The following is a 57,671-nucleotide window of genomic DNA, read 5'->3' as shown; positions in this document are numbered from 1 at the left end:
GGCGACTGCGCCCGCAGGAGTTTGGGGATCCTGCACTCCCAGAAAGGCGGCAGGACAAGCCGACGGCGGTCACCCCTCTACGGGATGACCGTCCACCTCGGCGCCGGCGGCCTGCCGGTCGTGCTTGAGACGGGTGAGGAAGAAGTCCCGGACGTCCTCGGCGAGCAGCTCCGGCACCTCCATCGCGGCGAAGTGGCCGCCGCGCTCGAACTCCGACCAGTGCCTGATGTCGTAAAGCCGCTCGGCCAGCGGTCGCACCGACTGCGTGATGTCGTGTGCGAACACCGCCACGCCCATCGGCACCGGGCACGGCTCGGTCCGCCGCGGCGCGTCGCGGTGTATCCGCGCCGACGAGGCGGCGGTGGCGGTCAGCCAGTACAGCGAGATGTCGGTGAGCATCCGCTCGTCGCTGATCGTCGAGCGAGGGTCGGTCCACTGTGCGAACCGCTCGGCGATCCAGGCCAGTTGGCCGACCGGGGAGTCGGTCAGCGCGTAGCCGATGGTCTGCGGGGTGGTGGCCTGCAGGGCCTGGTACGGCGGACGATGCGCCATCAACTGGCGGACCTTGTCCAGTCGGGCCTCGTCCGATTCGGACAGTTCGACGCCGGCATCCGGGTCCGGCCGGGTCGGCAGGTAATTGACGTGGACCCCGACGACCTGTTCGGGGGCCACCGCGCCGAGCGCCATGGAGATGCCCGCGCCGAAGTCGCCGCCCTGTGCGCCGTAGCGTTCGTAGCCGAGACGGCGCATCAGTTCCGCCCAGGCCCGCGCGACGTGGACGACGTCCCAGCCGCGCTGGTGGGTCGGCCCCGAGAAGCCGTAACCCGGGATGGACGGAATCACCAGGTGGAAGTCGCGCGACAGCGGCTCGATCACGTCGAGGAACTCCAGGAACGAACCGGGCCAGCCGTGGGAGAGGATCAGCGCGAGCGCGTCCGGTTTCGCGGACCGGACGTGGACGAAGTGGATGTTCTGGCCGTCGATCTCGGTGGTGAAGTGCGGAAGCTCGTTGAGCTCGGCCTCGTGCGTACGCCAGTCGTATGTGGTGCGCCAGTACTCGGCAAGCTCCTTCAGCCGCGCGAGCGGGAAGCCGTAGTCCCACCCGGCGTCGGCGACCTCGTTGGGCCAACGGGTGCGGGAGAGGCGGTCGGTCAGGTCGTCGAGGTCGGCCTGGGGGACGTCGATGCGGAACGGCTTGATCACGGTCTTCACTCCAGGGAAGATTCGTTCGGAACCCAAACGTTCGTGGCACTAACGAAGGTAGACTGTTAGTGAAACTAACGCAAGAGGTGGAGGAACCCCCTATGAGCCCGAGCCCCGAGCCCACCCCGGCACGGCTGCGCGCCATCCCCAGCCGCCTGCTCGCCGGGGCCGCGGTCGTCGCCGACCGGCTCGTCAGTGAGCGCCTGGCCGCCGAGGACGCACACAAGTGGCACTTCGCCGTACTGGTCGCGCTCGCCGAGGGCGGCGCCGCCAGCCAGGCCGAACTCAGCCGCCGCACCGGCATCTACCGCAGTGACATGGTCGCCGTGCTCAATGAGCTTGCCGACGCCGAATACATCCGCCGCGAGCCCGACCCCGCCGACCGCCGCCGCAACGTCATCACCCTCACCCGCGCCGGTGGCCGCCGCCTCGAGCGCCTCGACATGCTCATCGCCGACGCCCAGCGTGAACTCCTCGTCCCCCTCACCCCCGGCCAGCAGGACGAACTCACCCACCTCCTCACCCTCCTGACCGAGCACCACCGCCCCCCGCACCCGCACCCGCGCACGCGCGATCCGCAGTAGCCAAGCCATCCGTGCCCTTCCGCAGCCGAGCCGGCAGGCGCCGTGAAGGCGGGCTCTGTGTATTGGACGGCATGGTTCGAGGGGCCGATCTGGCTTTCCTGGCTTGCTGGGCGAGTCGGTGTTCGTCCGCCTCGCGGATGAGTTCGTGGGAGCGGACCTGGTGCGACTCGAAGTGCATGCCACTCGCTCCTACTGCTGGAGCTCCATGACGTCGGCGACCACGCAGCTGACGTTGTCGGGGCCGCCAGAGCCGTTGGCGAGGGCGATGAGTTCGCGGACCGCCTGCTCGGGCTCACTGATGTCGGAGAGCACTCGGAGGATTCCTTCGGCCGGCACGACGGTGGACAGGCCGTCCGAGCAGAGCAGGTAGCGGTCTCCGCGCTGGGCGTCGTGCAGGCGCATGTCGGGTGTGGAGTCGGCTCCTTGGCCCAGGGCACGTATCAGCAGGGACCGCTGAGGGTGGGAAGCGGCTTCTTCGGGGCTGAGGCGCCCTTCGTCGACCATTGACTGCACCATGGTGTGGTCGTGAGTGATCTGGAACAGCTCTCCGTCTCGCAGGAGGTAGACGCGGGAGTCGCCGATGTGGACCAGGGCCAGCTGCGAGCCGGTCCAGAGCATCGCGGTGAGTGTGGTGCCGGCGTTCTCGGAGGAAGGGCCGAGTCCGGAGATGCCGTGCACGGCCTGCTTGGCCCGGTCGATTGCGTCTTCGAGGACGTTGAGGAGGTTGCCCGCCGGGATGCTGTCGGTTTCGAGGCTCTTGAGCGCGTCGACGGCGGCGGCGCTTGCGGGGGCACCTCCGCTGCCGAAGCCGTCGGCGACGGCGAGCAGGCGGGACCCTGCGTAGGCGGTGTCCTGGTTGCTCTCGCGGACAAGGCCGGTGTCGGAAAGGGCGGCGTAACGGATGCCCAGCGGCTTGGCGGTCGGGGACATGGCAGGGTCCTTCCAGGAGAGGTGCTCGATGAGGAAGGTGGCCAAGTCCCGCCGTGCGGCGGTGTCGGCTTCGACCTGGGCCCAGAACGCGCGGATCTCTTCGGCTGCCGGACCTGCCTCCAGCGTGCAGACCTGTTGGATGCGGGCGAGAGGCATCCCCAGCCGTCGGAGCCAGGCAACCAGCCGGGCCTGATCCAGTTGCTCCGGTGCGTAGAGGCGGTAGCCGGTCACCGGGTCGACGCGAGCGGGAGTCAGCAGGCCGAGCTCGTCGTAAAGACGCAGCGCCTTCGGCGACAGCCGGGACGCCTTCGCGAACGTCCCGATGGTCAGCAACTCCATGCTCGTTCCTCCTCATGCCAGGCACGTCGCCCGGCCCCACCGATGCTGTGGGCTCCCCCAAGGTGAAGGTCAACAAAGAGCTCCAGTTGGCCCCGTCTGATGTTCTCCCACTCGGTCGGAGGCTGCGTGACCAGCTGAGGACGCTGGTCCGTCGTTGGGGTTATGGGGCGGGTCCAAGAGGGCTTCGATCTGCGTTGCTGTGGCGGTGATGGTCGTGCTGAGCCATGTGCGACTGGCGCCTCGCAGGGGCGTCTGCAACGGGAAGCGGCGGTGGAATTCAGCGAGAACGTCGGCGAACGCCTCCAGCAAACGCGCGGAGACCTACGGGCGGTGCACCCGCGGGTGCCGGTGGACAGCCAGCCACCGCACGTTCGCCGTCAGCACCTCATCCGGCGTTCCCACCCGCACGAAGTCCCGGCCCACCGACCGGCAGGCCGCCGCCGTCACGGTGAACGTCGCCGCGTCATCCGGCTCGATCCGCTCGTCCGGACGCACGTCCACCACCAAGCCCGTGCCATCGGGGCGGCGTACGAAGAAGTCCGGCGTGTGCCGCACCCGCTTCCCATCCGGGCCGGTCCACGACAGCCGAAACGGCTGGGTCACATGGTGGCTCGACGATCACAGGGCCCGACGATCACATGGTTCCCCCGGAACCGGCCTACGGGCCTACCGGTCTACAGGCCTACCGGTCTACGGGCCCACCGGCCACGGGACTTTGGACGAGGTGGCCCTCCCGCCGACAGCGGAAAAGCCTTTGACCAGCGAGCCCGGGGCGATCCATGATCGCGTTCGTGACGACGCCGAATCAACTGATAGTCCGGGCCGCTGCCCGCAGCGACGCCGAGTGGTGCGCAGCGATGTGCCGGTCGCACGGTCTGATGAGCGAGTTCGGGCTGCAGGCCTGGGCCGCCCCGGCCCGCACACCTCTGTACTACCCCGATGCGGTGACGCTCGCGCCGGGTGTCGACCCCGCCGTGCTGGGCGCCCGGATCGACACCGCCGCGCCTGGTGCCTCCGTGAAGGACAGCTTCGCCGACCTCGACCTGACGGACGCCGGCTTCCACGTCCTGTTCGAAGCTAAGTGGATCCACCGCCCGGCGAGTCCCCCCGCAACCGCGTCGGATCTCGTCTGGGACGTGGCGGACAACCCGGACACGCTGCGCACTTGGGCACTGGCCTGGGACGACGGGGAGGGCGACGCGGACCTCTTCCGGCCCGAACTGCTCGATGACCCGACCACGTTCGTGCTCGCCGGACGGTCCGACGACGGCCGCGTGGTCGCAGGAGCAGTGGCGAGCCGTAGCGACGAGGTGGTCGGAATCTCCAACGTCTTCGCGCTGGACGGCGGACCCGATGCGGCCTGGCCGGTCGTATTGGATGCGGTGCACTCGCTGTGCCCCACCCTGCCGGTAGTCGGCTATGAACACGGCGATGCCCTTGAGGCCGCCCTGCGCCACGGCTTCGAGCCTGTCGGCCCACTGCGGATCTGGCTCCACGGCTAGATCGGCTTGAGGCGCTCCGAGCCGCCGTCCCTGCGCCACCGTGGGGAGCGACTTGCGCGGGACCTTGCCTGATTTCGGCCCTGCCGATGTGGGACGTCGACTGGTAAGCCGGTGGACGTCGCTCATCGAACCCGGAGAAGGAGGGTCATGGAACGGGTTTTCGACAGCAAGGACTTCACTGGGCAAGAGGCTCTGGCCGCCTGGACCGAGGCGGCCCGGCGGGCGGTGATGCCGAAAACCTTTCGTGCTGTGGACAGCGACGTGTTCAGCGGCTGGTTCGACGAAATGTCACTGGGACCGGTGCGGGTTTCCTCGATGGCTTACTCCTCGATAACCACATCCCGGACACCGAAGTTGATCCGCGTCTCCGATCCGGAGTGCCTGCATATCGTCGTGCCCCGCTCCGGCCCTCACTTCATCGAACAGAATCGGCGCAGCACTCTCGTCCGGCCCGGAGAACTCGTTATCTTCGGCAGTTCCCGGCCGTTCGAGTCGTACGCCATCGGCAAGGCGATGCTCATGCAGTTCCCGTTCTCCCTGCTACCGCTGAGTGCTCGCCGTGTCGACCAGCTGGTCGCCTGCCGACTGCCTGGCGACAGGGGGATCGGCCAGTTGCTGGTCGACTACTTGGCCCGGGTGACGGACAACCACGCGTACTACACGCCCCCGGACATGACTCGGCTCGGCACGATCGGTCTCGACCTGGCCGCTGCCGTCGTCGCCCATCATCTGGAGCGTGAAGACGAGGTTCCGGCCGACAGCCGGCAACGAGCCCTCTACGCCCGCGTCACCTCGTTCATCCAAGAGCATCTCGGCGACCCCGCGCTCAGCGTCGACGGCATAGCGGCGGCCCACCACATCTCCGTCCGCTCACTGCACCGGCTCTTCCAAGCACACGGCGCGAGCGTCCGCGCATCGATACGCGAGCAGCGCCTGGAACGCTGCCGCCGCGACCTGGGTGACCCGGTGCAGCGTCACCTGCCCATCAGGGCCATTGCCGCCCGATGGGGCTATCTCCGGCCCGCTGACTTCACTCGCGCCTTCCGCTCTGCCTACGGTGCTGCGCCTGTCGACTACCGGCACCAGGCCCTGCAGCGCCCAAGCACGCGCAAGTCCTCGCGGACGTGACCCTCGCTGTCTCTCGTTTCTGGCGCTCGGCGCCAACGATCTGGCACATCTCGCTAAGGCGATGCGTGCTGCGGGCCTCGAGACTGGGTGAGCGCGGTGACACATAAGGAGCGCACCGGAAGAACCTCTGGAAGGGGAGAAGCCGATGAGGCACACAACCAGCCGTACCCGGACCCGTCGCACCGCTCTCGTGGCGGGCGCCCTCCTCGCCATGACCATGGCCGCCGGCACGGCGCAGGCCGCCACCTCGGCCGCCGGGCAGCAGGGCTCGGGGGCCCGCATCATGGTGGCGCCGGACACCTGTCCGAAGTACTACTTCTGCGGCTACGCGGGAGCGAACTACTCGGACCGCGTCTTCGCGTTCAAGGACTGCTACATGCAGCCGATCGCGGCCAGGACCGGCGGTTCCTGGTACAACAACCAGTCCACCGGCACCAAGGCCAGGATGTACAACGCCAGCAAGCAGCTCGTCTACACGACCCCGGGCGCCCCCTACGGCGACCCCCACGGCGACTGGACGGGCATCCGCTACATCGACGCCTGCTGATCCGTGCTGAGCATGAGGGGCGGCGCCACGGGGGGCCGCCCCTCATCTCGTTCATCGGCACCGCGTTGGTCCGGGTCACTCCGCGTCGTCGGTGAGACCGAAGTCCTCGGCGAACGCGTCCAGGAACAACCGCCGCTCGGCCGACGGCCCGGCTGCGGCCACCCCCCGACAACCTGGGCGAGCGAGCCCCGCTGATAGGGGGTCAGCTGGCCGAAGGTGCCGGCCACGAAGTCGAGTTGTTCGGCGGCCGCGCGGGGTTCGCCGTCGTCTTCAGGGCCTGCTCAACAGGGCTCCGAGGAAGAACCCCAGCCCGATCACGACGAACAGCGCGCCGAGTGCGACGAAGAGCCACCAGAAGCCGTTGCCCTCAGCCGGGAGCGTCCAGCGCGACGGATCCGCCGGGTCGTAGCGGACCTCGACGCGGGTACCGACGGGAAGCGTCCTGTCCTTGGGGCGAGCTATGCCCGCCCTGGTTTCCATGGCCTGGCCGTCGGCCGTGCTCCAGGCGATGACCGGGTAGTACACGGTGGTCCCGACGCTGTGACTGGTGCTCGTGGAGTCCGAGCCCGGTGCGATACGGGTCTGCTCAAGGCGGGTCACCACACCCCGCGCCCCCGTGCCTTGTCGAAGGAGGCGCCGGGCCTGTCGAACCTTGAGGAACGCGACGGCACCGACGGCAGCCCCCGCAGGCGTGAAGATCAACGCGAAGAGCCAGGGGACCTGGGAAGGAGACATGAGATCTACTCGATTCATAGTGCAGAGAGCCAACAGATGCGAGGGTGGCCCAGGTGTAGGTCTCATGGTCGCGCATGGCCCGCCTCACCATGCAAAGACCGTTGTCGACGCTCGTCGGGCCTGCGCATGGCGAGGCACGCCAGGAGCGGGGTTGGGACGGTGCTCTGGCTTGGTCGCCGCTGGACATGGGCCCCACCCGGGAGGTGCCGCCCCTCGCCCTCGACGAAGACGAGCGCGCGGAGCGACCACCGACCCGTTTCGCGGGAGCAGGCAGAAGCGCTGGCCGACCGGTTGTGGCTGGAGCGCGTCGTGGAGCAGGCCGAATGGCAAGGCGAGACCGACCCTGAGCGGCTCACCCGCGCGTTCACCGCTCCGTGGGTGGCCGCTATCACCGGGCGCGAGACCTTCGGCTGTTGCCGTGACTGCGGTCAGTCCTAGATCGGCGGTGCAGGCGAACCCGACGCCCGCGGTTCCGTCTACTTCCCCACCCGGTGCACGGACTCAGCCGCAGCCGGCCGCGGACTGATGCTCCTCCATGGCGGCTTCGACGGCTCGTCCGGGTCGGAACCCAGCGACGTGGCGGCTCGATGCGAGGATCGGGGTGCCGTCACGGACGACGTCCACTCCGCCCGCGCGCAGAACCTCGGTGTCAGTCACGGACTGTGCCGTGGGCACGATCGACCACCGCCATGAGAACTTGCACGAACGCGGTCAGGGTGGAGGTGTCCCAGCCCGCGCCCCGTACGTCCTGGCCTGCGGTGTGGCAGCGGTCGTCCGGCCGCGCCGGTCGCTTCCGCCGAACTGCCAAGCTCCCAGCGCGCTTCGGCTCCTGTCGCTCACGTCGGTTCCACACGGTCGCCGACGCCCTCGAAGGTTTCGCCGCAGGCACCGTCTCGTCCGCTGCGGGGCCTCGTCCGTCGACGGGTCCCTGGCGCGGAGGCACCCCGAACAGGGGATTGCATGCGCATCGTTTTTCGATAATATCGATTCTCGATAACATCGATCAACGTTGGTGAGGCGGCGCGGCATGCCTGAAGACCGGAAGATGCTCGAACCCATGGCGACGGTCGTCTCCATAGCCCTACGAGTCGTGCTGGCCCTCGTGGCAACGGGCGTCGTCCTCAGCGCCGTCCACGGCGGCTGGGCGGGCACCACCATCTGCATCACCGACGACTCGAGCAGCAGCTCGCATGAAACCGTCGGTGCACTCGCCCCCGAGCAGGGAGCCCAGATCGGCTGGATCCCCTACTACTGCGCCGACAGACCCGACGCACACCTGCGTCTCCTGCACGAGCTCGGTCAGCTGCCCTCGATGCTGTTGCTGATCAGCAGCCTCTTTCTGCTGGACCGGCTCCTGCAAGGGGCGGCACGAGAGGGCGTGTACACGGAACGCACCGCTTCCCGCCTCCGCGCACTCGGCTGGTGGTTGCTCGCGGGGAGTGTGATCGTGGAGATCATCCAGGCCAACGCCAAAGCGGCATTGCTCGCGGAACTGGCGAAGGACGCCCACTTCACGGTCGGCGCCTGGCTGAACATGTGGTCGGCACCGTATCTGGCCATACTGACCGCACTGGGGCTGCTGACCTTCGCGCGCATCACCCGTGCCGGCGCGTCCATGCGCGAGGACCTCGCGGGGGTCGTCTGATGACCGCCGACGATCACGAGGGACATGACATCGAGGTGCACCTCGACACGCTCCTCATCGAACGCGGCATGACGCTCACGGAACTCGCCGCCCGAGTCGGCGTGACCAATGTCAACCTGTCCATCCTCAAGAACGGGCGCGCGAAGGCCATCCGCTTCTCGACCCTCACTCGTCTTTGCGAGGTTCTGCAGTGTCAACCGGGAGACCTGCTCAGTTACCGCCACGGCCCGACGCCGGAGAATCCCCGAGATCACTGACCGTGGCATGGACTGCTGTGCCGAACGAGATGAGGGGGGCCGGCCGCTGAGCGCATCCGACGGTCCGGCCGCGCAGAAGTGCAAGCGTCTCTGCTGCGGCGCCTGGGCTCGTGGGCTGCAGATCCACGACTCGTCACGCATCGAGCTGCCAGGCCGGTGACGATGTAGTAGGAGGCCTCCGGCGGCCGGCCTGGCACCGTCACACGACCCAGGCCATGGCCGTCCGCCGCTGCCTGACCGTCCTGCGGGCCTGCGGGCCTGCGAGCTGGATACCGGGAAAGCAGGAGAGCCGAAGATGCGCGACGGCGTCCACGAAGCCCCCCACCCTCGAAGGAGCGCTGATCCGCCGACGACGGCTGAACTCGCGATGAGCGTTTGCGAGACAGGCAGGTCCTACGCTGACGGTCCGGTCGGTGACCTCAGACGGGCTTGCGCCACACGGAGATGTGTTTTGCGGAGTCCTGAGTGAACGGCGCCCCGTGCCAGTCCGCGACGCGACGTTCCAGCTCGAGGCCGGCGATCCGTGCCATCAGGTCGAGCTCTGCCGGCCAGGCGTACCGATGCCGGGAGGTGCCGCGGCGGTAGTGGCCGGCGTCGCCGTCGCGGGTGAAGTGGTGCGAGACGAGGATCTGTTCGACCAGGTCGAAGGTGTCGAAGCCGAGATGCTCCGCAGAGACGTCGAACGGCACGGCGATCTGGCCGGGCGGCAGGAACCGCAGCGGCGGCACGCCCAGCTCTGCCCGGCCGTCCCCGGCGATCTCGGCCAGGAAGGCGAGAGTCGGCCCGAGGGCGGCGGTCGAGGACAACTCGGCCTCTTCCGCGTCGTAGCGTTCGGCGGTCGCACGGCTCCACAGCTCACTGCTCGTCACGGGCAGCCACTTTGCCGGGTGCCGAGGGGCGCTGTCGACGCATTTACCTCCCACCGGCTCCGTGTTCCCGGAGCTGGGGGCGTGTCGGTACATACCCCTTCAGGAGCCGTCCTGACCAAAGGCACCAGGTCAGTCCAGTCGCGACAGGACCGCCCGGCCCGGGCCCCGGAACACCCGCACCGCGTGGATTTCTGGGCGTACGGCCTCACCCCTGACCTGACATCGCATAGGGTCGCCCTCGCTGTGTCAGGGGAGCGTGAACCGGGGGCAGACAGTGGCTTCGGCATGGGTGTGGCGCAGAGCGGTACTGTGCCTGCGCCAGGGGTGGGCAGCGGTGCTGCTGCTTCTGCTGGGACTGCTTGCCTCGGTGGCCGTGACGTTCTACATGTCCGCCGTACCAGACCTGCCCCGCACCTCGGATTGCAACGAGGTTGTGAGCAATCCGCCGCGCTGGCTGGTGGGGGACCAGGAGTTCGACGGATCCGAGTGCTGGTGGCGGAACAGGGTCAAAGCCCTGGCGCACAACGGAGACGTCTGGTCGGTCGAGCTCGACCGGCACCTGAACGTCGTTCAGACCGACGGTGGCAGGCCCCGGATCGTGCTGACCGCGAGTGCGCCCACCGACAGCGCGTTGGTCCACGCTGTCAGTGAAGGCCACCACACGCAGAACATCACCGGCTTCGTCGAGGGGGTCTGGGGAGTTCCGCTGGTCAACGGGCAACTGCCGGACTGGCAGTACCCGAAGCTGACGCTGCGTTCCTCGGCCGCACGAGCCACCATCGAGGTCGACGGAACCTTCCCGACACGGACCGGGACCATCAGCCAGATACCGCAAGGTCCGACCACGCTGAACATGACCGTGAGCCGGCAACACATCGCAGCGGTGGACACCTCCTGGCAGATCACCGCTCAGGATTCGCACCACCTGAGTGCACGGGCGAGGACGGCGACGCAAGCCGAAGCGCTGTCGATAACCCTGGCGGCCGGGACCGCGCCCGCGCATGACACCTACGCCCAGCGGGCCGATCCACGTCGGGTGCTGCCATGGGTGTGGCACGAGGCGATCCGGATGAGCGACGCGTTGGCGACCGAAGGCAACGCGGCTCTGTCCGCAGCCGGATGGTGCGCCCTGGTGCTGTCCTTCCGCGCTGGTGCACTGAGCGGCCTGGGCGGGCAGGAGCTGACCCGGCTGACCCGGCTGGCCGGGGTGGTCCTGACGGTGCACGGAGTCCTCTGGACGGCCAACGGAGTGGATCACGCAGCCGACGTGGGCGTGACGTCCGGCACCCCGGCCGCGCGCCTGGCGACGAGCCTGCTCGGCTGGGAAGTCGCCGGATACTGGGCGTTCACTGGCGTCGTCGTACTCCTGACGTGCACCACCTTGGTGGTCCTGCCGACGACTGTGTGGCAGTTACGTCAGGACCTGTGCCCGCCGACGCCGCCGCCGAGCCGACTGGGGCGCCACGTCAGGCCGGCGGCTGCCCTGCTGGCAGTCACAGCGCTGTGCGCTGCTGCCTCAGCGCTGTACGCCCTTGCGTGGCTGCAGTACAGAACCTTGCCCGATGAGAGGCAGACGGCCCTGGCCCAGGCGGTCACGCTGCCCGTTCTCCTCTTCGGGTTCCTCGTGGTGCTCTGCCTGCTGGCCATGGCCGTAGCCCGGTGGGCCGGATGGCGGCTGCGTCTTTGGCCACTGGTCACCTGCTGCGCCGTCGTGCCGTTCTTCGCCGTCGCCGCCGAGATGACCGGCAGTGCCGGCACGGTACCGAACCTCCTCAACTGGGCCGTTCCCGGACTGGTCGGAGGCGTCGCGGTGCTTGCCACCGCGTGCGCGGCGACCGTTGCGTTCGGCTCACCCCGCCGACTCGGCGGACGCGTCCTGCTGCTCCTGTATCCCGTGGCCTTCGCCTTGGCGGTTACCTGGCACTGGGCCTCCTCCGCACGTCCGAACTGGTGGGACCTGGCCAGTCTGGGACAGGACCTGGACACTCTGAGCGGGCTGATCCTGGCCGCCGTCACCGTCCGAGGGTTGCGCTCGCTGGGCGACGACGCCACCACAACGCCCCACCTTCTGCGCCGCCATCGCGCGCTGGGCATCGTGCTGGTCTTCGCGCTGGCCGCGGGCAGCCTCACGCTGAGCACCCAGACGAGCTCGATCGCCGTCGCCGCTGCAGCCATCACCACCTGGCTGGCCTTCCCCTACGGGCAGATCCGCCTGGCCGCGGCCGTCTTCGCCCAGGCTCCTGCCGAGCGGGCGGCCAGGCTGCGGCGGGCTGTCCGCTCAGGCACCGACCGGCGCTCCCTCGCGACCGCGCGCAAAGCCACCCGGGAGGCGATCAGTGAGGGACCACGGCCCTACGCTGCCGCGCACAACACCCTCCGCGCGCTGGAACGCCGTTCCTTCGACCGCGAACTGCCCCTCCAGGGCGGCATCCTCGTCAGTGAACGGCAACTAGCCTTCGGTGACTACCTGGACGCTCGTCCATGGGCGCGGGGCGTGCGCGCAGCCCGCCTGGGTGCCGTCATCGGCGCCCCCTTCACCGCACTGTCTCTCGCGGGCGCGGCCGTGGCCGCCGCCACGTCCACTGAGCACCCGGTCTCCGCGGTGCTGGCCACAGCCGCACCCATCCTGCTCACCTGGGCCGGGTTCGGCCTGCTGTACGGCTACTTCTTCCCTCTCCTGCGCGGATCGACCGGCTTCTCCAAGGCGCTGTCCCTCTACGGCGTCATCGTCGTTCCCGCTGTCTGCCATGTCCTGGCCTCGCCCCGCTCCTCGCACTGGACGGCGTGGACCCAGACCCTGCTCTACGCTCTCGAAGCCCTCGCCTTCGCCATGACCCTCGGCCTGCGCGCCGACAGCGAGATGCTGGCAGCCCACTCCATGCGCCCCGCCCGACTGGCCGACCTGCACAATCTCGGCACGATCACCGCTTGGTGGTCGACCGTCGCAGCCGCCCTCGCCACCGGGGCGGCCACTCTGATCATCGCCGGCCTCCAGCCGTTCCTCCTCGACGTCTTCCCCCAGCACGTCACGCAGCCGACACCCGCCCCCAGCCCTGCGGTGACGACACACTCGGCGCCCTGAACGGCCTTGTGGAAGAGGTCCGGGCCGGGCAGGCGATCGGCTCGTCGGTGGGCCGCGTGCCCGGTTCCGTTCGTGTGCTGGTACGTGCCCCCTCGTGCCCCCTCCGGGAGCTCGCCGGCTCCGCCGTCGTGCGTGCCCTGGTGGGGGAGCCGCGGACCGCCAAGGCCGCCATCGGACCGGGCAGCGGGCCACTCGTGATCGTGCACACCTACCCCGGGGGCTCACCGGACCACCGGTCCGCGATGACGGCAGTTCGGGCCTGGCCGTCCCCTCGGCCACCGGTGGCAGGACGGCTTGGCAGCACGGATAGGCCGCCCGTGGTCACCCGCGCGCCCATGTCGTCTGCGGCCGGGGTGCGGGGGTAGGGGACAACGGTGACCACATCCTCCGCGCCGGCGCCCGGCGGCTCGCCCCAGAGCGGGACGCCCACGCTCAAGAAGGCCTTGACGACCCCCCTGCTCTACTTCTTCATCCTCGGCGACGTGCTGGGCGCCGGCGTCTACGTCCTCGTGGGCCAGGTCGCTGCGAAGTCGGGCGGCGCCGTGTGGGTGCCCCTCCTCCTCGCCCTGCTGCTGTCGCTCCTGACGGCCGCCTCCTACGCCGAACTCGCCACGAAGTACCCGCGAGCCGGGGGCGCCTCCCACTACGCGACCCTCGCCTACGGGCCCTTCACCGGCTTCCTCGCCGGATTCTGCATGCTCGCCGCGGGCATCGTGTCCGTCGCCGCGCTGGCGCGGGGTTTCGCCGGTGACTATCTGAGCAGCTTCGTCAGCCTGCCCGTCGTACTCGTGGCGGCCGTGTTCCTGTGCGCCCTGGCCCTGCTCAACGCGCGCGGCATCAGCGAGTCCACCCGCGCCAACGTGGCGGCCACGATCGTCGAGGTGGGCGGACTGCTCCTCGTGGTCGGTCTCGGGGTCTGGTTGCTCCTGCGCGGCGACGGCGACCCCGGCAGGCTCGTCCACCTCGGCACGGCCGACACGGGGGCAGCCTCCGGGGTTCTGGGCGGGACGGTTCTCGCGTACTACTCCTTCGTGGGCTTCGAGACGTCCGTGAACGTGGCTGAGGAGACCCGTGACCCGCGCCGCTCCTATCCCCGCGCCCTCTTCGGCGCCCTGGTGACGGCGGGGGCCGTCTACGTCCTCGTCGGGATCGTCGCCTCGGCAGCCGTGCCCACGGGGACACTGGCCCGCTCCAGCGGTCCGCTGCTCGAAGTGGTGAAGGAGGCGGGCGGGGTACCGCCGAAGCTGTTCAGCGCCGTCGCTCTCGTCGCGGTCGCCAACGGGGCGCTGCTCACCGGCATCATGAGTTCCCGGCTGGCCTTCGGCATGGCGCGGGACGGCCTCCTCCCTCGCGTCCTGACCCGCGTGCTTCCCGGGCGCCGTACCCCGTGGGTCTCGATCGCGGTCACCACCGCCCTGTCCTTCTCGCTGGCGCTCACGGGAGACGTGGCGACCCTCGCCTCCACGCTCGTGCTGCTGCTCCTCGTGGTGTTCTTCCTCGTCAACACCGCGGTCCTCGTCCAGCGGCGCGACCGCCAGGCCCGGCCCCACTTCCGGACCCCGACCGCCCTCCCGGTCCTGGGCGCGGCATCCTGCGTCATGCTCGCCACGCGGGTCGAGGGCGAGGTGTGGACACGCGGGCTCATCGTCATCGCGGTCGGGGTGGCCCTGGGCACCGTCGCCGCCGTGAACCGCCGCCGGAGGGAGCGGTGCGCCACCTGAGCGTGAACGGTGCCCGGTCCGCACTCGCAGGCTCAGACGTCCGGACTCAGGTACGGGGCCGTGGGCGTCGAAGTCGGCTGTGAGACGTACGAGGTGGGGGCAACGGGCCGGGTTCCACGTCGTCCAGACGCCGTCGAGCGCTCGCACTTCCAGCTCACGCCCTGGCTGTCAGTGGTGGCACGTACGGTCTTCGCATGACTGATCAGCGGTGGGTGGGCGTACGTCAGCGGGTCGAGGCGGCGGGTGCCGGGCCCGGGAGCAGCAAGGTGTTCGGGGCACCGGGGCACAAGTGGGTCGTGGAGGAGCCGCTCACCCGGGGCGAGCTTGCCGAACTCGAGGCTCAGACAGGCGTGCGACTGCCGGAGGACTACCGGTCGTTCCTGCTCCACGTCGGCGCGGGCGGTGCCGGTCCCGCGTACGGCCTGTTCCCGGTTCGGCGAGTACAGGGCCGCTGGCGCTGGGAAGGTGACGGCGCGGACCTTGCCGACTTGTCGAGGCTCGCCGAGCCGTTCCCCGACCAGGGCCCGGACCCGCAGCGGCTCACCGAACTCCTAGCCCAACGCCCCCAGGAAGAGGATTTCGACGCCATCGAGGACTTCGACGACGCCATCGAGGCGTGGGACGAGCGGTGGGAGGCTGTCATGTTCGCCCCGGAGCGCACCGCCGGCGCCATCGTGATCTGTCACCTGGGCTGCGCCCAGAGGGAGTGGCTGATCATCAGCGGCAGTCACCGCGGCACGATCTGGTCCGACTGCAGGGTGGACGACGTGGACCTCGTCCCGCTCCTGAACGAGGACGGTACGCCGGTGAGGTTCGACCGCTGGTATACGGACTGGCTGAAGACAGCGGAGTGCACAGCGCTTTCGGCACCGTAGGGCCGACGTCGATTCATGCCGTGGGTGCCGGGGTGGTTGTCTGTCCGTCCTCTGGGCTCGGGTGGGAGGCGTGGCCCGGTGCGGTGGCGGTTCTGGTGTAGAGGACTTCGCGGCCTTGTTCGGCGGCGCGGATGAGGTTTTCGCTGACGAAGTCGAGGAAGCGGGCGGCGTTTTCGAGGCGGGTGGCGGCGGGGGTGCCGCGGCCGAGGACGGCGGCGCCCTGTCGTGCTGTGGCGATGAACTGGTCGTTGGCCCGGGCGCTGCGGATCATGGACTGGTACCAGAGGTCGTCGTCGACGACGTAGCGCTCGCGGCGGCGTTCGTCGCGTTCGCGGCGGACGAGGTCGAGGCCCTCGAGGAACGAGATCGCCTTGGAGATGGAGGCGGGGCTGACCGTGAGGCGCTGGGCGAGTTCGGCGGCGGTGAGGCTGCCGGTGTCGGTGGTGTAGAGGCAGCCCAGTACCCGAGCCATCATCTTGGGCAGGCCCGAGGCGATGAGGACGGCGGTGAGCGTTTCCTGGTAGTCGTGCACGGCCTGGGCGTTGCGGCCGTAGGACTGCGGGAGCGGCGACGCTTCTTGGGGCGCGGTCTGCCTGCGCCGGTGGATGCGCTGCTGGGTGGCTCGGTGGGCCAGGTCGGAGCGGTAGCCGGTGGCACCGCCGTTGCGTGTCACCTCACGTGTGATGGTGGAGGTGGGACGGTTGAGACGGCGGGCGATCTCGGCGTAGGCAAGTCCGTCGGCCAGTCCCGCCGCGATCTTCTGGCGCTCGGCCTGGGTGAGCCTGCCTCCCGGCATCACGACCCCCTTTCACGCGCCCCGGGTGCCCCAGGGCGCTGCTCGCTGCTTCCCCGACGCCTCCACCATAGCGTTCATCTTCAGAACATTGCAACGACGCTTGTCCTTGCGTTGCATTATCGGGAGGACGTTGCACCGATTACTGCGCGCTGAGCTGCACACATTCGCGCCTTGAGCGTAAGTGTCGTTGCCATGAGATGGAAAGCAACGTAGCTTTTCCATTGTTCGGAAACAGCAGCCGCAAGCGTGCAGGGAGAGCATGATGCAGAAGTTCCAGACCCTCGCCCCGGTCTCCGTCGTCCTGGGCATCCCGGCCGGACGTGTCCAGTTCATCGCCGCGGACCGGGCCGACACCGCGGTCGAGGTCCTTCCCGTGAACGCCTCCAAGGGGCGCGATGTGAAGGCGGCGGAGCAGACCACGGTCGTATACGCCGACGGAGTCCTGCGGATCGAGAGCGCGGCGGACAACCGGTACCTCGGTCCCGGTGGAGCCGTTGAGGTGACGGTCAAGCTGCCTGCCGGTTCGCGTGTCGAGGCCAGGGCGGCCGGTGCCGAACTGCGGGCCGTCGGCCGTCTCGGCGACGTCGTCTTCGAGGGCGCTTACCGGCAGATCAAGCTGGACGAGACCGCGAGTCTGCGCCTGACGGCGGTCGACGGTGACGTCGAGGTGGGCCGGCTGGGCGGCCCCGCCCAGATCAGCACTGCCCGGGGTGACATCCGGATCACCGAGGCCACGCGCGGCACGGTCGTGCTGACCACCGAATCCGGTGACATCACGGTCGGCGCCGCCGCCGGTGTCTCGGCCACCCTGGACGCCGGCACCAGCCACGGCCGCATCAGCAACACCCTCAAGAACGACGGCACCGCCGGACTCGACATCCGCGCCACCACTTCCTACGGCGACATCACCGCCCGCAGCCTGTGACGAAGCCGCACCATGAATGCCCGGCCGGGAACGCCGTGATCGGCATCCCCTCGGCATCCCCTCGGCCGCCCCGCGGCGGCCCAGCCGTCCGTCCCGAGGGCCCCGCGATCCACGCGCGGGCCCTGGGGCAAGCCGCACAGGCACCTCACGCGACCAGGGAGCAGGCATGACGAGGAACAGCACATCCCCGACTCCTTCGAAGTGGGCCGGCATGGTGCCGGTGGACGACACGGCTCTGGCCGTCACCGACACCGGCGGCCCCGGTATCCCGGTGGTCTACCTCAACGGCCAGTTCGCCACCCAGGGATACTGGCGGCGGGTCATCGCCGAACTGGGGCCGCGATGGCGGCACATCACCTACGACGAGCGGGCCCGCGGCAGATCCAAGCGTTCGGCCGACTACTCCTTCGAGGCCGCCGTCCGGGACGTCGACGCCGTTCTCGCGGCCAGGGGAGTGGACCGGGCCCTTGTGGTCGGCTGGTCCTACGGAGCGGTCGTCGCGACGCACTGGGCCGCCCGGAATCCCGAGCGTGCCCTGGGCGCCGTCCTCGTCGACGGCGCGTATCCCTACGACTGGCTCGACGAGGCCATGGAGCAGCGGATCCGCAGACTGTTCCGGCGGCTGGGCTGGTTCATGCCGCTGCTGCGCCCGACGGGCCTGGCCCCGCGGATGACCGCCGAACAGCAAGCGGACAGCAACATCGAGCTCGGCAGGCTCTCCCGCGAGAGCGAGCTGAGCCCCGTGCTGGACGACATCACCGTCCCCGTGCGCTACGTGGTCGCTTCCGGGACGTCCTTCGGCAGCCGCGGTGATGAACAGGAGCAGATACGCGCCAGCCTCGAAACCGTGACAGCCCGCAACACGAACATCCGGATCAGCGCGAAGGTCCCCGCCAACCATGGCGCGATCCTCAAGAAGGACTTCCTGGCCGTGACCGACGCCGTACGGGAGGTCGCCGACCTCGACCAGGCGCCGTACTGAAGCCGGGTGAGTGGACCCCGGTCGGCGGTAAGTCCTCACTGCGGCCGGCAGGGCTGGTCCCGATCCCGCAGGGCGACGACGTCCCCGACCGGTTGCCGACGGCCCTCCGTACCGCGACCACCACCCGCAGTCCGTGTTCTGGCTGGGCCGACTCTCATCGCCCACTGCGCCGAACACTCCCACTGACTGCCGCACTGCCCCCGTCCTGACCCGCCCCTCCGCCTCGACACGGCCTGACGCGTGTGCATGGGACCGCGCCGGCCGCCCAGCAGCGCCTGGCGCTCCCCTGGGACGGACTACCTGAGCCGGTGTAAGACGAGCGCACGGGGTGAAGTTGCGGAGAATCGGGGAAAAAGTTGCAGCAGCCGATGGGAGGTTGCCGTGGAGGGTGGAGATCTGGAACTGGGCGAGTTGCTGACCGCTGCGGAGGCGGCGCCGCCCGGTGAGTCCGTCGACGTGATAGCGCACGATCTGCACAAGCGGTTCGGTGCGGAGGGTGTGTTCTTCCTGTTCGTCGACCTCATCGGACAGAGGTTGATACGACTGGCCGCGGCCGGGGGTGATTTCGCGGACCGTGCCGAGACGATCGGCCTGCAGGGCAGTGTCTACGACAGCGTTCTGCGGAGTCAGCGCCAGCATGTGGAACCGGACGGCCAGGGCGGCCGGCGCGTCATCACGCCGGTCAGCAACCGTGGCGACTGCATCGGCGTCCTGGAGGTGACCTTGCAGTCCGCCGACGACACCGTGCTCCGGCAGGTCCGCGACGCGGCACACGCCCTTGCCTACATCATCGTCACGGACCGCCGCTTCACCGATCTGTACCATCTGGGCCGGCGTACCACGGAGACCAGCCTGGCCGCGGAGATCCAGCACCAGCTGCTGCCCTCGGCCCCCTGCTGCGAGGCGGACCAGTTCACCCTCGCCGCCGGACTGGTCCCGGCCGACGACATCGGTGGTGACACCTACGACTACACCCTGGACCGGGACACCCTGCACCTGTCCATCACCGACGCCATGGGCCATGACACGAACTCCGCCCTGCTGGCCACCTTGCTGGTCGGCGCGTTGCGGCGGGCACGCCGCAGTGGCTGTGACGCCCTCAAGCAGGCCCACCACGCCCACCAGGCCCTGCTGAGCCACAGCCGCGGTCTGGCCACCGGGCAGTTGCTGTGTGTCGACCTCGAAACGGGCCTGTGCGAACTGGTCAACGCCGGTCATCCCTGGCCGCTGCGGCTGCGCGACGGCACCGTCGAAGAGGTCAGACTCGCCGTCAACCTGCCGTTCGGCGTGGCGGCACCCGCCTCCTACCGCGCCCAGGAACTGCAGTTGCGTCCCGGCGACCGCCTGATCCTGCTCACCGACGGAATGCAGGAGCGCGGTGCCGCGGCCGTCGACCTGGCCGCGATCATTCACGACACCCGCGCGCTGCATCCGAGGGAGGCTGTCCGAGGCCTGACCAACGCGGTACTGGACGCCTGCCGTGGCAACCTCAAGGACGATGCCACGGTTCTGATACTGGACTGGCACGGCAGCCGCCGCCGAGTACCGGCCGAAACCAGACCGGTCCCGCGGCGATGAGCCGCGGCGAGCCGCGGTGCATTCCCTTCCCGGCCCGGGCCCAGGCGAACACGGCCCCGACGGGATCGACGGCTTACGGGATCGACGGCTTTCGGAGCCGGTCCGCGACCGCCAGATCGCCGTCGGCGGCTTCGTAGACGCGGAACTCGCCTGCCGTCTCCGGCATCTGCTTCGCGAATGCGGCGGCTGCCTCCTCTGCCTTCCGCTGGAACGTCCTCACGGTGCGGAGGTGGTACGCCGCCGCGCGCCGCGGGAGCGCGGTCCGCGGGAGCGCCAGGCGCCGGCCCCGCCCCGGCTCCCGCGTCCGCTGAGCGCTCCGGCCGGGCGCCGCGCCGGGTGGTGCGGGTTCACAGCTCGCTCGGGTGGCTGATGTCGTGCTCGTGGTAGAGGCGGGCGCGACGTCCGTCTCGCCCCGGGCCATCGGATCGAGCAGCCGGGTGAGCTGCTGCGGGGTGCCGTGCTCCACCACCTGCCGGCCGAGCTCGAGGTGCCACCGCCATCAGTGATCTTGGCGATTCCTTTGACCTCACTTGGCTGACATGTTGTTGTGACCGCCGATTGCAGCTGTGAACATACTGGAGCTTGATCATGAGACAGGGTTGAAAAGCCACCCTGCCGACGGGGACTTGAGGGTGGACGAGCAAGGAACGGCGCCCGGTGCACACGACCGCACCGAGGCTGAGCGGCGAGCCGCACGGCAGGAGGACCCCGGCAGCGCGGAGACGGGCGCGGCGGCACCGGCCCCGAGCCGTTCGCGGTTGAGGGACATCGCCGATCAAACGGTCGTCACCACCGGGCGATCGGGTACCGCCGCCGCGGCGGTCGAAGCCCTGACGGACCGGACACCCGCCCAGCCTCCAGCAGCCGCAGCGGCCCCCGGCGGGGACGCCGCACAGGTGAAGGCTCGGCAGCGGCAGTTCCTGCACGAGCTGGGCGAGTTCCGCCGGTCGCGTGTCCTGGTGCCGGTGGACGCGCTGCCCGACGGCAGCGGCGGGGAAGCACCGCTGACGGTGGACGCCGGCGGGGTCCGCTGGATCCTCGCGTTCACCGGCGAGGCGGCGCTGGCCCGGTATGCGGTGGCCCGAGGCGAAGCGGAGCGGAAGCGGCGGTACTGGCGGGTGTGGGGCGCCGCCCTGCTGGACGCGGCGGTACCCACGGTCGCCGGGTCGGGGATGCCGTGCGGGCTGTTGGTAGACGTTGCGGACGGTGAGCACGGACGGGTGCTGCCACCGGTGCTGGGAGTGGTGCCGCAGGACGTCGCGGTGGACGGGCCGGTGCCCGCCCTCACGCCGTCCGATGGCACGGAGAAGGGGGAGTAATGGAGGCGATTCCCGGTACGGGCGGTGGTGCCGCCGAGGGACACGATCACTCCGCCGGCGGCCCGGGCAGGGCTGCCGACCTGCAGGTCTTCGGCCTCGCGCTGATCGCGGACGGCATCGACAAGGCCCTTGCGGAGCTGGGCGGTCTGGGCTTCACCGCCAATGTGGGCTGGTCGGGTACGGGGCGTGGCTTCGACGACCTGGAGATGGACGGCATGACGATCGGCGACGAGTCCGTCGGGGCCGCCTTCCACACGTTCTGCGAACGCTGGCAGTGGGGCGTACGGGCCCTGGTCGACGAGGGAAACGCGTTCGCGGCGGCGGTCGGCCTCTCGGCGGGGACGATGTACCAGACGGACCAGGTCGTGAAGAACTCCTTCAAGGTGGGGCTGAACTCCCTCGAAGGCAATCCGTACGCCTCCGAGCAGCAGATCGAGAGCCAGAGCTGGAAGCAACTGGCCACACCCGCCTGGCTGCATCCGGACTACAGCGAGCAGTCCTTCCGCGACAGCGCCCACGCCTCGGAACAGGTCCTCAAGGGAATGGCCCGCGACGTGGCGACATCGCAGACGCTTCCCGGAGTGGAGGGCGTCCCCACCGCTCTCGGCATGGACCAGGACGACTACAACGCCGCGGTGAACAAGGCGCTCGGCCTGAAACCGGAAGGGCGGAGCTGATGTCGGACTGGGGCAAGCTCGGCGGCGAGCTGCTGAGCGGGGGCAAGAACCTCTACGACCATGCCAAGCGCGGCACCGGGCACCTGATCGACGAGGGAGCGGACCTCACCGGCGACGCGCTCGACAAGGTCGGCGCGCACGGCGTCGCCCAGAAGGTGCGCCACGGCGGGGACCGGGCCGCCTCCTATCTCGGTGCGCACGTCGAGGAGCGGGAACTGGGGCCGGACGTGGAGCCGTCCGACCTGATCCACGGCTCGCCGTCGACGATCCGTGAGAAGGCCGGACATCTGGTCGCGTTCGCGACGGCCTTCGCGGAGGTCGGCGTGGGCATGAAGGCCGTCGATTCGGACGGCTGGAAGGGCGAGGCCGCCGAGACGTTCCGGGAGAAGTTCGCGCTGCATCCCACCAAGTGGCTGCACGCCGGAGCAGCCTGCCAGGACGCGGCCGCGGCGCTGAACGGCCTGGCCGACACCGTGGAGTGGGCCCAGGGACAGGCGCGGGAGGCGATCCGTCTCTACAAGCAGGGCAAGTCCGCCTCGGACGCGCACCGCAAGACGGTCGAGTCCTACGAACTCAAGGTCGAACTGGGCAGCGACGACCCCGGACCGCGCCCCGCCGGGGAGGACCCCGGTGAGCACACGATGCGGGAGGCGCAGGACATCCTCGACGCGGCCCGGCGCCAGCGGAACAAGATCGCCGGCGAGACGGAGACCAAGCTGAGGGCCGCGCTGCAGCACGCACCGAAGGAGCCGCCGCCCCTCCAGCAGGTCAAGCTGGACGGGGTGGACCTCCTGACGGCCGACTCCATCGAAGGGGCGCACTTCCTCGCCGGCGCCGTCAAGGGGACCGCGGGCATCCTCAACTTCGCCCGCAGTCTCAACCCCATGGACCCGTACAACCTCACGCACCCGGCCGCCTTCCTGCAGAACAAGGTCGAACTGCTCGGCGGTGTCGTTTCCATGGCGACACATCCCGACCGTGCCCTCCAAGGGGCCTGGCAGTCGTTCAAGTCGGACCCGTCGCAGTTCTTCGGGGAACTGGTCCCGCAGGCCGCGCTGGCCGTGGCGACGGACGGGGCCGGAGCCGCGGAACTGACCGGGGAAGGCATGCTCGCCGCCGACGGCGCGGAGGCGGTCGCGGCCGAGGGCGGGGCCGCCGAGATCCCGGGCGCGGCCGAGAGCCACCCACCGGCCGATGTGGAGTCCGCGGGCACGGACCCGGTCAACCTGGCCACCGGCACCATGTACCTGCCCCAGACGGACGTCACGCTTCCCGGCGCCCTGCCGTTCGTGTTCAAGCGCCGGGCCGAGTCGGGCCTGACGTACGGGCGTTGGTTCGGCCCGTCGTGGACGAGCACCGTCGATCAGCGACTGGACATCACCCCCGCCGGCGTCGCCTTCCTCCACGAGGACGGACTGCGGCTGTTCTACCCGCACCCGGCGCCCGGCCTGGCCGTCCTGCCGCAGCACGGCCCGCGCTGGCCGCTCAGCCGGGAGGCGGACGGCTACACCGTCACCGACCCGACGGCCCGGCGGGTGTGGCACTTCGCCGACCGCGGTGAGGACCTGGCCGAACTGGTCCAGATCGACGACGGCAACGGCAACTGGATCTCCTTCGCGTACGACGAAGGGGGAGTGCCCTCGGGCATCGCCCACAGTGGCGGCTACCGCCTGCGGATCGACACCGCCGACGGCCTGGTCACCGGTCTGCACCTGGTCGGCGGGGGCGACGACGGCCGCGACCTCGCGTTGGTCCGCTACGGCTATGCCCAGGGAGACCTGACCGAAGTCGGCAATTCCTCCGGGAAGCCGCTCACGTTCACCTACGACGAGGCGCTGCGCATCACGTCGTGGACGGACACCAACGGGCACGCGTACACCTACGCTTACGACGACAGGAACCGGTGCGTCGCCCAGGGCGGCACCGAGGGCCACATGAGCCTCCGCCTGTCCTACGGCGAGAGGGACCCCGAGACCGGACTGCACACCACGACGGCCGTCAACGCGGAGGGCGCGGTACGCCAGTACCTCGTCAACGACCTGCACCAGATCGTCGCCATCGTCGACCCCGCCGGGAACACCAGGCACTTCACCCGCGACCGGTTCAACCGGCTGCTCTCCGAGACCGACGCGGTGGGCCGTACGACGTGCTACCGGTACGACGACCTGGGCAACCCGACGGAGATCATCCGCCCCGACGGCCGGCGCACCCTGTTCACCCACGACGACCGCGGCCTGCTCACCCGGGTGGTGCGTCCCGACGGAAGCACCGTCCACCAGGAGTTCGACGACCGCGGGAACCGGACATCGGTGACCGATTCGGCGGGCGGCACGACCTCCTTCACGTACGACGCCTCCGGACACCTGCGCGCCGTGCGCGACCAGTACGGCCGGGTGACCGACATACGCTGCGACGCGGCCGGGCTGCCCGTCGAGGTGCGTGATCACCAGGGCGGCGTCATGCGCTACCGGCGCGACGCGCTGGGACGGGTCACCACCATCACCGACCCCCTGGGCGCGACCGGCCGGATGGAATGGACCGTCGAGGGCCGGATCAGGCGCCGGATCAACCCGGACGGCACCGAGGAGTCCTGGACGTACGACGGTGAGGGGAACTGCCTCACCCACACGGACACCATCGGCGGCGTCACCCGTTTCGAGTACGCCCAGTTCGACCTGCTGACCGCACGCGTCGAGCCCGACGGCTCACGGTACGAGTTCCGGTACGACAACGAACTCCGCCTGACGTCGGTGACCAACCCCCAGGGGCTGACCTGGACGTACGAGTACGACCTGGTCGGCCGGCCGGTCCGGGAGACCGACTTCGGCGGCCGGGTCACCCGGTACTCCTACAACGCGGCCGGCGACCTGGTCTCCCGCGTCAACGCGCTGGGACAGGCCGTCACCTTCGAGCACAACGACCTCGGCCAGATCGTGCGCAAGACGGCCGACGGCGAGGTGACGACGTACGCCTACGACTTCACCGACCGCATCGCCCGGGCCACCAACGCCCACGCGGACCTGACCCTGCTCCGTGACCGGCAGGGGCGTGTGGTCTCCGAGCGCGTGAACGGCCGGGAGACGGCATACCGGTACGACGAGTTCGGCAGGCTTCAGGGACGCACCACGCCGTCGGGCGCCGAGACCGGCTGGCACTTCGACGCCGCGGGGCAGCCCTGCCGGCTCCTGGCGGACGGGCGCGTCGTCACGCTGGAGTACGACCTGGTGGGGCGTGAGGTCGGCCGTCGGTTCGACGAGACCGTGAGCATCTCCCGCGCGTTCGACCTGACCGGAAGACTGGCGTCCCAGGCGGTGGACGGCCCTCTCGGGCGGGTCCAGGCGCGCGCCTACGAGTACCGCGCCGACGGCAGCCTGACCAGGACCCGCGATCTTCTGAACGGTGACCAGCTGTTCGAACTGGACCTGGCGGGCCGGGCCACCCGGGTCAGCGGTGACGGATGGGCGGAGGCCTACTCCTACGACGACCTCGGCAACCAGGTGTCGGCCGAATGGCCCGCACGTCCCTTCGGCGACGACGGATGCGGGGACCGTGTCTACCAGGGCGCCGATCTGCTGCGCGCCGGCCGGATCCGCTACGAGCACGACGCCGCCGGACGTGTCGTACTGCGCCAGAAGACCCGGCTCTCCCGCAAACCGGACACCTGGCGCTACAGCTGGGACGCGGAGGACCGGCTCACCCAGGTCGTCACCCCGGACGGCACGGTGTGGCGCTACGCGTACGACGCCCTCGGACGGCGCGTGAGCAAACAGCACATCGCCGCGAACGGTGTCGACGTCCTGGAGCGGGTGGACTTCAGCTGGGACGGCGTCTCGCTGTGCGAACAGACGACCAGCTGGGGTTCCTCGGCCGACTCGGTGACCCTGACGTGGCATCTCAACGGAGCCGAAGCGGTCGCGCAGAGCGAACGCAGGACCGTGGCCGAGGCCTCGCAGGAAGAGGTGGACGCCCGCTTCTTCGCCATCGTGGCCGACATCTCGGGCTCCCCCTGCGAGCTGGTCGACGAATCCGGGGAGATCGCCTGGCGGTCCCGGACCACGAACTGGGGCAAGCGGTCCTGGTCGGTGCACAGCCACGCCTACACACCGCTGCGTTTCCCGGGGCAGTACTTCGACGCCGAGACGGGCCTGCACTACAACTACCTGCGGTACTACGACCCCGAGGTGGGCCGGTACGTCAGCCTGGACCCGCTCGGGCTGGCTCCGGCGGCCAACCCCGCCACCTACGTGGACCGGCCGTCGGTGACCTGTGATCCCCTCGGCCTCGCACCGCAGAAGACGCTGCTCCCACCCAAGCCCTACGAGACACCCGACCTTTCGCACCTGGTGAAGTACTTCAACCCGGAGGGAGGGATGAGCAACTGCACCTACCTGGGGGAAGCGTTCGACCGGTACCTTGCCGGTGAGGGGATCAAGGCCGTCCCCGGAGACATCCCGTTCCAGTCCCTCGACCGACTGCAAGGCGTGTACGGACGGGACTTCAAGGACACCGGTTTCTGGGACATGGTCGACCATGTCCGCGACTCCGGCCACGGGGCCCGGGGAATCGTGGCGGCGCTGCCCGAAGAAGGACCGGCGGGACATGTGTTCAACATCGTGAACCATCAGGGCCGTGTGCTCTTCTGCGATGTGCAGACCGGGTTCGTCGATCCTATGCTCTACAAGACGTTCAAACTGATGAGGACCAACTGATGTACACGATGGACCAGGCCGAGCAGCTGGCGGCGGATGCTCTGCGCCGGAAGTTCGGCGAGTGGAGCGATCAGGTCGCGCTCTTCGGCAACGGCGAATACGCCACCAAAAAGGGTGAGCTGTTCTATTTCGGTTACCAGTCCGTGAAGTACATCGAGACCCGGGACGACAAGTACTTCAACTACGGCCCCAACTGCATTTCGGTGCACAGCGAGACCGGCGAATGCCGGTTCCCCGACATCCACGAGGTCCTGGCCGTACAGCCGTTCAAGACACAGTGACGGCCTGAAGCCGACTGGGGGATCGAGCCGGTGGAAGCGGGCTCCTGAGCCCTCCGTCCGCGGACGGAGGGCCGCTGTCACTGCTGTCCGCCGTGGGTGTCCCCGGCGTGGTGCCCGTGCTGCGTGTGGTCGGCATGGTCATGGCCGGTGTCGGGTGAGCCGCCCATCATGCGCAGCATGGACAGCCCGCCGGTCCGAAGGAAGCGCACCAGGAGTACGGCGGCGAGGATGAGGAAGGCGATGTTGAGCCAGGTGGTGTAGTTCCAGCCGATGCCTCCCACAGGCACCCTCGCGCGGGCCTGGTCGGGGATCAGGCCGAGGCCGCCGAAGGCGAACTCCACGAGGTACCCGGCGACGACCATCGCGAGGTAGAAGGTGCCGAGGAGGAAGGCGGCCATCTTCGCGCCGTAGTACTTCCGGTAGATGTTGAGGATCGGCAGGATCAGCAGGTCGGCGAAGATGAAGGCGATCACGCCGCCGAAGCTGATGCCTCCCTTCCACAGGACCACCGCCAGCGGCACGTTGCCGATCGAGCAGACGAACGAGGCGATCGCCACCAGCGGGCCGACGACCGGGCCCCAGAGCTTGGCGGCGAGGGGGTGGCCCTCGAAGAAGAAGGTGCGCCAGAACGTGTCGGGCACCCAGGCGGCGATGGCGCCGGCGATGAGCAGGCCGACGATCAGATCGCGCAGGATCGCCGCCCATTCCATGACGAACACGTGGCTGGTGGCGGTAAAGCCTTCACGGGAGAACAGACGCTGACCGAAGGAGCCTTCGCGCTGGACGGACATGTCCATCGCAGCATGGCCCTCCATCGACCCGGCCAGCCCCCGTTCCGCCTGTGCACGGGCCTCGCGCAGCAGGTTCTCGCGCAGGCACAGCCGGAACAGGAGAGCCAACACGATGATCATGATGGGGCCGCCCACGAATTCGGCGGCGGTGAACTGCCAGCCCATCAGCAGCGCGAGGATGACGCCGAGCTCCACGACGAGGTTGGTGGAGGCGATCTCGAAGGCCATCGCGGCGGTGAAGTTCGCGCCCTTGCGGAACAGCGAGCGGGCCAGCGCCACCGCGGCGTAGGAGCAGGACGAGGAGGCGGCGCCCAGACCCGCGGCGACGGTGAGGGTGCGGGGGCGGTCGTCGCCGAGCAGGGAGACGATGGTGGACTTGCGGACCACGGCCTGGACGACGGCGGACAGGGCGAAGCCGAGGATCAGGGCCCAGGTGATCTCCCAGGTCATGGATCCGGTGATCGACAGTGCGTGCAGTACGGCGTGCATCTGTGCAGCCTTCCCTCCGAGGTGCCGCGTACGGCCGGCGGACACGCCCGTGGGGGAGGTGAGTTCGCCGGGCCGGGCCGGGCCGGGGCGGGGTGCGGGGCGCCACCGTGCGGGCGGCGCCCCGCCGCGAGTCAGCCGACGCGCAGTGTCAGGGCGGCGGTGTGGAGCGTGCCGCCGGTCCGGAACTGCAGGAACAGCCGCCAGTTCCCGGAATCCGGCAGTTCGGCGTGGAACTTCAGGTTCGGGCCGCCGTGGTCGCCGGTGGCCTCGGTGGTCGGGTGGAGGTGGGCGAACGCGGCGTCGCCTTCATGGAAGGCGGTCAGGTGGGCGTAGGTGTCCAGGTAGGGCTGCAGGTCGGTGACGGGCTTGCCGTTCTGGGCGACCGAGAGCGTCAGCGGGTGCGCCATCCCCGCCATCGGCTCGCCCGTGACCGTGACGGTGTACCCGTCGGCCTCGGCGGTGGCGGCGGGCGCGGGCAGCGGGATCTTCGTGGCGGTGCCGGGCACGGTGACGGTGTGCGACAGCACGAAGCCCTTGCCCTTGCCGGGCCCGGCGTCGGGGGTGAAGGAGGCGAACATGCGCCAGGAGCCGGGGGTGAGGGAGGCCAGGTCCGCGCTCCAGGTGCCGTCGGCGGCCATGGCGGGATGGATGTGGTGGAAGCCGGTCAGGTCGGAGCGGATGGCGTAGAAATGCATCCGCTTGGTCTGATCGACGGCGAACCCGGTGACCGGCTTGCCGTCCGGGCCCGTGACCGTGAACCGGTACGCGGCCTGGTTGCCGGACGGCAGGGCCGTGTCCTTCGGGATGAGGCGGTAGCCGTCCTTCGCGTCGGACAGGCCGTTGCCGGAGGCCATGTGGTCCATCCCGGGCATGTCACCCCTCGCCGGCGACGCGCCTCCCGAGGAGGACGCGGAGGACGTGGCGCCGGCCGAGGAGGACGCCGTGGAGGTGGCGCCGTGGTGCATGCCGGGCATGGACGAGGAGCCGCTGGAGGAGCCGCAGGCGGCCAGCGTCAACGCGAGAGCGGCTGAGGCACCGACCGCTGCGAGGCCGCGGCGGCGCGCGGTGAAACGGGACGAGGACGAGGTGACCATCGAGGTGGAGTCTTTCCGGATGGGCGCACCACACCGGTGGCGCGCGGAATCGAGCAGGACACGGTGCCGGTAGCCGGCCTGGGCCGGAATCCGGTGCGTGCCTGTCACGTCCGCGCGACGCACACCTTCAGCAGGAGACCGCGCCCGCCGCCCGGTGGCCCGCGCCGTCCCGTCCCGGCGACCGCTGCCCGCAGCCGGGCCAGCGCCCACACGGCGGGCGCCACGGCGCCTGCCACGACAAGCAGATCGGGCGCGGGCAAGGCGACTCGTTCGTGGGCCGGGGTCGAAACGCACAGCGTCCCGGGCATCCCGGATGCCTCCGCCGCCCGGACAGCGGGGCCTGCACCGTGCGCAGCCGAAGGATGGGCCCTGGCCATTGCGGCGCTGTCCTGGCCGCCGCTCATCGGCGTCGTCGCGACTGTGGACATAGCCCCGTGACAGCCCTCGGCGGCGCCGGCCGGAGCACCGTGCATGAAGAACAGACCGAACAACACCGCGCACGACACCAGCAGCCGGGCCGTGGCCTGCCTGCCGGTGGTCAGTGCGCTGTTCACGACCTGCGCCCCTTTCCTGCTTCTTGCACTACGTGCCGCCGCACGGCACGATGATACCCCCACAGGGTATCCCCTGTGCCGGTCACCCCCTGCCACGGGAACGCGGCAGGAACGCGGTGCCGCCGTATGCGCTCCCCTGAAGCGGCACATGCGCCTCACGGCTGCGTGAGGATGTCGCTCACCCGGTGGGCGTAGATCACCCGTCCGCATGGCGTGGGGTCGGGCGTCGCACAGGAAGGGTCGTTGATGTCGGCACGGTGCTCGCTCTGCGACCAGAGCAACGGTGCCGCGCCGGTGCCCTGCCCGTGCTCGTAGTACATGTCCTCGGCGCCCACCGCCGTGCGGATCTCGCCGCCGGACACCGCCAGGACACCGTCGCCTCCCACCGCTGCCCGCCACAGGCTGGCGTCGCTGTACCGGTGGCTCTGGTTGAGGTACCAGCGGTCGGCGTAACGGACCGCTCCCTGAACCTGTTTCACGGGCAGCGCGTAGGTGGCGACTGCTGACACCTGGCCGTCGGCAGTCGTCACGAGTGATCCGTCCGTGTCGTTGATGGGGAGGGCGCCGACACGGCCGTTGCCGGGATGGGCGGAGTCGGTGGTGCAGTACTCGCCCATGATGAGCTGCGGGGGACTGCTGCTGCGGTCGACCGAGAGGTAGGACGCCTTGGGCGCCCCACTCGACTCGCACGTGCCGGCCGAGCCGTTGTGCTGGGCGCTGACGAAATCGTACGAGCCCACCTGCGGCAGGACGTACCGATAGCCGTAGGAGTACCAGACGTTGCTCTGTCGTCCCACCTTGCCGTTGTCCTGGACGTTGCTGCTCAGGCCGTCGGGAGTGCTGTTGTTCGTGGCGGGGTTCCGGTCCGGGTCGAGGTCGAGGATGTCGCGCAGGTCGAACACCTTCAGTCCGTGGAGGGCATCGGTGACGTAGAGGCGGTACTTGTACCAGGCGATCCCACCGGCGTGGATGTCGATCGCCCGGTACGAGATGTGCCCGTAGGAGTTGTAGTACGGGTACGCGAGGAGTACGTGGCGGTACTTCCCGGTGGCCGGGTCGAGGAAGGACAGGCGCACCCCCTTGTCGGCACACGCGGGCGTACCGGCCGGCGTGCAGGCGGTGGAGTCGTCGTACCAGGACGTGATCACGGGCCGCTTCGTGCCCCAGTACTCGTCGGCCTGGGCATCCGAGACGCCGGTGATCCCCTGGGGGGTCCATTCCCTGCTCAGGGCGTCGTCGTCGCTCCAGCAGTACTTGACGGCGGGAGCCAGCGGAGCGATGCCGCCGTCGCCGGCGCCGAACGGATCGGTCGCGCAGGCCGTTCCGCTGCTCACGGACCTGTCGGCCTGGCTGAGCAGGTTCTGGACGCCCTGTGTGGGCAGCGAGGCGGTCAGATCGGCGACGCGTTCACTCAGGTCGGTGGCCGCGAGGCCGAACCCGCCGTCGACCGTTGACGCCACGCGGGCAGTTGTCACCCGTACGGCGGCCGACCGCGGGCTCGCCGGCGCCGCCGCAGCCTGCCCGGGCCGCCACAGCAGTGCACCGGCGACGAGCGCCAGGGCCAGGGCCAGGAGACGGGCCGCCCGGCGCGGGCCGCGTCGGTCGTGGGGAGTCTTCATCGTGACGTCAGCCTTTTGGTCGGGGGACGGGCGCGCAGCGGACGCTGTGACGAAGACGGTGCGCCGGACGAGGCTGCTCGGTCAACCACCCGAAACCGCCGAAGCGGTGCTCGTCACCCGCAACACTCGTGCGGAAGACGGGAGTTGTCCATCGCCGGTACGGCACGAACGCCGACGCGGCCGTTGCTGCGACGACACCGGCTCCAACTGGCGTTCCCCGCCGATGCGGACCGGCACTCACACCGGGACCCGGACCCGCGAGCCGTGGTCGCCCGCCGCGGGATCGACGGGCCTGAACCTTGCACTGAGCAACAACGGCCTTGCGTTCACGGTCAATGCGGCGGACGGCCGCCGGTGAAAGGCTCGCCGCGGTTCCACTGCCGCGAGCGTGCCGCGGCCCATGGCCGGGGGCCGTTCTGGACAGGCTGAGGGGGAGAGCCTCGTGAAGATGAGCAGACGACTGCCGTGGTGGCTGGCACTGCTGTGCCCGCCACTGCTCCTCGCCGGACTGCTGCAGGGCAGCGTCCCCGCCTCCGCACTGACCACCGTCACCGCGCAGTCCTCCGCGCATGCCGGCGCACCGCGCAAGGAGAAGTCCGTACCCGGTCGCCCCTTGCCCGCCGTGGCCAGGCGCCACGACCGGGAGGCCGGCTCCGCCGCGTCACCGGCGGCGCCCACCTGGCCGGCGGCGCGTTCCGGCACCCTCGACGTCACCAAGGGACGCACCACGAGGCTTCCCGGGACCGGGCTCGCCCTGACGGCCACCGCGAACACCGCGCCCCGGGTCGCGGTGCGCACCTACGACCGGGCCACGGCGCGCCGGCTCGGAGCCCTCGGATACGTCTTCACCGCGACCCGCGCCGACGACGCGGTGCCTGAGCCCGGACCCGCACCGGATTCCGCGGCCGTCACGATCGACTACGCGTCGTTCCGTCACGCCGCCGGCGGTGACCTGGCGAGCCGGTTACGGCTGGAGCGTCTGCCGCGGTGCGTGCTGGATGCCCGGCCGTGCCGGGGTCGGGCAGCCTACGTCCCCGCGGACGACGACGTCGACAAGGGGCGGATCACCGCCCGGGTGCCTCTGGCCGGCAACGCGGTGTACGCCCTGGTGAGCACCGCGTCCGGTGGTTCCGGCGACTACCGGGCCACCGACCTCAAGGCGTCCGGCAAGTGGTCCGTCGGTCCCGAGTCGGGTGACTTCCGGTACTCCTACCCGCTCCCGCTGCCCCCTCCGCCCTACGGCAAGGCGCCGGATCTGTCGTTGGAGTACTCCTCGCAGTCGGTCGACGGCCGGACCTCGGCCTCGAACAACCAGGCGTCCTGGGTGGGGCTGGGCTGGGACCTGAACCCCGGGTTCATCGAGCGCAAGTACCGGGCGTGCGTCGACGACGGAAGCCCGACCCTGTCCGACCTGTGCTGGCACTCGCCGTACTCGGGCGCGGAGGACGGCGCGGAGTACGTCATCTCCCTCCAGGGCACGACGACCGAGCTGATCAAGGACGGCAACGGCAGGTACCACGCGGAGGACGACCCGGGCTGGAAAGTCGAGCACACCTACGACGGTGCCAACTCCGACAACAGCAAGGAAGCCTGGGTGGTTTCCACGGACGACGGCACCCGCTACTTCTTCGGCTACCACGAGGACTCCAACTGGACGGTGCCGGTCATCGGCAACGACAGTGGCGAGCCCTGCCACGACGCGGCGCAGTCGCTGTGCCGCCAGACGTACCGCTGGAACCTGGACGAGATCCGTGACCCCGACGAGAACGACACCCGGTTCTCATGGACCAAGGAGACCAACTACTACAAGCGCTTCTCCAACGGCGACAAGGAGTCCTACGACAGGGGCGGATACCTCAGCCGGGTCGAGTACGGCATGCAGACCGGCGAGAAGCCGGCCGACCGTGTGGACTTCACCACCGCCTACCGCTGCCTGTCCGACGTCACGAAGCAGAGCCCCGACTGCGCGGCGCCGACCTCGTCCAGCGACAGCGACTACCCCGACGTACCCGTCGACCTGATCTGCACCAGCGGGCAGGCCTGCACCAAGAACTCCCCCGCCTTCTTCGTCACGCGGCGCCTGGCGTCGATCACCACACAGGTCTGGGACCCGGCCACCTCGGCCTACCTCCAGGTCGACCGCATCCAACCCACCTACGCGATGCCCGACCCGCCCGGCGCGACCGACGCCATGCTGTGGCTCAACTACATCCAGGTGCAGGGCACATGGGCGGCGAACGTCACCCTGCCCGCCGTGGACTTCGACGGGGCCTGGCTCAACAACCGGGTCGACTACCCCGGCGGTGACTCCACCAAGGCGATGCCCATGCGCCGTATCACCAGCATCCAGAACGGGCTCGGCGGCGCGACGGACATCCACTACGGTCACGGTTCCGCCGCCGCCACCTGTCCCAGCGACGGTTCCGACTCCACCTGGGAGTCGGGCAAGCACTGGGACACCAACGACCAGGAGTGCTTCCGCGTCGACTACCGGCCCGAAGGCTCCTCCTCGACCGTGCACGGCGTCTTCCAGAAGTACCTGGTGACCAGGCTCGACCAGGTCGACCTGATCGGTGGCTCGCCCACCAGGACCACCCAGTACGACTACCTGGGCACACCGGCCTGGCACTACGACGACGACCTCACCACACCCGCCGACCAGCAGCAGTGGGCCGACTGGCGCGGCTACGCCACCGTCCGGCAGACCGACGGCAGCGGCCCGTCCGGGCAGCGCACGGTCACGGAGACCACCCACTTCCGCGGTATGGACGGGGACAAGCTCAAGAGCGGCGGCACCAAGAACGTCAACCTCACCGACTGGGACGGCAACCAGTTCGCCGACAACCACGCCAAGAGCGGCGAGACGCTGCAGACCCGCCACTACCGACTGAACTCCGACGGCTCACGCACGGAACTCGCCTCCGAGCGGTACACCTACTGGGACTCGGGCGTCACCGCGAACGGCCCCGGCCTGCACAACGCCCACATGATCCGCCCGTACCAGACCCGGTCCCGGCAGCTGAGGTCCGACGGCACCTGGCGGCAGACCGGCAGCGACAAGGACGGCTACAGCGCCGCCAACGGTGGACTGCCCACCCGGACGGTCCAGTGGGGCGAGATCGGCACCGCGGCCGACAACACCTGCAGCGAGATCACCTACGCGCAGAACACCGCCGACTGGCGCTGGATGCTGGACTATCCCGAAACCCAGGAGACGCACAACGGCGACCCGGACGCGAGCACCACGCAGTGCCCGGGGCCGGTGGTGGCCCGCACCGTGACCCTCTACGACAACGCCACCGCACCCGGCACCGGCGACCAGCCCATCGACGGCAACCCGACCGAGATCCGCCGTTACTGGAACGACACCTCCCACTCCGACGAGAAGAAGATCTACGACCAGTACGGCCGCCTCACATCCGACACCGACCCGCTCAACCACACCACCACGACGTCCTACACCCCGACCAGCGGCTGGCCGGTCAACGGCACCAGGACGACCAACCCGCTCAACCAGAGCACCACGACGTACACCAGCCGCGCCTTCGGAGTGGTCACCCGCACCATCGACCCCAACGGGCTCACCACCACCACCGACTACGACGGTGCCGGCCGGCTGGTCCGGGTGTGGCTGCCGACCGAACCCAAGCCGAACGGCGTGGACGTCCCGCCGCCGACCGGCGCGGTGCCCTCCTACGAGTACACCTACCGCGTCACCGTCGACGGCACCGCCCCCAACTCGCAGCCGGACAAGCCGACGGTCGTGACCGCGCGCCGACTGCAGTCGCTCACCGACGGCACCCCCCAGTGGCTGCCGACATACACCTATCTCGACGGCTTCGGCCGCACGCGGGAGGTCCAGGCACCCAGCGCCGCCCGCACCGGCGGCCGCACGGTCACCGTCACCACGTACGACGACCGCGGCCTGACCAAGGGCACCTCGGCAGCGCTCTACAACACCCAGGCGCCCGGCGACGACCCGGACCTGCTGCTCAACCCGGCTCCCACGGAGATCCCCTCGTGGACGGAGAAGACCTACGACGCCCTGCAGCGGGAGACCTCCAGCACGCTGTACGGCTACGGCGCGGTCGACTGGACGACCACCACCGCCAACTACGGCGACGGAAAGGTCGTCACCCCACCACGAGGTGCCCGGACCGCCTACTGGAACGACGGCCTGGACCGGCTCGCACGGGTGCAGGAGAACGTCCCCACGGGCAGTGACGTGCCGCCCTCCACGACCCCCACCACCAGCTACACGTACACACCCCGCGGAGAGACGGCCACCATCACCGACGCGGCCGGCAACCTCACCTCCTACGGCTACGACTGGCTCGGCCGCCGCACCAGCACCCGCGACCCCGACGCGGGCCCCTCGACCACCACGTACGACCCGGCGGGCAACGTCCTCACCACGGTCGACGCGGCCGGAAAGACCCTCTCCTACACCTACGACGCGTTGAACCGCAAACGCACCGAATGGTCCGGCGGCGTGGGCAACACCAAGCTCGCCGAATGGACCTACGACACCGTGCCCATGCCCGGCCAGACCGGCACACCCACCAAATTCGTCCTCGGCCGCCCCGCCACGACCACCCGCTGGAGCGGAGGTCAGGCCTACCGAGCCGACGTCACCGGCTACGACCTGCGCTACCAGGTCACCGGCCGCACATGGACGGTGCCGTCCGCCGAAGGAGCGCTGGCCGGCACCTACACCTACGGCTACGGCTACGACCGCGCGGGACACCAGACCTGGATGACCTATCCAGCGGCCGGTGGCCTGCCCGCAGAGAAGGTCACCACCGGATACACGGCCACCGGCCGGCCGGACACCCTGACCGGCGACACCGCCACCTACGTGAAGTCCAGCATCTACTACGGCAACGGAGTGCTCCAAGGCCGGAGTTACGGGGCCGACGGCAGCGTGCAGCGCCAGTACGGCTACGAAAGCTCCGGCGCCCAGCGCCTGTCGTCCGTGCAGAGCTACGTCGCCGGCGACCGGGTGCAGTACGACACCTACGCCTACGACGACGACAGCGACCTGACCTCCGTCACCGACCAGACCCAGGCCGTACCGCAGAACCAGTGCTACGGCTACGACGCCCTGCAGCGCCTGAGCAACGCCTGGACCACCACGGCGGCCTGCTCCACCGGCCCCGCGGGCGCCGACAAGACGGGCACCGACCCCTACCGGCTGACCTACTCCTACGACGCCGTGGGCGACATGACCGCCGTCACCGACGACGGCGCCACGCGCACCTACGCCTACCCCGACCCCGGGCCGACGGCGGTGCGCCCGCACGCGGTCACCTCCGTGGGCTCCGACACCTACGGCTACGACGCCGACGGACGCCTCACCGCACGCTCGGTCGGCGGCACCGCGTCCACCCTGGCCTGGACCGACAACGGTTCCCTCGCCTCGGTCACCAGCACGGGCGCGACGACGTCGTTCGCGTACAACGCCGACGGCGACCGGCTGGTCCGCCGCACGTCGACCGGAACGATGCTCTACCTCGACGGCATGGAACTGACCCGCACCGGCACCACGGTCGGCGCGACGCGCTACTACACCTCGGGCGGCAGCGTCGTCGCCCTGCGCACGCCCGACACCCTGCAATGGCTGGCCAACGACCAGCAGAACTCCACCCAACTCGCCATAGACGCCACCACCGGCAAGGTCTCGCGCCAGCGTTACCTCCCCTACGGCGCGCACCGCGGCACCACCGACGCCCTGCCCCTGACCGACCGAGGCTTCCTGGGCAAGACGGAGGACGCGGACACCGGCCTCGACCAGATCGGCGCCCGCTACTACGACCCGTCCCTGGGCCGTTTCATCTCCCCGGACCCCCTGTACGACACGACCAAGCCCCAGTCCCTGAACGGCTACACCTACGCCGACGGCAACCCGACGACGTTCAGCGACCCGACGGGACTGCGCAAGTGCTGGCACGATGCGGACGGTCAGACGTGCGTCGCCACGCCCGGAGACAACGGTGGCGGGGGCGGCCCCGAAAGCAGCCCCAGCAACCCTGGCAGTGGTGGTAGCAACGTCTGCGGTTACTGCGGTGGTTCCCCGGGCCCCGCCCCGGTTGCCGCACCTGAAGTGCCTCAGATCCCGCTCATTTTCCCGCCTTATCCGCCCCGCTTGCCGTTCCTGTGCACCATCCCCAACCTCATCGGTCAAGACAGTTGCGGTTTCTCCAAGCCCAAGTGTCCTCATAACTGCATGGACGACGAGGGACTCCTGGCCCATTGGATAAGCGGCAGGGGCAACCGTAACGAGGTCTTCACCCAGAACGACCCTCTCACTCAATACCTGATGACATCGCCTTTCATCAGGCGAGCCGGCCTGCGGATCGCCGATGATTTGCACCGGTCGGGACTCAGTTCAGGCTCGACGGCCTACCAAGACCCGCATACCCCTGCTCAGTTCTTGAGGGATTACGCGGGATACGTCTCTCACGGCCGTTTGGGCAGCAACTATGCCGAAGCGTTCCTCGGCTCGTACATGTTGTCTTGGAGTACCACGCCCGTTGGTGACGGCGTCGCTGTGGCTCACTTCACCGTCACCAATGTCACCTCGATGAACTCGGTGTTTCATCCCGAGATCGTAGGTGTGCGGAGCAAACTGCCCGGGCCGATCCTGCACGAGACATTCCTCTTTGATCAGGCCATCCGCTATTGACCAGCCGGTCACAGAACTCATCCGACGCAACCCGGTCGTCCCCGCCCGCGCCCTAGGAGTCATGTTGCCCAACCGTCGAGTCCAGTCTCTGCTGACGGCGCTTGCCGCGCTGGCCGCCGCACTCGTCCCAGCCGCCACCGCAGTGGCCAGCCCGCCCACGTCTCACGCCCACCGAGCCGTGGCGGCCGCCGCCCCCGGTGGCGCAGCCGCCCGCGCCGACGTCAACGGGGACGGCATCGCCGACATGGTCGTCTCCACCGGCGCCCGGCTCACCTTCGCCGGGGACCCGAACGCCGAGGGGCTCGACAAGGGCGGGTCCGTCTACGTCATACCCGGCGGCGGCACGCTCCCCGCCGCGCCGGCCGTGGCGGTCAGTCAGGACAGCCACGACTTCGTGCCGGGAACGGGGGAGTCCGACGACACCTTCGGGGCCGCGCTCGCGACCGGCGACTTCAACGGGGACGGCCTCGCCGACGTCGCGATCGGCAACCCCAGCGAGAGCATCAACGCCAACCTCGCTGTCGGCATGGTCACCATCCTGTACGGCAAGCGCCAGTCGCCGTACCTGGGGCTCATCCCCAACGGCCTGGCCCAGATCGACCAGGGCGTGCCCGGCATCCCCGGTGACAACGAGGCCGGCGACCGCTTCGGCGCGAGCCTCGCGGTCGGCGACTTCGACGCGGACGGCTTCGCGGACCTCGCGATCGGCGCCCCCGGCGAGGCCATCGGCAGCACCCAGCGCGCGGGCGCGGTCACCGTCCTGTTCGGCAGCGGCAACGGGATCACGGCGAGCCGTTCCGCCGGCCTCTCGCAGGACACCTCGGGAGTCCCCGGCACCCCGGAGACGGGAGACAAGTTCGGCTGGTCGGTCGCCGCAGGAGACGTGACCGGCGACGCCAAGGACGACCTGGTGGTCAGCGCGCCCGGAGAGGCGGTCAGCGGAGTGTCCGACGCCTGGGGCGGCGTCGTGGTGGTCCCCGGCTCGCCGGGAGGCGTGAACGCGGCCGCCACCAGTTCCATCAGCGTCCAGGACACCCACACCCAGGACCACCTCCGCACGGTCGCCGTCGGCCGCTTCCACGGCGGCAACAACGCCGACGTCCTGGTGTTCGCCGACCGCGAGTCCGGCGCTCCCCAGTACTCCGGTGCTCTCGTCGTCGCCCGCGGCGGCTCAGGAGGCATCAGCCCCAGCCGGGTACAGACCATCAGCCAGAGCAGCCCGGGCATACCCGGTACCCCCGAGGAGAACGACTTCTTCGGCGGCTCCCTCGCCGTGGGCGACCTCGACGGCGACGGATACGCCGACCTGGCGACAGGGTCGCTGCGCGAGAACAACACCGGAACGGTGACACTGCTGCGCGGCGGCAGCGCGGGCCTGTTGTCCGCCCCGGGCGCCACCTTCGACGAGAACGCCGCGGTGATCGGCGCCGGCGCCCAGGTCGGTGAGGGCTTCGGCTACGGGCTCAGGATCCTGGACGTGACGGGCGACGGACGGCCCGAACTGCTGGTGACCGCCCCCTGGGAGGACGGCTCCTTGCAGGCCGGAGCCCTGTTCGTGCTGAACACCGCCCTCAGCGGGGACAGTCTCACCGTCACCGGCTCGCAGGTCCTCACCCGCGGTGCACTCGGCGGCGGATCCAACTTCGGCCCGGCCACGCCCTTCGCGGGTGGCGCCGTCGTCACACTCGACTCCAACGAACAGCCGCAGCGCGCCCCGCGGGAGCTGCTGCCCGCCGCACGAGCGGAGCATGGCGCCCACCGGTGAGGACGGAGCACGGGGGGCGTCCCGGGGCCTACCGCAGCAGCCGCTTGCGGTAGGCCCCGGGCGTGACCCCGTACGCCGACTTGAAGGCCCGGCTGAACACCGCCGGATCCCGGAAGCCCCATCGCCTCCCGACCTGGCCGACGCCGCGGCCGACGAGAGCGGGGTCGGCCAGATCCGCCCGGCAGCGTTCCAGCCGCCGTTGACGTACGTAGGTGCCGACGGTCCGCCGGTCCCGCTGGAAGAGATGATGCAGATACCGCACGGAGATGTGGTGGGCGGCGGCTATCGAGGCCGGTGAGAGACCGGCGTCGGCAAGGTGGTCCTCGATGAACGCCATGATGTCCCGGAGCAGCCCGTCGACGGGTGACGCGCCGGTCCACGGGGCACGCCCCGGACCGCCGTCCGTCCCGCGTGAAGTCACGGCACCTGTGCTTCTCCGCCCCCTTGAGACGACCTGGCTCGCAGCGTTCACGTGAACCCCCCGGAGTCCTTACGTACGGCAGGTCGGCCGGCCCGATGCACAGCCGCCCCGGATGCCGACGAGTGTGGCCGGGCGCGCTCGCGGCGGCCATCGGCGCCGGGCAACTGACCCAAGTCCGGGACGCCCCGCCCATGACCTGCGAGGATGCGACAGACGCGGGCGACACGGCGGGACGCCGGAACGCGCCCAGAGGAACGGTCGTGGCACGACGGACCGAGTGGGGGAGGGGCGTAGTGGGCCGCTGGCGACCCTTGCCCGGAGACCTGCCGATCGAGGTCGTCCGGCTGGTGCGGGAGCTGCGCCTGTGCCTGGACAGATGCGAGGCGAGCGCGGCGACCGTCGCCGCCAGGACCGGGTACAGCCGCAGTTCCTGGCGGCGCTACGTCAACGGTTCACGGCTGCCGCCCTGGCCCGCGGCGGAGGCACTGGGCGCGATGGCGCATGCCGACCGGGAGCACCTGCGGGTGCTGTGGGAGTCGGCCGCACACGCCTGGCAGCGGGGGCAGCCCCCGGACGCCTGGCCGGAGTCACCGTCTCCCGCGGCGCTCGGCGCCCCGGACCCGCACGGGTTTGCCGGCAAGCCGCCGGGCCACGCATCCTCGCCGCCGGCCTTCCGGTCGTCCGGGCGACCCGGGACACCGGCCGGCCCGCCCACGGTCCGGGTCGGCGTCGTGGCCGTCTGTGTGGTTCTCGCCGTCGTCGTTCTGATATGGCCGTGGAACGCCGGGTCGGCCGGCCGTCCACCGGAAGGTGTGCCGACGGGCCTGCCCGCTTGGCCGTACCCCCTGGCGAGCGGGGTCGGTACCGCGGCGTCCGGATGCCGGTCGACCTCCTGCGAAGGTCTGGACCCCGGCCGGGAGGGATGTGACGGCGACCGGGTGACCGTACACCGCCTGCGGGCGTACGGTCAGGTTCTGGAGCTCTTGTACAGCCCGGCATGTGAGGCCAGTTGGGCCGAGGTCGAGTCGGCGGACACCGCGGCCCACCTGCGCATCGCCACGAGGGGTGGGCAGGGGAGGCCGGCCCCGGCCGGCGCGGCCCGCACCCCGATGATCGCGGGCGGTCCGGGATCGGCGACGGCCACTGTGGTGGTCAGCGGCCACCAGCTGGGGGTCACGCGGTACGACAGTTGGATCGACCGCGTCACCGGCACAGGGTCAGGGTGACCTCGTCGGTCCGCAGCGGGCGGAACACCCCGGCATCGTAGACCTCGAGGAATCCGTCCGCGTCGCGGCGCAGCGGAAGGTCGTACCGCTCACCCCGGTAGACCGTCCAGCGGCCCACCGGGGCCAGGCGTGCCGCGGCCGTGCCCCAGGTGGCCGGACCCACCATGCCGTCCGCCGAGAGGTGGTGATTGCTCTGCCATGCGCGGGTCGTGTCGGCCGTCGGACCATCGTATGTACACGAGACCTGTCTTCTCGCCGCGTAGCCGTCGGCCCACAGGATCGCCTGCCACAGGCCCACGACATCACTGCGCGTGGTACGGCCCGACTCCAGCAGGCCTGCGGTGTGGAGGTCGGGGAGGAACCGAACGGCAGGCTCCCGCTCGTCCTCAGGCCGGGTGGCCCCCGTACACAGCGCTCCGACGACCAGCACACACAGCGCGGCCCCCGCCGCGGTCTTTCCACGCATGCGACCGTCTTAGCCGCGTCCGCGGTCACCGGCCAGGGAATTTGGCGGAATTGATGGTGCTGGTGGCCAATGCGCCGCCGATACGGTGGGGGGACACGTGGGAGAACTGGTGGTGGGGGATCTCAGTGACCTACTGGAAGCCACTGCCGGACGGCCTCGCATCGGACGTCCGACAACTGGTCACCGAGCTGAGGACGTTGAAGACCCGCAGCGGACTGAGCCTGGCGGCGCTCGCGGAGCGAACCCCGTACAGCAAGTCCTCCTGGGAGCGATACCTCAACGGCAAGACGCTGCCGCCACGGCAAGCGGTCACCATGCTGGGGGAGTTGTCGGACGCGGAGCCCGCCCGGCTCGCAGCGCTGTGGGAACTGGCCAACGCCGCCACGCACGATCAGCAGGCAGAGGGCGGACGGCCCGTACAACCCGCCCCGCGGTCCGAACCGCCCGCTGCCCGCACCGAGGCCGCTCCGCCGCCGTCCGACGAGGGGCGGCGTCGTCGGCGCGACGTACGGCTGCTCTGGACGGCGGCCCTGCTGCTGGTCCTCGTGCTCGTGGGCACCGCGGTCGTGCTGGTCCACGGGGACTCGTCGGCCGGCACCGCACAGGCCGCCATATCGGAGCCCGGGGGCAGGCCAGCCGACGTCAACTGCTTCGCGGACAGCTGCGCCGGCAAGGACCCGAAAGAGGCAGGCTGCGGGGGGGACGCGTGGACCGCGGCCCTGACCAAGGTCCAGCAGGTCTATGTGGAGCTGCGCTACAGCGACGCCTGCCGGGCGGCGTGGGCCCGCATCAGCTGGGGACGTCCCGGCGACATCGCGCGCATCGTGGGCCGGCACGACAGCGCCCGCCAGAACAAGGTGCACTACGACACCGACACCTACAGCCCCATGCTCGCCGCCCCCACCCCATCGGCCGTCAGGGCTTGCGCCGTCCTCACCTCGGGCCGGCACGGCTGTACGGGCCCAGGCGGGGACCAACGGCTCACCGAACCCCCGAATCCTCCTGCCCCCACACTGTCACCCACGGATGACACGTGACCGTGGCGGCGCTGACGGAGGCGCGCAAGGAGATCGAGCGGGGCGTGTCCCTCGTGAGCCCCCACCGTGACGATCTGGTTCTCGAACCGTCAGCCGCTCATGTTGTCGCACCGGATGAGCAGGACGCTGGAGTATGTTGTGGGGATGACTACCGGGACGGCACTGCGCCACACACGGATTGGTGACCCGGTGCTCTTCTGAGCACCGTGCGGGCGAGTGCGGGCCCGTTGCTCGATCGAGGATCCTGCGCTGCTGCGCGGGCTCCGCCTCCGTCGTGTTGATCACAGGCTCGACACATCAACCACGACAGGAGATTCCATGCCCACCAAGACGTTGCAGATTCCCACCGCGGACGGCCAGGCCGACGCGTTCGCCGCCTTCCCCGACCGCGGCGAGCAGCACCCGGGGGTGCTGATGTACGCGGACGGCTTCGGCATCCGGCCCGTGCTGCGGGAGATGGCCCGCGAACTGGCCGGGCACGGGTACTACGTGCTCGTCCCCAATCTCTTCTACCGGCACGGCCCGGCACCGGTGGTCGCGCTTCCCGAGCACATCGGAGAAGAGGTCCGGCCCGCGATCTTCGCCCAGCTGATGCCGCTGATCGAGGCGCACACCGCCGAACGTGTTCTGAGCGACGCCGACGCCTACGTCAGGTTCCTCACCGCCCAGCCCGAGGTCGGCGCCGGACCGGTGGCGGTGACCGGCTACTGCATAGGTGGCCTCCTGGCGATGCGCACCGCCGCGGCCCACGCTGGCCAGGTGGCAGCCGTCGCCGCATTCCACGGCCCGGTGGGCGTCGACGGGCCCGACCTCTTCTCCAAGCTCACCGCCCAGGTGCACCTCGGCCACGCCGAAGGCGACATGACGCCCGAGGCCCTCGGTGAGCTCAACCAGGCTCTGGACACCGCAGGTGTCAGCTACACCTCCGAGATCTACCCCGGCACCGTCCACGGCTTCACGATGTCCGACACCGACGCTTTCAGCGCCTCCGGGCTGAAGCGCCACTGGGACCATCTGATCCCTCTCCTGGACCGAACCCTGGGTAACAGCTGAGGCTCAGGCCCGGAACCAAACCTGGAGTACAGGGTGGCCCGCTAGCGCGGGGGCGGGCCGCCCGCTTCAGGCGGCAGTGCCGAAACCGGCTGCGGCTGAATCCTGCTTCAGGCAGCGGGGTGAAGTCGACGTCGGGTCACGAGGTCGCGACCGGCTTACCTGACCCGATTGCGCCGACCGAGCGTGAGGTGATCGACACCCTCACCGTCGTCGGTGACGCCCGCAGCCGCAGCGACGCGCTGGCCCGGTCCGCACGGCTCGTACGTCCGGACGCCACGCCGCGGGACGCCACGCCCGACGAGGAGCGTCCGGTCGCGCCACAATGACAGCAGGTGAGCCGACGAGACGAGGTGGTCGCGGATGAAGTTCGGGGTATCGACATTCGTCACCGACGAGGGCATTGGCCCCCGGGCGTTGGGGCCGGCCCTGGAGGAACGCGGCTTCGACTCCCTGCTGCTGGCCGAGCACTCACACATTCCGGTCAAGCGGGAGTCCCCGTACCCGGGGGGCGGTGAGCTGCCGCGGATCTACTACCGGACCCTCGACCCGTTCGTGGCGCTCGCCGCCGCGGCCTCGGTGACCCGTGACCTGCTCCTGGGCACCGGCATCGCTCTGGTGGTCCAGCGCGATCCGATCCACACCGCGAAGCAGGTCGCCTCCCTCGATCTGATCTCCGGCGGCCGGGCCGTGTTCGGGGTCGGCGCGGGCTGGAACCGCGAGGAGATGCGCAACCACGGGACGGACCCGGCCGTCCGCGGACGGCTCATGGACGAGCGCATCCGCGCCATGATCGAGCTGTGGACCAAGGAGGAGGCCGAGTTCCACGGCGACTTCGTCGACTTCGACCCCGTCTACGCCTGGCCCAAGCCGGTCCAGAAGCCGCATCCGCCCATCTGGATCGGGGGTGACAGCGAGCGCGCCTTCAAACGCGTCGCCGAGTACGGTGCGGCGTGGATGCCGAGCGATCTGCCGCTCGAGAAGCTGGGTGAACGCATCGCGCGTATGCGGCAGACGGCCGGTGACCGCCCGTCCGTCGTGGTGTACGCGGGCCGGCACGACCAGGAGGCGCTCGACACCTATGCCGAACTCGGCGTCGAGCGCGTCCTGTTGTATCTGCCGACCCTGCCGGAGAGCCAGACGCTGAGCACCCTGGACGAACTGGCCGAGGCCACGTCCGGCCACCGGTGACGGTGCGCGACCGCCGTTGAATCGGGGCTGACCGTGCCGGACATGGACGAGGACGAGGCGCGCCGCCGGTTCACGACCGCGCGGGTGGCACGCCTGGCGACGGTGGACGCGGAGCTGCATCCGCATCTGGTGCCGGTCGTCTTCGCGGCCCGGGGTGAGGAGATCGTCACCGCCGTCGACTGGAAACCGAAGAGGTCGCAGCGGCTGAGGCGGCTGGACAACATCGCGGCCCACCCGGCTGTCTGCCTGCTCGTCGACGCGTACGACGAGGACTGGGAGCGGCTGTGGTGGGTCCGCGCGGACGGTGACGCCCAGGTTGTGCCGCCCGGCACCCAGGGCGAGTACCCGGCGGCCGTCGCCCTGCTGCGGGAGAAGTACGCGCCGTACCGGCAGCGACCGCCGACCGGTCCGGCGCTCGTGATCGCCGTCCGCCGGTGGCACGGCTGGAGTGCCGCGTCGGAGGGTTGACCGCACCGCCTGCCGCGGCGGACCGGGGCCATTCCTGGCGCCCGTCGCAGCCTGGCCGGCGCCTGGGCCGTGCTCGAACTCCCCGCGGCGGTCAGTGACGGCGACCATGAGGACCCACGCTGATGACGTCGCTCGCCAGGAAGCCGTCAAAGCCACCGGTCGCCAGGCCGCTGCGCCTTCGGAGCCGGACGACCACGACCAGGAGCCGGGCAGGCCCCGCCGTGGCCTGTACCGCCGCCGCAGCCGACCCCGTACGGCGGCGACACCGCCCACCCATCGGACCGGGGGAGGGACGGCGTCGCCGCACGGCGAACCGCCCCGGCGCCGTTGGACTGGCCCTGCCGCGACCTCTGTCTAGGCCGCCTGGAGGACGCCGTGCTCATAGGGCAGGTCGCCTCGGCCGTCGCGGAGTTCGGGGACGAGATGGCGGAACGGCCGGTTCGGGGACGAGTTGGCGAAACGGCGGGTTCGGGGACGAGTTGGCGAGACGGCGGGTTCGGGGACGAGTTGGCGAAACGGCGGGTCCGGCGACGAGTCGGCGAGACGGCGGTGCACCACGCCTCTTCGTCACTGAGCGGACCTCGGCACTGCGCAGCACCGCACGGCCGTCCCGACCTGATCTCCAGGGTCCGCGTCCACGAGGATCGAGCGGCCCGCTCCCCACCGTGTACGGCAGGCGGGTCGCCCGAGCGCGCCCTTCACCAGCCTGCCGCGGCCCACATCGGACCGGTGGCGGTCGTTTGAACCCGGTAGGCGCGGAAACCCCGCCCTTGTTGTTGTCCGCGATAACCGTATTGTGGTCTTTTTCGGGGGACTCGACCGTCCGATCTTCCCGTGGGAGCACGTGATGAGCACAGCCACCCGCTCCGCCGCCCCTCTCCAGCAAGATCCCCTGGTCCGCGGCCTGGGCTGGGCCAGTGCACTCCTGGGCGTCCCCCAGGTCGCCGGTCCGGGGAGCTTCGCCCGGGCACTGGGCGTGGGGTACGCGCCCCGGCACCGTCTGGCCACCGCCGCGGTCGGTGTGCGTGAGCTGGCGGCGGCCGCCGCACTGCTGGGCCGACCGAAGCCCGCCTGGCTCTGGGGCCGCGTAGGCGGCGACGTGATGGACCTGACCATGCTGGCCAGGGCCCTGAAGAACCACGAGGGCCGCGGCCTCGGCCGGACAGTCGCGGCGACGGCCGCCACCACCGTCATCGCCGCCACGGACGTCTACGCGGCCGTGACCCGGACACACAGGAGCACACCAGTGGAACTGACCGCGACCACCACCGTCAGCAGGCCTCCGGACGAGGTCTACGGCTTCTGGCGCCAGCTGGACCAGCTGCCGCGGTTCATGGCACACCTCGACGAGGTACGTATCACGGGCCCCCGCACCAGCCACTGGAAGGCGAGCGCGCCGTTCGACAAGCAGGTCGAGTGGGACGCGGAGATCACCCGGGAGGTGCCGGGGCAGCTGATCGCCTGGCGCTCGGCGGACGGCGCCGACATCGACAACTCGGGCGAGGTCCGCTTCACGCCGGCTCCCGGCGGGCGCGGCACCGAGATCCACGTGACCCTGCGCTACGACATACCCGCCGGTCCGCTCGGCAAGGCGGCGGCGCGCTACTTCGGCGAGGAGCCCCACCAGCAACTGGACGACGACCTGCGGCGCGCCAAGCAGATCGCGGAGACCGGCGAGGTGGTCCGCTCCGAGGGCGCCCCCGGCGGCAAGCGAGCCCGCGGGGAGTTTCCGCAGCACCCGGCACGACCGCTGACCGAGGACGAGCTCAAGGAGGCCCTGGCATGAAGGCGAACTGCTGGACGGGCCGGAATTCGGTCGAGGTGCAGGACGTTCCCGATCCCTCGATCCTCAACAGCCGCGACGCCATCGTGAAGATCACCTCGACCGCCATCTGCGGATCCGACCTGCACCTGCTCGACGGCTACGTCCCCACCATGCAGAAGGGCGACGTCATGGGCCACGAGTTCATGGGCGAGGTCGTGGAGGTGGGCCCGGGCGTGGACGGCGACCGGCTCCGGGTCGGCGACCGGGTGGTCGTGCCGTTCCCCATCGCGTGCGGGGGCTGCGCGTCCTGCCGGGCCGAGCTGTACTCGTGCTGCGAGAACACCAATCCCAACGCGGGTATCTCCGAGAAGTTCTTCGGTCACCCGACGGCCGGCATCTACGGCTACTCGCACCTGACCGGAGGCTTCGCCGGCGGCCAGGCCGAGTACGCCCGCGCGGTGTTCGCCGACGTCAACGCGCTGAAGATCGAGTCGGACCTCACCGACGAACAGGTCCTGTTCCTCTCCGACATCCTGCCCACCGGATACATGGGCGCCGACATGTGCGACATCCAGGAGGGCGACGTCGTAGCCGTCTGGGGCGCCGGTCCCGTCGGCCAGTTCGCGATGGACAGCGCCCGGGTGCTGGGCGCCGACAAGGTCATCGCGATCGACAAGGAGACCTATCGGCTCGACATGGCCGCCGCACAGGGCTACATCACGATCAACTTCGAGGACGTGGACGTACGGTCGGCCCTGCTGGACCTCACAGGGGGACGGGGTCCGGACAAGTGCATCGACGCGGTCGGCATGGAGGCCACGCACGGCGCCACCCACGTGCACCTGTACGACCGGGCCAAGCAGGCCGTCCGCGCAGAGACCGACCGGCCCCACGCGCTGCGCCAGGCCATCCTGTCCTGCCGTAGCGGCGGCGTCGTGTCGGTCATCGGTGTCTACGGCGGGCTCGTGGACAAGTTCCCGGCCGGAGCCTGGATGAACAGGTCCCTGACCCTGCGTACCGGGCAGTGTCATGTACAGAAGTACATGAAGCCGCTGCTCGGCATGATCGAACAGGGCAAGATCGACCCCACCCGCGTCATCACCCACCGTCTGCCCCTGACCGACGCGCCCCGCGGCTACGAGCTGTTCAAGAACAAGCAGGACCGCTGCGAGAAGGTCGTCCTCAAGCCCTGACAGGCACCTTCCACGGTGGCCGGGGCCCGTCCCGGTGCGGACCGCTCCCAGAGGTGCCTGAGCCGGAGCAGCCGGCCCCGGCCCCGGTGCTGAACCTCATGACCGCGTCGACCGGCCGGTCCAGGAGGCCAGGGAGTCACGCGGCGAGAGTGCGGGGCCGCCGAGGTCCTCGAGCCAACGGCACTTCAGGCAGATACGGCACTTCAGGCAGATACGGCATCACTTGCTGGTACGGCTCTGGATGGGTACCCGGGGCATCGTCAATCCGAGGGCCTGCGCCGACGAGGAGTGTGCGGTGAGTACGAGTGACATCCCCAGGGGGAGCGCAACCAGTACGCGGTCGGCCGGTTCGCTCCGGCTGGACCTGCTCGGTATCTACCTCAACGATCACCTGGCGGGGTCCACGACGGGCTCCCGCCGCGCACGCTACGTCGCCGACGCGACCCGGGGCACCTCGCTCGGCGACGTGCTGGAACCGATCGCCGAGGAGATCGAGCAGGACCGGGCGAGCCTGCTGCAGATCATGGGCCGGCTCGGGGTCCCGGCACGCCGGTACAAGGTCCTGGCGGCCGGCACGGTCGAGTGGGCGGGGCGGTTCAAACCCAACGGACGCATCATCGGCCGCTCTCCGCTGACCACGGTGGTGGAACTCGAGTTCCTGCGGCTCGGCGTCGAGGGAAAGGCGGCCGGCTGGCGGACGCTCCGCGCACTCGCCGACACCGACGACCGCCTCGGCCAGCGGCAGCTCGACGAACTCCTCGCGCGGGCGGAACGGCAGCTGAGCACGTTGGAAGAGCTCCGTTTCCACAAGGCGCAGCAGGTTTTCCGGGGTCGCCCATGACCGGTGTCCGCAACGGGTACTCGTCGCCCCAGTGGAAGATCCCGGGCATGAAATCCCGGGCATCAGTCAACGAACATGAGGAATCACGCCACGGCTGTTCCCGATGCACCCGCAGCACAAGGCCACGCAGCGCGCCGGGCAGGCGCGCGCCGGCGGCAAGCCAGGGCTCTCCCAGCACCTGCGGGAGGAGCCCGGGACGCCGATCCTCGAGGACCTCGATCGCTGACCTCTTGGACTCCCCATGACCGATCCCCGCGACGCTACCCCCCACTCCCCGGACGACCGTGACTCGCTGCGGAGACTGCTGGCGGCCGAACGCATCGGCACGGTCGGCCAGATCGCCGCTCTGAGCCGTGAATTCGAGGGGATCGTCCAAGCCAACGCGCTGGTGGCGGTCGACGACGAGCACGACCCGGAGGGGTCGAGCACCGCCTTCGAGCGGGCCCACGTCGCCTCCTTGTTGGCACAGGCCCGCCAGCATCTTGACGACCTGGATCGGGCGCTGGAACGGCTGGAGGCGGGCGAATACGGACTGTGTGCCGTGTGCGGCGAGCCGATACCGTGGGAACGCCTCGAAATACGCCCCGCGACGACCACCTGCGTCCGCTGCGCGGCGGCCGCCCACCGCTGACCGAGAGGCCGCCGCGGCCTCCCACCGGCGACCAGGGCCCGGTTCGCGGTTCAGTCGGGGGGGGGCGGTGGATGGAAGCAACTCAAACCATACGAGACAGGACACATCCGTGGGGAATGACGCGACGCTGATCATCTGGATCGTCGGGAATGACGTGACCGCCGACGAGGCCGTACGGCTGGGTGGCGCCCGGTGGTGAGCGCATCCTCATGGCTTGTGACCGGTGGCCGTTTCGGTGTGGCCGGTGTCTGGATGACAGGATGGCTCCCATGAGCAACGTATATTTCGACATCACCATCAACGGTGCCCCCGCTGGCCGTATCGTCTTCAGCCTTTTCGACGAGGTCGTCCCGCGGACCGCGCGCAACTTCCGGGAGCTGGCCACCGGCCAGAACGGCTATGGCTACGCCGGCTCGGGCTTCCACCGCATCATCCCCCAGTTCATGCTGCAGGGCGGTGACTTCACTCGCCACGACGGTACCGGTGGCAAGAGCATCTACGGTGTGGAGTTCGAGGACGAGAACTTCAAGCTGAGGCACGACCGCAAGTACCTGCTGTCGATGGCGAACGCCGGCCGCAACACCAATGGCTCGCAGTTCTTCATCACCACCGCCGTCACCCCCTGGCTCGACGGCAAGCACGTCGTCTTCGGCGAGGTCGTCGAGGGCCAGGAGCTCGTCGACCAGATCGAGGCCCTGGGCTCGCAGTCCGGCACTCCCAAGGGCAAGGTCGAGATCGCGGCATCCGGCGTCGTCGACGGCCACTGACCCCGGCCGCCGGCCCCTGGTCCGATCCGCCGACAGCGGCGCCTCGGGCAAGTCGTCGGTCGCGGCCGGCCTCCGCGAGAGGTCCGGCCGCGGCCCGGCCCCGGCCGGCGAGGACGACTCCCGCCGTATCGCGCGCCGTGAACCCGACCGGTCCGGCGCCGCCGCCACCGGCCTGACCGACCTGAAGGCTCGCTGCGCCTGAACGCCGACTGGCACGTCGTGATGGAAGGCATCCTCTCCGCCGGCCAAGGCATCCTCACCGCCGACCACTGCGGCGACGCCCCCAGCCGCGCGCCGGCCACCGAGGCCCGACCTACGGGCCACTACATGGACGCTCGACTCCGAAGCTCCCGACGGCACCTCCATCGCCCCCTGAAGGCCGTCGCCGCCCACGTCCGCGGGACCGCCACCGGCCTCGCCGGGGCTGTCACCGGCGGACTGGAGACGGCCGCCCCCGACCGGCAGGCTTACCCTCGGATCTAGCGTATTCACGCGATGTCTCGCCTAGGTTCCGCTGGCACGGTATCCGCAGAGCAGATACTTGAAAGGCGGAGAACATGTCATCGGACGCATCGACGATCGGGACGGGGGAGCAGCCCGCAGGCACCTTTTACACCACCGAGACGGTGCCCAGGGAGCGAAGACGGACCTACTGGCGTGACGCCGTGGCCCAGACCTTCGGAGACGTGGACGTCAGGCTCGCCGAGGAGGTGTTCTCCGGCACCATCCGTGCCTCGCCGATGGGCCGGACACGGGGCGTCACGGTGGACAGCGAGGCCCTGCAGACCGTGCTCACACGGCGGCTCATCGCAAGGGCAAACGGCGATGACCATGTGGTCGTGATGCTGCTGAGCAGAGGGGCCGCCCGCGTCGAGCAGGACGCGCGCGACGCGCCGGTGGGACCCGGGCAGCTCTTCGTGTACGACCGGGCGCGTCCCATGCGGCTGACCTTCCCCGGAACCTTCCAGACGAAAGCCCTCGTCCTGCCGCGGCACGCCCTGAGCCTGAGGGAGTCGGACCTGTACCGGATCACGGCATCCCCGCTCGACTCCGGATCGCCTCTCGGTGACCTGCTGTCCCCCTTCCTGTCCCGGTTGGTGGACACCGCCGACGCCTATCCGCAGCACGCCGGCGAGTTGCTCGCCCGTAACGTCCTGGACCTGCTCACCGTGCTGGCCGACGAGCGACGCGGTGGTGACACCACGGGCACACCGAGTGCCGCCCGCGTCCTGTTGATGCGCCTCCAGGCGCACATCGACCGGCACCTGGCCGATCCGGACCTGACCCCGCAGGCCATAGCCGAGGCCAACCAGATCTCCCTGCGCTACCTGCACAAAATCTTCCAGAGCGAGGGCACCACCGTCTGGCGCTGGGTCCAGGCGCGCCGACTGGAACAGTGCCGGCGTGAACTGGCCCGCCGGGATGCGGCGAGCCGGACCATCGCCGCGGTGGGCCGGCGGTGGGGCTTCACCAGCGCCGCCCACTTCAGCCGGGCGTTCCGGGCCGCCTACGGTATGTCCCCCGCCGAATGGCGGGAGTCCGCGGCACACGAACGGCATACGCACACGTCGCCTCCGGCGTCTGAGGCGTTGCTGCGTACGGGTTGATTGTCCGGTGAGCTGTCGTCACGGATCCGCTTGAGCAGTTGGTGCCGGACGAACTGTGGACGCTGGTCCGGCGTGTCGTCCGGCCGCACGTTGTGCCGCGGACGGGAGCGACCGCGGTGACGATGCCCCAGACGGGGCCGGCGGCGGACTCCACCCCTGGAGGGCGGCGCGGCGCCGAGGCCGGGCGCCGCATTCCGGGTTCCGGTTCTTGCCAGGCGCGCGCGGCTGGTCCGGCATCGCCCAGTCCGCGGCCCTGAAACCGTCCGGAACAGCCCCCCACGCAGCCTGCCAGGGCGTGGCGGGCCCACCAGCACGCCGCCGGGGCCCGGAAAAGGGGGGACCGCGATCCGCGCCGGTCGCGTCCGGGCGGCCTGGCGGCCTCGCCGGACGGTCACGCCATCGGCCGCTCGCGCGGCGGCCTGACCACGAAGACATCTCATGTCGTTGGCGGGTCAAGTTGAGTCCTCGGAATTGGGAGGCTGCGTCTCCTGTGGGTCGTCGCACGGCTGAGGAAGGCGGTAGCGTCCTCGGCGTGCTGGACGGTCCTGATGTGGCGGTGACTCTGCGAGGCGGAGTGCGTACTCGCTCCCATGCCTGGGAGTTCGTGCGCTGGTTCGCCGACGCATGGATGGGCCGTCCGGTGAAGCCGGAAGATGGCTGCACCGCTGACGAGTTGGCCGCAGTGGAGGGCGATCTGGGCTTCGAGCTGCCTGCCGCTTTGAGTGAGGGGTATGCGCTCTTCGGCTGCCGGGACGACCTGACCCGGCAGCAGGACCCCCTGGTCAGACCACCTGGCCTCTATGTCGATGACGCCCTGGGCGGCGTCCTGGTCTTCCGTCGCGAGAACCAGGACTGCGCCTCCTGGGGAATCCCCCTGAGCCAATCGAGGAGGACGATCCACCGGTGTGCCGTTCACCGGTGGTACGTCGGCCATCGTAGTGCTCGCGAGGTTCTGGTGAGCGCAGGGCAGCGAAGGCCCACACGCAGCCGGCGGAGGCCAGCCGTCGGTTCTTGACGGCTCTGGCGACCACGACCCTCCCGTGCTCGTGCTCACTGCTGAGCTATTGGATCCACCTCGCCGTCGACTCCTCCTTCCACGTACTGGCCACGGCCATCACCTCTGGGCAGCGAGGTGACGCCCCGCTGTTCACCGAGATGATGAATCGCATCCGCATACCCCGGACCGGTGGGGGCCGCCGCGGACCCGGCCTGTTCCTGTCCTCGCCGATCGGGCGTACTCCTCCCGCGAGATCCGCGAGTACCTGCGCCGGCGGCAGATCCCGCACACCATTCCGGGGAAGCGGGGCCAGGTCGGACACCGACTCCGCCGGGGCTCGGCGGGCGGGCGCCCGCCCGGCTTCGACCACGAGGTGTACAAGCGCAGGCACCAGGCCGAGAATCGGATCGGCTTGCTGAAACAGGCCCGCGGCGTCGCGACGCGCTACGACGGACTCGCCGTCCGCTACGAAGCCACCAATCAGCTCACCCTCACACGGCAATCGCTGTGACCTCACCTCATGCGGAATCCCGATCAGACCACGGACCGTCCGGCACCAGGGTGCCGAGCACAGTCAGCAAAGAGCGGGCATCGGAAGCGGATCACGTCGTGGTGGTGAGTTCTACGAGGTGCCGGGCCGTGCCGGCAGGATCGATCATCTGATGGAGGTGCGCGCCGGGCAGGTGTGCCACACGCCAGCCGCGTTCGCGCGCTTCGGCGGCAAGGTCGTCATACGGAGGGCCGAACAGCAGGTAGGAGCAGGGGTGGTCATCCCAGCCGTCGGGGACCGGGAGGTGCTGCTCGTAGTAGGACAGCGGCAGGTTGGGCTGCTCCTCGGTGACCGTCTGTCGCACCACAGGATCGGAGAACATGGGTGCGACGTCTGCCTCGTCCCACCAGTCGGTCCAGCGTGGAAGCATGCCGTTCACAGCCATCGGGCGGAGGAATGCCAGCAACTCCGGTGATGCGACAGGGGTCGGTCCGGTGCGGGCCGGAAGCGCGGCATCGACGAAGACCGAGCTGGTCACCGGATGGACGAGGCCCGAGCTGATCGCCGGGAGGAACAAGCCTGCATTGCTGTGCGCCACCAACGTGACGGGGCTGTCAGCCGGGATCTTCCGGAGGTCGTCGCGCACGGCACCGACGACGCGGCGCCAGAACGGCGGACCACCAGCGCCGATGTGCAGCAGGGACGGCACCTGTACCTGGTATCCCGCCGCCGTCAGGTGTTCGGCCACAGGGTGCCAGGTCGAGGGGCCTACGGACGGACTGTGCACGAGAACGAAGATCGGCTGCATGTGACGATCCTGTCGTCCATGTCGTCTGAGCCGCGACGGTATTGGCCGACAGCAGAACGCTTGGCTCCGAGGAAGCTCACGTGCCGCCAGATCGGCTTTTTACTCCATGGAGCCACCTCTGATCCGTGCGGTGGAGCTCAAAGGGGCGCCTGCAAACACCTGGAGGCGCCACCCGGCGTGGGCGGACACGCGGACACCCACCTGGACTCCGAGCCGACGCGACCCATGTACCGCCCAGGTGTTCGGTGGGGCGCGTCCGCCCGTGAAGGTCGGCACGATCGGCGGCCTCGACCACGGCAAGACAACCCTGGCACAGGCCGTCGCGCCGTCGCGGGACGGGCCCCGGTCGTTGGCCGGCTAACGGCCGGAGCCGGGCAGACGGCCCCACTCACTCGGCCGAGACGGACGACGGATCTGTACCGCCCGCAGGCCGCTCATCGGACTGGTAACTGCACACTCGCCCGCGCCCACTACCGCGAGGCCTCGCAGCACCGCGGACGCTGTGTCCGATGACGACGGACCCGGCCAGAGCACGAGAGCGGCTGAGTCCTGGACGACATTTCCGGGGGAGAGGGCCTGTTGTAGCCAGAGCCCCGCGCCGGCCGGTCGACTCTCTGAAGGCCAGAGCACCTGGAACCTGAGCGGCGTAAGCGGCTTCCCGTGCCTGAGTTCTCGCATCAACACCGGAGTTACGGCGTTGCTGCCAATGTCTCGCGGTGGTCGCGGGCCCACTGCTCGAACGTGCCTGCCGGTCGGCCGAGCACCCTCGGTACGTTGCCGGTGACGTAGGCTGCGCCGCCGGAGCGCGCCCAGCCGATGCCGGCGCTCATCCCGGCCGGGAGCTGGTCGAGCGTATGCACGTCGGTGATCTTGACGGGCCGTTCCGGCACGCGCTCCAGGACCGCCGCCTGGTCCGCGAACGTCAGCAGCTCCGGCCCGGCCAGGTCGTATCGCTGCCCGTCGTGGGCGTCGTCGGCCACCGCTCGCGCCAACGACGCCGGGTCGTCGAAGTCGGCCCGCACACCTCCGGGCCGCTCGCGGCGGGACATCGCCCGACACGGCACGCCCTGTTCGGTGAGCAGACGCACGATGTGACTACCGATGGTGCCCGTGGAAAACCCCTTGCCCAATGGTCAAGAATCGTTGACCATTGGGGTCATGCCTACCGATGATCTACCCGAGACGTTCCACGTCACCACTGACGAGCAGCTACGCGCCGTTTCCAATCTCACGCGTCACCGGATCATGGCGGTGCTCCGCTTCGAGCCCGCGACGATTACGCAGATCGCCGAGCGGGTGGGCCTTGCGAAGGGGAGTTCCAGCTATCACGTACGGCTGCTCGAGCGGGCCGGCCTGGTGAAGGTGGTACGAACGCGGAAGGTCCGAGGGGTCACCGAGCGGTACTACGCGATGGCCGCGCGGGCGATCGTGCTGCCGGATCCGGGCGAGGGAGGGCCGGATGTGCTGATGCGGCATGCGGTGGCGGACCTTGAGGCAGCGCCGGTGGATGGCGAGCGGCACGTACGGATGGCGCATCTGCGGCTCACGGATGAGCAGTTCGCGGAGCTGGGGGCGCGGCTGCAGGCGCTGGCAGACGAGTACCGGGCCCTGTCCGATCCGTCGCTGCCGGACGCGTCACTCGTCTTCGCGCTGTTCCACCCGGCACCGCGCAAGCAGACCGAAGGAGACGCCAAGTGACCTCAGACATCCGGAAGTTGCCAGCCGGGTTCGGGCGACTGTGGATCGCGCAGACGACGTCCTCGCTCGGTGACGGGGTGACCCATGCCGCGCTGCCGCTGCTCGCGTTGACGTTGACGCGGGATCCCATGGCGCTCGCCGTCGTCACGGCCGCCGGAACGCTGCCGTGGCTGCTGTTAGGGGTGCTCGGCGGTGCGCTGGTGGACCGCTGGGACCGTCGGCGCACGATGTGGGTCACGGACGCGGCGCGTGCGGTACTGCTCGGGATACCGGCGGCAGCAGCCGCGCTCGACGTGCTGAGCATTGCGCTCCTCGCGGCTGTCGCCTTCCTGCTCGGCCTCGGCGGACTCTTCTTCGACACCGCCGCCACGGCCTATCTGCCGGATCTGCTCGGCCGCGACCCCGCGCTCCTGGAGCGCGCCAACTCCCGCCTGCGCGGCACCCAGACCGCCGCGTCCGGCTTCGCGGGGCCGCCTGCGGGCAGTGCGCTGCTCGCGTTCGGGCGGGCGGTTCCGCTGCTCGCCGACGCGGTGTCGTTCGCGCTCTCCGCACTGCTCGTACGGTCGCTGCCTGCCACGCCCCGGCCCGTGCCGCAGGCCCGTGAGTCGCTGCTTCGGCAGGCGCGGGCCGGCGCCGCCTACGTCTTCCGGAACCAGTTGCTGCTCGGGCTCGCGCTGCGTCCGGCGGTCGGGAACATCGCCTTCCTCGCCGTGGAGACCGTACTCGCCCTCTTCGCGCACGACCGTCTCGGCATCGACACCTTCGGCTTCGGCCTGCTCCTCACGGCGGAGGCCACCGGCGGTCTGCTCGGCGCGGGCATCGCCTCCTTCCTCGGCCGACGCCTCGGCACCGGCACCGCGCTTAGCTGCACGGCCGCAGTCGAGGGACTCGCCATCCTGGGGCTTGCCGTGGCCCCGAACCCGTACGTCGCCGGCTTCGCGCTCGCTGTCTGCGGAGCGGGCATGGGCGCCACGATGGTGCTCGGCCCCTCCCTCCGACAGGCGATCGTCCCCGCCCACCTGATGGGCCGGGTCGCCTCCACCTCCCGCATGCTGGCCATGTGCGCCGCCCCGTTCGGCGCCTTCCTCGGCGGCTGGCTGGCCACCACCTACGACGTACGCACCCCGCTCTACACCGCCGCCGGCCTCCTCCTCGCGATGACCGCCGTCACCGCGACCATGACCACCAACCGCCGGGTCGAGGCGGCGCTGCGTGCCGCCGCCCCGGCAGTTGCTCCAGACCACCCGGAATCCTGGGACCCTGTTCAGGAGGTTGTCCCCTAGGGCCTGTTGCGAAAGTGCTGGTCACAGCCACTCGTTGAGGACTGCGACCAG

48 protein-coding genes and 3 pseudogenes are annotated in these 57,671 nt (G+C 70.0%); 36 read left to right on the top strand and 15 right to left on the bottom strand.

Annotated elements, in window-relative coordinates; translation table 11 throughout:
* Nucleotides 1–69 precede the first annotated feature (69 nt).
* A complete protein-coding gene (locus tag AB0B40_RS29850) occupies nucleotides 70–1,203 on the bottom strand; it encodes an epoxide hydrolase family protein (protein ID WP_345060282.1) in 1,134 nt (377 codons plus the stop codon).
* 101 nt (nucleotides 1,204–1,304) lie between these two features.
* Between AB0B40_RS29850 and AB0B40_RS29845 the strand changes: the two genes are divergently transcribed.
* Complete coding sequence (locus AB0B40_RS29845; RefSeq protein WP_345060280.1) at nucleotides 1,305–1,787, top strand: MarR family transcriptional regulator; 483 nt, start codon at nucleotides 1,305–1,307, stop codon at nucleotides 1,785–1,787.
* A gap of 189 nt (nucleotides 1,788–1,976) precedes the next feature.
* Here the strand turns inward: AB0B40_RS29845 and AB0B40_RS29840 are convergent, their stop codons facing one another.
* Together AB0B40_RS29840 and AB0B40_RS29835 are read right to left on the bottom strand one after the other, a co-directional pair.
* Nucleotides 1,977–3,056: a MerR family transcriptional regulator gene (locus AB0B40_RS29840; RefSeq protein ID WP_362266578.1), complete on the bottom strand. Its 1,080-nt coding sequence runs from the start codon at nucleotides 3,054–3,056 to the stop codon at nucleotides 1,977–1,979.
* Between the two features lie 321 nt (nucleotides 3,057–3,377).
* Nucleotides 3,378–3,659, bottom strand: coding sequence for a TnsA-like heteromeric transposase endonuclease subunit (locus tag AB0B40_RS29835; protein ID WP_345060278.1), 282 nt, complete (start codon nucleotides 3,657–3,659; stop codon nucleotides 3,378–3,380).
* Nucleotides 3,660–3,847: 188 nt separating this feature from the next.
* On the opposite strand from AB0B40_RS29835, the gene AB0B40_RS29830 reads away from it, so the two are divergent.
* The 3 genes from AB0B40_RS29830 to AB0B40_RS29820 all read left to right on the top strand — a co-directional run bounded on the left by AB0B40_RS29830 (nucleotide 3,848) and on the right by AB0B40_RS29820 (nucleotide 6,233).
* Nucleotides 3,848–4,558 (top strand): hypothetical protein, encoded by a 711-nt coding sequence (locus AB0B40_RS29830; protein ID WP_362266576.1) that lies wholly within the window; start codon nucleotides 3,848–3,850, stop codon nucleotides 4,556–4,558.
* A 147-nt stretch (nucleotides 4,559–4,705) separates the two neighbouring features.
* The gene (locus AB0B40_RS29825) at nucleotides 4,706–5,686 is read left to right on the top strand and encodes a helix-turn-helix domain-containing protein (RefSeq protein WP_345060274.1); all 981 of its coding nucleotides are present in this window, start codon (nucleotides 4,706–4,708) and stop codon (nucleotides 5,684–5,686) included.
* A 145-nt stretch (nucleotides 5,687–5,831) separates the two neighbouring features.
* On the top strand, nucleotides 5,832–6,233 hold the full coding sequence (locus AB0B40_RS29820; RefSeq protein ID WP_345060272.1) for a hypothetical protein: 402 nt from the start codon (nucleotides 5,832–5,834) through the stop codon (nucleotides 6,231–6,233).
* A 270-nt stretch (nucleotides 6,234–6,503) separates the two neighbouring features.
* Here the strand turns inward: AB0B40_RS29820 and AB0B40_RS29815 are convergent, their stop codons facing one another.
* A complete protein-coding gene (locus tag AB0B40_RS29815) occupies nucleotides 6,504–6,968 on the bottom strand; it encodes a DUF3592 domain-containing protein (RefSeq protein WP_345060270.1) in 465 nt (154 codons plus the stop codon).
* Nucleotides 6,969–7,096: 128 nt separating this feature from the next.
* Here AB0B40_RS29815 and AB0B40_RS29810 point away from each other — a divergent pair.
* The 3 genes and pseudogenes from AB0B40_RS29810 to AB0B40_RS29800 form a co-directional block, all read left to right on the top strand.
* A pseudogene (locus tag AB0B40_RS29810) lies at nucleotides 7,097–7,532 on the top strand (hypothetical protein); the annotation flags it as partial.
* A gap of 463 nt (nucleotides 7,533–7,995) precedes the next feature.
* Entirely contained in the window at nucleotides 7,996–8,613 is a 618-nt protein-coding gene (locus tag AB0B40_RS29805; protein WP_345060268.1) for a hypothetical protein, read from the top strand.
* Entirely contained in the window at nucleotides 8,613–8,870 is a 258-nt protein-coding gene (locus tag AB0B40_RS29800; protein ID WP_345060266.1) for a helix-turn-helix transcriptional regulator, read from the top strand. Before AB0B40_RS29805 ends, AB0B40_RS29800 begins: the two co-directional genes overlap by 1 nt.
* A 419-nt stretch (nucleotides 8,871–9,289) precedes the next feature.
* Here the strand turns inward: AB0B40_RS29800 and AB0B40_RS29795 are convergent, their stop codons facing one another.
* Nucleotides 9,290–9,739, bottom strand: coding sequence for a hypothetical protein (locus tag AB0B40_RS29795; RefSeq protein ID WP_362266571.1), 450 nt, complete (start codon nucleotides 9,737–9,739; stop codon nucleotides 9,290–9,292).
* A 334-nt stretch (nucleotides 9,740–10,073) separates the two neighbouring features.
* On the opposite strand from AB0B40_RS29795, the gene AB0B40_RS29790 reads away from it, so the two are divergent.
* From AB0B40_RS29790 to AB0B40_RS29780, 3 genes are all read left to right on the top strand, one after another.
* Nucleotides 10,074–12,821, top strand: a complete 2,748-nt coding sequence (locus AB0B40_RS29790; protein ID WP_362266568.1) for a hypothetical protein — start codon at nucleotides 10,074–10,076, stop codon at nucleotides 12,819–12,821.
* Between the two features lie 374 nt (nucleotides 12,822–13,195).
* Entirely contained in the window at nucleotides 13,196–14,542 is a 1,347-nt protein-coding gene (locus AB0B40_RS29785; protein ID WP_345060261.1) for an APC family permease, read from the top strand.
* Nucleotides 14,543–14,736: 194 nt separating this feature from the next.
* Nucleotides 14,737–15,417, top strand: coding sequence for an SMI1/KNR4 family protein (locus AB0B40_RS29780; RefSeq protein WP_345060259.1), 681 nt, complete (start codon nucleotides 14,737–14,739; stop codon nucleotides 15,415–15,417).
* Between the two features lie 13 nt (nucleotides 15,418–15,430).
* Here AB0B40_RS29780 and AB0B40_RS29775 read toward each other — a convergent pair whose 3' ends face one another.
* Nucleotides 15,431–16,213 (bottom strand): helix-turn-helix domain-containing protein, encoded by a 783-nt coding sequence (locus AB0B40_RS29775; RefSeq protein ID WP_362266565.1) that lies wholly within the window; start codon nucleotides 16,211–16,213, stop codon nucleotides 15,431–15,433.
* 262 nt (nucleotides 16,214–16,475) lie between these two features.
* On the opposite strand from AB0B40_RS29775, the gene AB0B40_RS29770 reads away from it, so the two are divergent.
* From AB0B40_RS29770 to AB0B40_RS29760, 3 genes are all read left to right on the top strand, one after another.
* A complete protein-coding gene (locus tag AB0B40_RS29770) occupies nucleotides 16,476–17,138 on the top strand; it encodes a DUF4097 family beta strand repeat-containing protein (protein WP_345060281.1) in 663 nt (220 codons plus the stop codon).
* Nucleotides 17,139–17,304: 166 nt separating this feature from the next.
* Nucleotides 17,305–18,120, top strand: coding sequence for an alpha/beta hydrolase (locus AB0B40_RS29765; protein WP_362266562.1), 816 nt, complete (start codon nucleotides 17,305–17,307; stop codon nucleotides 18,118–18,120).
* Nucleotides 18,121–18,501: 381 nt separating this feature from the next.
* On the top strand, nucleotides 18,502–19,698 hold the full coding sequence (locus AB0B40_RS29760; RefSeq protein ID WP_362266559.1) for a PP2C family protein-serine/threonine phosphatase: 1,197 nt from the start codon (nucleotides 18,502–18,504) through the stop codon (nucleotides 19,696–19,698).
* A 73-nt stretch (nucleotides 19,699–19,771) separates the two neighbouring features.
* Here the strand turns inward: AB0B40_RS29760 and AB0B40_RS29755 are convergent, their stop codons facing one another.
* Nucleotides 19,772–19,918, bottom strand: coding sequence for a hypothetical protein (locus AB0B40_RS29755; RefSeq protein WP_345060252.1), 147 nt, complete (start codon nucleotides 19,916–19,918; stop codon nucleotides 19,772–19,774).
* A 412-nt stretch (nucleotides 19,919–20,330) separates the two neighbouring features.
* On the opposite strand from AB0B40_RS29755, the gene AB0B40_RS29750 reads away from it, so the two are divergent.
* From AB0B40_RS29750 to AB0B40_RS29735, 4 genes are read left to right on the top strand one after another with little or no spacing between them, the layout of a single operon-like run.
* Nucleotides 20,331–21,017, top strand: coding sequence for an SseB family protein (locus AB0B40_RS29750; RefSeq protein ID WP_345060250.1), 687 nt, complete (start codon nucleotides 20,331–20,333; stop codon nucleotides 21,015–21,017).
* Nucleotides 21,017–21,694 (top strand): hypothetical protein, encoded by a 678-nt coding sequence (locus tag AB0B40_RS29745; protein ID WP_345060248.1) that lies wholly within the window; start codon nucleotides 21,017–21,019, stop codon nucleotides 21,692–21,694. The genes AB0B40_RS29750 and AB0B40_RS29745 overlap by 1 nt, the downstream gene beginning before the upstream one ends.
* Nucleotides 21,694–26,403: a putative T7SS-secreted protein gene (locus AB0B40_RS29740; RefSeq protein ID WP_362266554.1), complete on the top strand. Its 4,710-nt coding sequence runs from the start codon at nucleotides 21,694–21,696 to the stop codon at nucleotides 26,401–26,403. The genes AB0B40_RS29745 and AB0B40_RS29740 overlap by 1 nt, the downstream gene beginning before the upstream one ends.
* Complete coding sequence (locus AB0B40_RS29735) at nucleotides 26,403–26,684, top strand: hypothetical protein (RefSeq protein ID WP_345060244.1); 282 nt, start codon at nucleotides 26,403–26,405, stop codon at nucleotides 26,682–26,684. The genes AB0B40_RS29740 and AB0B40_RS29735 overlap by 1 nt, the downstream gene beginning before the upstream one ends.
* Before the next feature lie 77 nt (nucleotides 26,685–26,761).
* Here AB0B40_RS29735 and AB0B40_RS29730 read toward each other — a convergent pair whose 3' ends face one another.
* Together AB0B40_RS29730 and AB0B40_RS29725 are read right to left on the bottom strand one after the other, a co-directional pair.
* Nucleotides 26,762–27,964 carry a permease gene (locus AB0B40_RS29730; RefSeq protein ID WP_345060242.1) on the bottom strand — a complete coding sequence of 401 codons (1,203 nt, stop codon included), beginning with the start codon at nucleotides 27,962–27,964 and terminating at the stop codon, nucleotides 26,762–26,764.
* A gap of 131 nt (nucleotides 27,965–28,095) precedes the next feature.
* Complete coding sequence (locus tag AB0B40_RS29725; protein WP_362266550.1) at nucleotides 28,096–28,836, bottom strand: hypothetical protein; 741 nt, start codon at nucleotides 28,834–28,836, stop codon at nucleotides 28,096–28,098.
* On the opposite strand from AB0B40_RS29725, the gene AB0B40_RS29720 reads away from it, so the two are divergent.
* Nucleotides 28,835–29,131, top strand: a complete 297-nt coding sequence (locus AB0B40_RS29720; RefSeq protein WP_345060238.1) for a hypothetical protein — start codon at nucleotides 28,835–28,837, stop codon at nucleotides 29,129–29,131. The genes AB0B40_RS29725 and AB0B40_RS29720 overlap by 2 nt on opposite strands.
* A 31-nt stretch (nucleotides 29,132–29,162) precedes the next feature.
* Here AB0B40_RS29720 and AB0B40_RS29715 read toward each other — a convergent pair whose 3' ends face one another.
* Complete coding sequence (locus AB0B40_RS29715; protein ID WP_345060236.1) at nucleotides 29,163–29,612, bottom strand: hypothetical protein; 450 nt, start codon at nucleotides 29,610–29,612, stop codon at nucleotides 29,163–29,165.
* 155 nt (nucleotides 29,613–29,767) lie between these two features.
* Nucleotides 29,768–31,231: a hypothetical protein gene (locus AB0B40_RS29710; protein WP_362266547.1), complete on the bottom strand. Its 1,464-nt coding sequence runs from the start codon at nucleotides 31,229–31,231 to the stop codon at nucleotides 29,768–29,770.
* 448 nt (nucleotides 31,232–31,679) lie between these two features.
* Between AB0B40_RS29710 and AB0B40_RS29705 the strand changes: the two genes are divergently transcribed.
* Together AB0B40_RS29705 and AB0B40_RS29700 are read left to right on the top strand one after the other, a co-directional pair.
* The gene (locus tag AB0B40_RS29705) at nucleotides 31,680–37,916 is read left to right on the top strand and encodes an RHS repeat-associated core domain-containing protein (protein ID WP_362266545.1); all 6,237 of its coding nucleotides are present in this window, start codon (nucleotides 31,680–31,682) and stop codon (nucleotides 37,914–37,916) included.
* A gap of 61 nt (nucleotides 37,917–37,977) precedes the next feature.
* Nucleotides 37,978–39,681 carry a hypothetical protein gene (locus AB0B40_RS29700; protein WP_362266542.1) on the top strand — a complete coding sequence of 568 codons (1,704 nt, stop codon included), beginning with the start codon at nucleotides 37,978–37,980 and terminating at the stop codon, nucleotides 39,679–39,681.
* 28 nt (nucleotides 39,682–39,709) lie between these two features.
* Here the strand turns inward: AB0B40_RS29700 and AB0B40_RS29695 are convergent, their stop codons facing one another.
* Nucleotides 39,710–40,102 (bottom strand): helix-turn-helix domain-containing protein, encoded by a 393-nt coding sequence (locus AB0B40_RS29695; protein ID WP_345060228.1) that lies wholly within the window; start codon nucleotides 40,100–40,102, stop codon nucleotides 39,710–39,712.
* A 260-nt stretch (nucleotides 40,103–40,362) separates the two neighbouring features.
* Between AB0B40_RS29695 and AB0B40_RS29690 the strand changes: the two genes are divergently transcribed.
* Complete coding sequence (locus tag AB0B40_RS29690) at nucleotides 40,363–41,328, top strand: DUF2690 domain-containing protein (RefSeq protein ID WP_362266538.1); 966 nt, start codon at nucleotides 40,363–40,365, stop codon at nucleotides 41,326–41,328.
* Here the strand turns inward: AB0B40_RS29690 and AB0B40_RS29685 are convergent.
* Complete coding sequence (locus AB0B40_RS29685; RefSeq protein ID WP_362266535.1) at nucleotides 41,306–41,794, bottom strand: peptidoglycan-binding protein; 489 nt, start codon at nucleotides 41,792–41,794, stop codon at nucleotides 41,306–41,308. The genes AB0B40_RS29690 and AB0B40_RS29685 overlap by 23 nt on opposite strands.
* 125 nt (nucleotides 41,795–41,919) lie before the next feature.
* Here AB0B40_RS29685 and AB0B40_RS29680 point away from each other — a divergent pair, with 125 nt between their 5' ends.
* From AB0B40_RS29680 to AB0B40_RS29620, 13 genes and pseudogenes are all read left to right on the top strand, one after another.
* Entirely contained in the window at nucleotides 41,920–42,831 is a 912-nt protein-coding gene (locus AB0B40_RS29680) for a DUF2690 domain-containing protein (RefSeq protein WP_362266532.1), read from the top strand.
* A gap of 318 nt (nucleotides 42,832–43,149) precedes the next feature.
* Complete coding sequence (locus AB0B40_RS29675) at nucleotides 43,150–43,884, top strand: dienelactone hydrolase family protein (RefSeq protein WP_345060218.1); 735 nt, start codon at nucleotides 43,150–43,152, stop codon at nucleotides 43,882–43,884.
* Between the two features lie 188 nt (nucleotides 43,885–44,072).
* On the top strand, nucleotides 44,073–44,210 hold the full coding sequence (locus AB0B40_RS29670; protein WP_362266528.1) for a hypothetical protein: 138 nt from the start codon (nucleotides 44,073–44,075) through the stop codon (nucleotides 44,208–44,210).
* Between the two features lie 34 nt (nucleotides 44,211–44,244).
* Nucleotides 44,245–45,072, top strand: coding sequence for an LLM class F420-dependent oxidoreductase (locus tag AB0B40_RS29665; RefSeq protein ID WP_362266525.1), 828 nt, complete (start codon nucleotides 44,245–44,247; stop codon nucleotides 45,070–45,072).
* Between the two features lie 42 nt (nucleotides 45,073–45,114).
* The gene (locus tag AB0B40_RS29660) at nucleotides 45,115–45,540 is read left to right on the top strand and encodes a TIGR03668 family PPOX class F420-dependent oxidoreductase (RefSeq protein ID WP_345060214.1); all 426 of its coding nucleotides are present in this window, start codon (nucleotides 45,115–45,117) and stop codon (nucleotides 45,538–45,540) included.
* 847 nt (nucleotides 45,541–46,387) lie between these two features.
* Nucleotides 46,388–47,326 carry an SRPBCC family protein gene (locus AB0B40_RS29655; RefSeq protein ID WP_362266521.1) on the top strand — a complete coding sequence of 313 codons (939 nt, stop codon included), beginning with the start codon at nucleotides 46,388–46,390 and terminating at the stop codon, nucleotides 47,324–47,326.
* Nucleotides 47,323–48,498 carry a zinc-dependent alcohol dehydrogenase gene (locus AB0B40_RS29650; RefSeq protein WP_362266518.1) on the top strand — a complete coding sequence of 392 codons (1,176 nt, stop codon included), beginning with the start codon at nucleotides 47,323–47,325 and terminating at the stop codon, nucleotides 48,496–48,498. Before AB0B40_RS29655 ends, AB0B40_RS29650 begins: the two co-directional genes overlap by 4 nt.
* A 295-nt stretch (nucleotides 48,499–48,793) precedes the next feature.
* Entirely contained in the window at nucleotides 48,794–49,339 is a 546-nt protein-coding gene (locus AB0B40_RS29645; RefSeq protein WP_362266516.1) for a hypothetical protein, read from the top strand.
* 241 nt (nucleotides 49,340–49,580) lie between these two features.
* Nucleotides 49,581–49,970 (top strand): TraR/DksA C4-type zinc finger protein, encoded by a 390-nt coding sequence (locus AB0B40_RS29640; protein WP_362266513.1) that lies wholly within the window; start codon nucleotides 49,581–49,583, stop codon nucleotides 49,968–49,970.
* 269 nt (nucleotides 49,971–50,239) lie between these two features.
* Nucleotides 50,240–50,737, top strand: coding sequence for a peptidylprolyl isomerase (locus AB0B40_RS29635; protein WP_345060204.1), 498 nt, complete (start codon nucleotides 50,240–50,242; stop codon nucleotides 50,735–50,737).
* Between the two features lie 557 nt (nucleotides 50,738–51,294).
* Nucleotides 51,295–52,344 (top strand): helix-turn-helix domain-containing protein, encoded by a 1,050-nt coding sequence (locus AB0B40_RS29630; RefSeq protein ID WP_345060202.1) that lies wholly within the window; start codon nucleotides 51,295–51,297, stop codon nucleotides 52,342–52,344.
* Nucleotides 52,345–52,643: 299 nt separating this feature from the next.
* Nucleotides 52,644–52,775 (top strand): annotated as a pseudogene (locus AB0B40_RS29625) (IS5/IS1182 family transposase); the annotation flags it as partial.
* Between the two features lie 670 nt (nucleotides 52,776–53,445).
* Nucleotides 53,446–53,813: pseudogene (locus AB0B40_RS29620) on the top strand (transposase); the annotation flags it as partial.
* A gap of 130 nt (nucleotides 53,814–53,943) precedes the next feature.
* Here AB0B40_RS29620 and AB0B40_RS29615 read toward each other — a convergent pair.
* Nucleotides 53,944–54,639, bottom strand: a complete 696-nt coding sequence (locus tag AB0B40_RS29615; RefSeq protein ID WP_345060200.1) for an alpha/beta hydrolase — start codon at nucleotides 54,637–54,639, stop codon at nucleotides 53,944–53,946.
* A gap of 689 nt (nucleotides 54,640–55,328) precedes the next feature.
* Nucleotides 55,329–55,688: a hypothetical protein gene (locus AB0B40_RS29610; RefSeq protein ID WP_362266508.1), complete on the bottom strand. Its 360-nt coding sequence runs from the start codon at nucleotides 55,686–55,688 to the stop codon at nucleotides 55,329–55,331.
* Nucleotides 55,689–55,797: 109 nt separating this feature from the next.
* Here AB0B40_RS29610 and AB0B40_RS29605 point away from each other — a divergent pair, with 109 nt between their 5' ends.
* Together AB0B40_RS29605 and AB0B40_RS29600 are read left to right on the top strand one after the other, a co-directional pair.
* Nucleotides 55,798–56,337, top strand: coding sequence for a winged helix-turn-helix domain-containing protein (locus AB0B40_RS29605; RefSeq protein ID WP_362266505.1), 540 nt, complete (start codon nucleotides 55,798–55,800; stop codon nucleotides 56,335–56,337).
* A complete protein-coding gene (locus AB0B40_RS29600; protein WP_362266503.1) occupies nucleotides 56,334–57,620 on the top strand; it encodes an MFS transporter in 1,287 nt (428 codons plus the stop codon). Before AB0B40_RS29605 ends, AB0B40_RS29600 begins: the two co-directional genes overlap by 4 nt.
* Nucleotides 57,621–57,671 lie beyond the last annotated feature (51 nt).

The organism is Streptomyces sp. NPDC042638, from assembly GCF_040647235.1.
GTDB classification, from domain to species: domain Bacteria; phylum Actinomycetota; class Actinomycetes; order Streptomycetales; family Streptomycetaceae; genus Streptomyces; species Streptomyces rameus.
The sequence above is the reverse complement of the archived record's forward strand: the minus strand, read 5'-3'. Positions and strand labels throughout refer to the sequence as shown.

Coding starts and splice junctions, on each gene's coding strand:
- AB0B40_RS29710 (WP_362266547.1), bottom strand. CDS start 31,231: ATGAAGACTCCCCACGACCGACGCGGCCCGCGCCGGGCGGCCCGTCTC.
- AB0B40_RS29640 (WP_362266513.1), top strand. CDS start 49,581: ATGACCGATCCCCGCGACGCTACCCCCCACTCCCCGGACGACCGTGAC.
- AB0B40_RS29720 (WP_345060238.1), top strand. CDS start 28,835: ATGTCACCCCTCGCCGGCGACGCGCCTCCCGAGGAGGACGCGGAGGAC.
- AB0B40_RS29635 (WP_345060204.1), top strand. CDS start 50,240: ATGAGCAACGTATATTTCGACATCACCATCAACGGTGCCCCCGCTGGC.
- AB0B40_RS29615 (WP_345060200.1), bottom strand. CDS start 54,639: ATGCAGCCGATCTTCGTTCTCGTGCACAGTCCGTCCGTAGGCCCCTCG.
- AB0B40_RS29800 (WP_345060266.1), top strand. CDS start 8,613: ATGACCGCCGACGATCACGAGGGACATGACATCGAGGTGCACCTCGAC.
- AB0B40_RS29775 (WP_362266565.1), bottom strand. CDS start 16,213: ATGCCGGGAGGCAGGCTCACCCAGGCCGAGCGCCAGAAGATCGCGGCG.
- AB0B40_RS29770 (WP_345060281.1), top strand. CDS start 16,476: ATGCAGAAGTTCCAGACCCTCGCCCCGGTCTCCGTCGTCCTGGGCATC.
- AB0B40_RS29840 (WP_362266578.1), bottom strand. CDS start 3,056: ATGGAGTTGCTGACCATCGGGACGTTCGCGAAGGCGTCCCGGCTGTCG.
- AB0B40_RS29685 (WP_362266535.1), bottom strand. CDS start 41,794: ATGCGTGGAAAGACCGCGGCGGGGGCCGCGCTGTGTGTGCTGGTCGTC.
- AB0B40_RS29845 (WP_345060280.1), top strand. CDS start 1,305: ATGAGCCCGAGCCCCGAGCCCACCCCGGCACGGCTGCGCGCCATCCCC.
- AB0B40_RS29660 (WP_345060214.1), top strand. CDS start 45,115: ATGGACGAGGACGAGGCGCGCCGCCGGTTCACGACCGCGCGGGTGGCA.
- AB0B40_RS29815 (WP_345060270.1), bottom strand. CDS start 6,968: ATGTCTCCTTCCCAGGTCCCCTGGCTCTTCGCGTTGATCTTCACGCCT.
- AB0B40_RS29630 (WP_345060202.1), top strand. CDS start 51,295: ATGTCATCGGACGCATCGACGATCGGGACGGGGGAGCAGCCCGCAGGC.
- AB0B40_RS29700 (WP_362266542.1), top strand. CDS start 37,978: ATGTTGCCCAACCGTCGAGTCCAGTCTCTGCTGACGGCGCTTGCCGCG.
- AB0B40_RS29740 (WP_362266554.1), top strand. CDS start 21,694: ATGTCGGACTGGGGCAAGCTCGGCGGCGAGCTGCTGAGCGGGGGCAAG.
- AB0B40_RS29780 (WP_345060259.1), top strand. CDS start 14,737: ATGACTGATCAGCGGTGGGTGGGCGTACGTCAGCGGGTCGAGGCGGCG.
- AB0B40_RS29665 (WP_362266525.1), top strand. CDS start 44,245: ATGAAGTTCGGGGTATCGACATTCGTCACCGACGAGGGCATTGGCCCC.
- AB0B40_RS29605 (WP_362266505.1), top strand. CDS start 55,798: ATGCCTACCGATGATCTACCCGAGACGTTCCACGTCACCACTGACGAG.
- AB0B40_RS29610 (WP_362266508.1), bottom strand. CDS start 55,688: ATGTCCCGCCGCGAGCGGCCCGGAGGTGTGCGGGCCGACTTCGACGAC.
- AB0B40_RS29675 (WP_345060218.1), top strand. CDS start 43,150: ATGCCCACCAAGACGTTGCAGATTCCCACCGCGGACGGCCAGGCCGAC.
- AB0B40_RS29765 (WP_362266562.1), top strand. CDS start 17,305: ATGACGAGGAACAGCACATCCCCGACTCCTTCGAAGTGGGCCGGCATG.
- AB0B40_RS29820 (WP_345060272.1), top strand. CDS start 5,832: ATGAGGCACACAACCAGCCGTACCCGGACCCGTCGCACCGCTCTCGTG.
- AB0B40_RS29730 (WP_345060242.1), bottom strand. CDS start 27,964: ATGCACGCCGTACTGCACGCACTGTCGATCACCGGATCCATGACCTGG.
- AB0B40_RS29705 (WP_362266545.1), top strand. CDS start 31,680: ATGAGCAGACGACTGCCGTGGTGGCTGGCACTGCTGTGCCCGCCACTG.
- AB0B40_RS29825 (WP_345060274.1), top strand. CDS start 4,706: ATGGAACGGGTTTTCGACAGCAAGGACTTCACTGGGCAAGAGGCTCTG.
- AB0B40_RS29725 (WP_362266550.1), bottom strand. CDS start 28,836: ATGCCCGGGATGGACCACATGGCCTCCGGCAACGGCCTGTCCGACGCG.
- AB0B40_RS29735 (WP_345060244.1), top strand. CDS start 26,403: ATGTACACGATGGACCAGGCCGAGCAGCTGGCGGCGGATGCTCTGCGC.
- AB0B40_RS29805 (WP_345060268.1), top strand. CDS start 7,996: ATGCCTGAAGACCGGAAGATGCTCGAACCCATGGCGACGGTCGTCTCC.
- AB0B40_RS29655 (WP_362266521.1), top strand. CDS start 46,388: ATGAGCACAGCCACCCGCTCCGCCGCCCCTCTCCAGCAAGATCCCCTG.
- AB0B40_RS29745 (WP_345060248.1), top strand. CDS start 21,017: ATGGAGGCGATTCCCGGTACGGGCGGTGGTGCCGCCGAGGGACACGAT.
- AB0B40_RS29650 (WP_362266518.1), top strand. CDS start 47,323: ATGAAGGCGAACTGCTGGACGGGCCGGAATTCGGTCGAGGTGCAGGAC.